The sequence below is a fragment of the Microbacterium aurantiacum genome, assembly GCF_031625015.1.
In the GTDB taxonomy this organism is placed as follows: domain Bacteria; phylum Actinomycetota; class Actinomycetes; order Actinomycetales; family Microbacteriaceae; genus Microbacterium; species Microbacterium aurantiacum.
Map to the genome: position 1 here is coordinate 1 of NZ_JAHWXH010000002.1, position 55,265 is coordinate 55,265.

The 55,265-nt window shown below is 68.4% G+C and carries 61 protein-coding genes and 1 tRNA gene (1 of these 62 running past the window's edge); 41 read left to right on the plus strand and 21 right to left on the minus strand.

What is annotated here, in order from left to right:
* Positions 1-41: 41 nt before the first annotated feature.
* From KZC50_RS09600 to KZC50_RS09680, 17 genes are read left to right on the plus strand one after another with little or no spacing between them, the layout of a single operon-like run.
* Entirely contained in the window at positions 42-908 is an 867-nt protein-coding gene (locus KZC50_RS09600; RefSeq protein ID WP_310891559.1) for a hypothetical protein, read from the plus strand.
* The gene (locus KZC50_RS09605; RefSeq protein ID WP_310891560.1) at positions 908-1,954 is read left to right on the plus strand and encodes an HAD-IIA family hydrolase; all 1,047 of its coding nucleotides are present in this window, start codon (positions 908-910) and stop codon (positions 1,952-1,954) included. The genes KZC50_RS09600 and KZC50_RS09605 overlap by 1 nt, the downstream gene beginning before the upstream one ends.
* Before the next feature lie 21 nt (positions 1,955-1,975).
* The gene (locus KZC50_RS09610; protein ID WP_301135625.1) at positions 1,976-2,131 is read left to right on the plus strand and encodes a hypothetical protein; all 156 of its coding nucleotides are present in this window, start codon (positions 1,976-1,978) and stop codon (positions 2,129-2,131) included.
* Positions 2,128-2,928, plus strand: a complete 801-nt coding sequence (locus tag KZC50_RS09615; protein WP_310891561.1) for a TlyA family RNA methyltransferase — start codon at positions 2,128-2,130, stop codon at positions 2,926-2,928. The genes KZC50_RS09610 and KZC50_RS09615 overlap by 4 nt, the downstream gene beginning before the upstream one ends.
* Positions 2,925-3,881 (plus strand): NAD kinase, encoded by a 957-nt coding sequence (locus KZC50_RS09620; protein WP_301135629.1) that lies wholly within the window; start codon positions 2,925-2,927, stop codon positions 3,879-3,881. The genes KZC50_RS09615 and KZC50_RS09620 overlap by 4 nt, the downstream gene beginning before the upstream one ends.
* Positions 3,878-5,569: a DNA repair protein RecN gene (recN, locus tag KZC50_RS09625; RefSeq protein WP_310891912.1), complete on the plus strand. Its 1,692-nt coding sequence runs from the start codon at positions 3,878-3,880 to the stop codon at positions 5,567-5,569. Before KZC50_RS09620 ends, recN begins: the two co-directional genes overlap by 4 nt.
* Positions 5,570-5,586: 17 nt before the next feature.
* Positions 5,587-7,299, plus strand: coding sequence for a CTP synthase (gene pyrG / locus KZC50_RS09630; protein ID WP_301135654.1), 1,713 nt, complete (start codon positions 5,587-5,589; stop codon positions 7,297-7,299).
* Positions 7,292-7,876 (plus strand): NUDIX domain-containing protein, encoded by a 585-nt coding sequence (locus tag KZC50_RS09635; protein ID WP_301135631.1) that lies wholly within the window; start codon positions 7,292-7,294, stop codon positions 7,874-7,876. The genes pyrG and KZC50_RS09635 overlap by 8 nt, the downstream gene beginning before the upstream one ends.
* A gap of 1 nt (position 7,877) precedes the next feature.
* A complete protein-coding gene (gene xerD / locus KZC50_RS09640) occupies positions 7,878-8,852 on the plus strand; it encodes a site-specific tyrosine recombinase XerD (protein WP_310891562.1) in 975 nt (324 codons plus the stop codon).
* A gap of 16 nt (positions 8,853-8,868) precedes the next feature.
* The gene (locus KZC50_RS09645) at positions 8,869-9,723 is read left to right on the plus strand and encodes a ParA family protein (RefSeq protein ID WP_310891563.1); all 855 of its coding nucleotides are present in this window, start codon (positions 8,869-8,871) and stop codon (positions 9,721-9,723) included.
* Positions 9,707-10,522 carry a segregation and condensation protein A gene (locus KZC50_RS09650; RefSeq protein ID WP_301135636.1) on the plus strand — a complete coding sequence of 272 codons (816 nt, stop codon included), beginning with the start codon at positions 9,707-9,709 and terminating at the stop codon, positions 10,520-10,522. Before KZC50_RS09645 ends, KZC50_RS09650 begins: the two co-directional genes overlap by 17 nt.
* The gene (gene scpB / locus KZC50_RS09655; RefSeq protein ID WP_310891564.1) at positions 10,512-11,117 is read left to right on the plus strand and encodes an SMC-Scp complex subunit ScpB; all 606 of its coding nucleotides are present in this window, start codon (positions 10,512-10,514) and stop codon (positions 11,115-11,117) included. The genes KZC50_RS09650 and scpB overlap by 11 nt, the downstream gene beginning before the upstream one ends.
* Positions 11,114-11,881, plus strand: a complete 768-nt coding sequence (locus KZC50_RS09660; protein WP_236968596.1) for a pseudouridine synthase — start codon at positions 11,114-11,116, stop codon at positions 11,879-11,881. Before scpB ends, KZC50_RS09660 begins: the two co-directional genes overlap by 4 nt.
* Positions 11,882-12,988 carry a prephenate dehydrogenase gene (locus tag KZC50_RS09665; protein WP_310891565.1) on the plus strand — a complete coding sequence of 369 codons (1,107 nt, stop codon included), beginning with the start codon at positions 11,882-11,884 and terminating at the stop codon, positions 12,986-12,988.
* Positions 12,985-13,683 carry a (d)CMP kinase gene (cmk, locus tag KZC50_RS09670; RefSeq protein WP_236968594.1) on the plus strand — a complete coding sequence of 233 codons (699 nt, stop codon included), beginning with the start codon at positions 12,985-12,987 and terminating at the stop codon, positions 13,681-13,683. Before KZC50_RS09665 ends, cmk begins: the two co-directional genes overlap by 4 nt.
* A 58-nt stretch (positions 13,684-13,741) precedes the next feature.
* Positions 13,742-15,214 carry a ribosome biogenesis GTPase Der gene (der, locus tag KZC50_RS09675; RefSeq protein ID WP_372461341.1) on the plus strand — a complete coding sequence of 491 codons (1,473 nt, stop codon included), beginning with the start codon at positions 13,742-13,744 and terminating at the stop codon, positions 15,212-15,214.
* A gap of 34 nt (positions 15,215-15,248) precedes the next feature.
* Positions 15,249-16,121 (plus strand): NUDIX domain-containing protein, encoded by an 873-nt coding sequence (locus tag KZC50_RS09680; RefSeq protein WP_310891566.1) that lies wholly within the window; start codon positions 15,249-15,251, stop codon positions 16,119-16,121.
* A 25-nt stretch (positions 16,122-16,146) separates the two neighbouring features.
* Here the strand turns inward: KZC50_RS09680 and KZC50_RS09685 are convergent, their stop codons facing one another.
* Positions 16,147-17,628: an MDR family MFS transporter gene (locus KZC50_RS09685; RefSeq protein ID WP_375294594.1), complete on the minus strand. Its 1,482-nt coding sequence runs from the start codon at positions 17,626-17,628 to the stop codon at positions 16,147-16,149.
* 109 nt (positions 17,629-17,737) lie between these two features.
* On the opposite strand from KZC50_RS09685, the gene KZC50_RS09690 reads away from it, so the two are divergent.
* Together KZC50_RS09690 and KZC50_RS09695 are read left to right on the plus strand one after the other, a co-directional pair.
* Positions 17,738-18,382, plus strand: a complete 645-nt coding sequence (locus KZC50_RS09690; RefSeq protein ID WP_310891567.1) for a TetR family transcriptional regulator — start codon at positions 17,738-17,740, stop codon at positions 18,380-18,382.
* A 31-nt stretch (positions 18,383-18,413) separates the two neighbouring features.
* Positions 18,414-19,208: an alpha/beta fold hydrolase gene (locus KZC50_RS09695; RefSeq protein ID WP_310891568.1), complete on the plus strand. Its 795-nt coding sequence runs from the start codon at positions 18,414-18,416 to the stop codon at positions 19,206-19,208.
* An 18-nt stretch (positions 19,209-19,226) separates the two neighbouring features.
* On the opposite strand, the gene KZC50_RS09700 is transcribed toward KZC50_RS09695, so the two are convergent.
* Together KZC50_RS09700 and KZC50_RS09705 are read right to left on the minus strand one after the other, a co-directional pair.
* The gene (locus KZC50_RS09700; protein WP_310891569.1) at positions 19,227-19,592 is read right to left on the minus strand and encodes an RNA-binding S4 domain-containing protein; all 366 of its coding nucleotides are present in this window, start codon (positions 19,590-19,592) and stop codon (positions 19,227-19,229) included.
* A gap of 43 nt (positions 19,593-19,635) precedes the next feature.
* Positions 19,636-20,118: a GNAT family N-acetyltransferase gene (locus KZC50_RS09705; protein WP_310891570.1), complete on the minus strand. Its 483-nt coding sequence runs from the start codon at positions 20,116-20,118 to the stop codon at positions 19,636-19,638.
* Between the two features lie 218 nt (positions 20,119-20,336).
* On the opposite strand from KZC50_RS09705, the gene KZC50_RS09710 reads away from it, so the two are divergent.
* The 5 genes from KZC50_RS09710 to KZC50_RS09730 all read left to right on the plus strand — a co-directional run bounded on the left by KZC50_RS09710 (position 20,337) and on the right by KZC50_RS09730 (position 23,650).
* Positions 20,337-20,410: transfer RNA gene (locus tag KZC50_RS09710), tRNA-Pro, on the plus strand.
* Positions 20,411-20,592: 182 nt separating this feature from the next.
* Positions 20,593-20,832 carry a helix-turn-helix transcriptional regulator gene (locus tag KZC50_RS09715; RefSeq protein WP_248240765.1) on the plus strand — a complete coding sequence of 80 codons (240 nt, stop codon included), beginning with the start codon at positions 20,593-20,595 and terminating at the stop codon, positions 20,830-20,832.
* Positions 20,833-20,836: 4 nt separating this feature from the next.
* Positions 20,837-22,024: a tyrosine-type recombinase/integrase gene (locus KZC50_RS09720; protein ID WP_248240763.1), complete on the plus strand. Its 1,188-nt coding sequence runs from the start codon at positions 20,837-20,839 to the stop codon at positions 22,022-22,024.
* A gap of 387 nt (positions 22,025-22,411) precedes the next feature.
* A complete protein-coding gene (locus tag KZC50_RS09725; protein WP_248240762.1) occupies positions 22,412-22,657 on the plus strand; it encodes a hypothetical protein in 246 nt (81 codons plus the stop codon).
* Between the two features lie 24 nt (positions 22,658-22,681).
* Positions 22,682-23,650 carry a hypothetical protein gene (locus tag KZC50_RS09730; protein ID WP_310891571.1) on the plus strand — a complete coding sequence of 323 codons (969 nt, stop codon included), beginning with the start codon at positions 22,682-22,684 and terminating at the stop codon, positions 23,648-23,650.
* Positions 23,651-23,976: 326 nt separating this feature from the next.
* Here the strand turns inward: KZC50_RS09730 and KZC50_RS09735 are convergent, their stop codons facing one another.
* Complete coding sequence (locus KZC50_RS09735) at positions 23,977-24,573, minus strand: DUF305 domain-containing protein (RefSeq protein ID WP_248240759.1); 597 nt, start codon at positions 24,571-24,573, stop codon at positions 23,977-23,979.
* Positions 24,574-24,665: 92 nt separating this feature from the next.
* On the opposite strand from KZC50_RS09735, the gene KZC50_RS09740 reads away from it, so the two are divergent.
* A complete protein-coding gene (locus tag KZC50_RS09740) occupies positions 24,666-24,800 on the plus strand; it encodes a hypothetical protein (protein ID WP_310891572.1) in 135 nt (44 codons plus the stop codon).
* A 74-nt stretch (positions 24,801-24,874) separates the two neighbouring features.
* Here KZC50_RS09740 and KZC50_RS09745 read toward each other — a convergent pair whose 3' ends face one another.
* On the minus strand, positions 24,875-26,398 hold the full coding sequence (locus KZC50_RS09745) for a SulP family inorganic anion transporter (RefSeq protein WP_310891573.1): 1,524 nt from the start codon (positions 26,396-26,398) through the stop codon (positions 24,875-24,877).
* A gap of 180 nt (positions 26,399-26,578) precedes the next feature.
* Between KZC50_RS09745 and KZC50_RS09750 the strand changes: the two genes are divergently transcribed.
* Positions 26,579-26,950, plus strand: a complete 372-nt coding sequence (locus KZC50_RS09750; protein ID WP_248240753.1) for a MerR family transcriptional regulator — start codon at positions 26,579-26,581, stop codon at positions 26,948-26,950.
* Between the two features lie 86 nt (positions 26,951-27,036).
* Positions 27,037-27,525 carry a hypothetical protein gene (locus tag KZC50_RS09755; RefSeq protein WP_248240751.1) on the plus strand — a complete coding sequence of 163 codons (489 nt, stop codon included), beginning with the start codon at positions 27,037-27,039 and terminating at the stop codon, positions 27,523-27,525.
* A gap of 218 nt (positions 27,526-27,743) precedes the next feature.
* Here KZC50_RS09755 and KZC50_RS09760 read toward each other — a convergent pair whose 3' ends face one another.
* The 13 genes from KZC50_RS09760 to KZC50_RS09820 form a co-directional block, all read right to left on the minus strand.
* Complete coding sequence (locus KZC50_RS09760; protein ID WP_248240750.1) at positions 27,744-28,313, minus strand: hypothetical protein; 570 nt, start codon at positions 28,311-28,313, stop codon at positions 27,744-27,746.
* 7 nt (positions 28,314-28,320) lie between these two features.
* Entirely contained in the window at positions 28,321-28,749 is a 429-nt protein-coding gene (locus tag KZC50_RS09765) for a single-stranded DNA-binding protein (protein WP_248240747.1), read from the minus strand.
* Positions 28,750-28,802: 53 nt separating this feature from the next.
* Entirely contained in the window at positions 28,803-30,575 is a 1,773-nt protein-coding gene (locus KZC50_RS09770; RefSeq protein ID WP_248240746.1) for a type IV secretory system conjugative DNA transfer family protein, read from the minus strand.
* Positions 30,572-31,162 (minus strand): hypothetical protein, encoded by a 591-nt coding sequence (locus tag KZC50_RS09775; protein ID WP_248240742.1) that lies wholly within the window; start codon positions 31,160-31,162, stop codon positions 30,572-30,574. Before KZC50_RS09775 ends, KZC50_RS09770 begins: the two co-directional genes overlap by 4 nt.
* Positions 31,159-32,652, minus strand: a complete 1,494-nt coding sequence (locus KZC50_RS09780) for an ATP-binding protein (protein ID WP_248240741.1) — start codon at positions 32,650-32,652, stop codon at positions 31,159-31,161. The genes KZC50_RS09775 and KZC50_RS09780 overlap by 4 nt, the downstream gene beginning before the upstream one ends.
* On the minus strand, positions 32,649-33,131 hold the full coding sequence (locus KZC50_RS09785) for a hypothetical protein (RefSeq protein ID WP_248240739.1): 483 nt from the start codon (positions 33,129-33,131) through the stop codon (positions 32,649-32,651). The genes KZC50_RS09780 and KZC50_RS09785 overlap by 4 nt, the downstream gene beginning before the upstream one ends.
* A 56-nt stretch (positions 33,132-33,187) precedes the next feature.
* Positions 33,188-34,651, minus strand: a complete 1,464-nt coding sequence (locus tag KZC50_RS09790; protein WP_248240737.1) for an SCO6880 family protein — start codon at positions 34,649-34,651, stop codon at positions 33,188-33,190.
* On the minus strand, positions 34,648-35,997 hold the full coding sequence (locus KZC50_RS09795) for a TrbL/VirB6 family protein (protein ID WP_310891914.1): 1,350 nt from the start codon (positions 35,995-35,997) through the stop codon (positions 34,648-34,650). The genes KZC50_RS09790 and KZC50_RS09795 overlap by 4 nt, the downstream gene beginning before the upstream one ends.
* Before the next feature lie 32 nt (positions 35,998-36,029).
* On the minus strand, positions 36,030-36,299 hold the full coding sequence (locus KZC50_RS09800; protein ID WP_028495551.1) for a DUF6112 family protein: 270 nt from the start codon (positions 36,297-36,299) through the stop codon (positions 36,030-36,032).
* Positions 36,300-36,397: 98 nt separating this feature from the next.
* Positions 36,398-36,664 (minus strand): DUF6112 family protein, encoded by a 267-nt coding sequence (locus KZC50_RS09805; protein ID WP_248240734.1) that lies wholly within the window; start codon positions 36,662-36,664, stop codon positions 36,398-36,400.
* 10 nt (positions 36,665-36,674) lie between these two features.
* Entirely contained in the window at positions 36,675-37,508 is an 834-nt protein-coding gene (locus tag KZC50_RS09810) for a M23 family metallopeptidase (protein ID WP_310891574.1), read from the minus strand.
* A gap of 164 nt (positions 37,509-37,672) precedes the next feature.
* Positions 37,673-39,022 (minus strand): dihydrolipoyl dehydrogenase family protein, encoded by a 1,350-nt coding sequence (locus tag KZC50_RS09815; RefSeq protein ID WP_082750005.1) that lies wholly within the window; start codon positions 39,020-39,022, stop codon positions 37,673-37,675.
* The gene (locus tag KZC50_RS09820; protein WP_060921760.1) at positions 39,019-39,333 is read right to left on the minus strand and encodes a hypothetical protein; all 315 of its coding nucleotides are present in this window, start codon (positions 39,331-39,333) and stop codon (positions 39,019-39,021) included. Before KZC50_RS09820 ends, KZC50_RS09815 begins: the two co-directional genes overlap by 4 nt.
* Before the next feature lie 54 nt (positions 39,334-39,387).
* Between KZC50_RS09820 and KZC50_RS09825 the strand changes: the two genes are divergently transcribed.
* From KZC50_RS09825 to KZC50_RS09855, 7 genes are all read left to right on the plus strand, one after another.
* Positions 39,388-39,792, plus strand: a complete 405-nt coding sequence (locus tag KZC50_RS09825; RefSeq protein ID WP_310891575.1) for a heavy metal-responsive transcriptional regulator — start codon at positions 39,388-39,390, stop codon at positions 39,790-39,792.
* Positions 39,793-39,977: 185 nt separating this feature from the next.
* Positions 39,978-40,574 carry a recombinase family protein gene (locus KZC50_RS09830; protein WP_310891576.1) on the plus strand — a complete coding sequence of 199 codons (597 nt, stop codon included), beginning with the start codon at positions 39,978-39,980 and terminating at the stop codon, positions 40,572-40,574.
* Between the two features lie 10 nt (positions 40,575-40,584).
* On the plus strand, positions 40,585-41,970 hold the full coding sequence (locus tag KZC50_RS09835) for a TnsB C-terminal domain-containing protein (protein WP_310891577.1): 1,386 nt from the start codon (positions 40,585-40,587) through the stop codon (positions 41,968-41,970).
* The gene (locus KZC50_RS09840; RefSeq protein WP_310891578.1) at positions 41,970-42,779 is read left to right on the plus strand and encodes an AAA family ATPase; all 810 of its coding nucleotides are present in this window, start codon (positions 41,970-41,972) and stop codon (positions 42,777-42,779) included. The genes KZC50_RS09835 and KZC50_RS09840 overlap by 1 nt, the downstream gene beginning before the upstream one ends.
* A 150-nt stretch (positions 42,780-42,929) precedes the next feature.
* On the plus strand, positions 42,930-43,529 hold the full coding sequence (locus KZC50_RS09845; RefSeq protein ID WP_310891579.1) for a recombinase family protein: 600 nt from the start codon (positions 42,930-42,932) through the stop codon (positions 43,527-43,529).
* Positions 43,530-43,536: 7 nt separating this feature from the next.
* Entirely contained in the window at positions 43,537-44,940 is a 1,404-nt protein-coding gene (locus KZC50_RS09850; protein WP_310891580.1) for a TnsB C-terminal domain-containing protein, read from the plus strand.
* On the plus strand, positions 44,937-45,755 hold the full coding sequence (locus tag KZC50_RS09855) for an AAA family ATPase (protein ID WP_147794725.1): 819 nt from the start codon (positions 44,937-44,939) through the stop codon (positions 45,753-45,755). Before KZC50_RS09850 ends, KZC50_RS09855 begins: the two co-directional genes overlap by 4 nt.
* 109 nt (positions 45,756-45,864) lie before the next feature.
* Here the strand turns inward: KZC50_RS09855 and KZC50_RS09860 are convergent, their stop codons facing one another.
* Positions 45,865-46,365, minus strand: coding sequence for a glutathione peroxidase (locus KZC50_RS09860; RefSeq protein WP_301132491.1), 501 nt, complete (start codon positions 46,363-46,365; stop codon positions 45,865-45,867).
* Between the two features lie 117 nt (positions 46,366-46,482).
* Here KZC50_RS09860 and KZC50_RS09865 point away from each other — a divergent pair, with 117 nt between their 5' ends.
* Together KZC50_RS09865 and KZC50_RS09870 are read left to right on the plus strand one after the other, a co-directional pair.
* Positions 46,483-47,004, plus strand: a complete 522-nt coding sequence (locus KZC50_RS09865; RefSeq protein WP_310891581.1) for a cupin domain-containing protein — start codon at positions 46,483-46,485, stop codon at positions 47,002-47,004.
* A 49-nt stretch (positions 47,005-47,053) separates the two neighbouring features.
* On the plus strand, positions 47,054-48,007 hold the full coding sequence (locus KZC50_RS09870) for a L,D-transpeptidase (RefSeq protein WP_310891582.1): 954 nt from the start codon (positions 47,054-47,056) through the stop codon (positions 48,005-48,007).
* Positions 48,008-48,022: 15 nt separating this feature from the next.
* On the opposite strand, the gene KZC50_RS09875 is transcribed toward KZC50_RS09870, so the two are convergent.
* Positions 48,023-48,805, minus strand: a complete 783-nt coding sequence (locus KZC50_RS09875; RefSeq protein ID WP_310891583.1) for an SDR family oxidoreductase — start codon at positions 48,803-48,805, stop codon at positions 48,023-48,025.
* Positions 48,806-48,979: 174 nt separating this feature from the next.
* Here KZC50_RS09875 and KZC50_RS09880 point away from each other — a divergent pair, with 174 nt between their 5' ends.
* The 5 genes from KZC50_RS09880 (at position 48,980) to KZC50_RS09900 (ending at position 54,986) form a co-directional block, all read left to right on the plus strand.
* Positions 48,980-49,972: an aldo/keto reductase gene (locus KZC50_RS09880; RefSeq protein ID WP_301132487.1), complete on the plus strand. Its 993-nt coding sequence runs from the start codon at positions 48,980-48,982 to the stop codon at positions 49,970-49,972.
* A 67-nt stretch (positions 49,973-50,039) separates the two neighbouring features.
* Entirely contained in the window at positions 50,040-50,531 is a 492-nt protein-coding gene (locus tag KZC50_RS09885; RefSeq protein ID WP_310891584.1) for a prepilin peptidase, read from the plus strand.
* Positions 50,532-50,603: 72 nt separating this feature from the next.
* The gene (locus tag KZC50_RS09890) at positions 50,604-51,659 is read left to right on the plus strand and encodes a YihY/virulence factor BrkB family protein (protein WP_310891585.1); all 1,056 of its coding nucleotides are present in this window, start codon (positions 50,604-50,606) and stop codon (positions 51,657-51,659) included.
* Complete coding sequence (locus tag KZC50_RS09895) at positions 51,652-52,371, plus strand: NAD(P)H-hydrate epimerase (RefSeq protein WP_310891586.1); 720 nt, start codon at positions 51,652-51,654, stop codon at positions 52,369-52,371. The genes KZC50_RS09890 and KZC50_RS09895 overlap by 8 nt, the downstream gene beginning before the upstream one ends.
* A gap of 113 nt (positions 52,372-52,484) precedes the next feature.
* Entirely contained in the window at positions 52,485-54,986 is a 2,502-nt protein-coding gene (locus tag KZC50_RS09900) for a glycogen/starch/alpha-glucan phosphorylase (protein WP_310891587.1), read from the plus strand.
* Between the two features lie 45 nt (positions 54,987-55,031).
* Here the strand turns inward: KZC50_RS09900 and KZC50_RS09905 are convergent, their stop codons facing one another.
* Positions 55,032-55,265, minus strand: the 3' end of a protein-coding gene (locus tag KZC50_RS09905) for a glutamine amidotransferase (RefSeq protein WP_301132482.1). 498 nt of this gene lie beyond the right edge of the window; the window shows 234 of its 732 coding nt (coding positions 499-732); the start codon falls outside the window, past its right edge; the stop codon is at positions 55,032-55,034.

Sequence of the window (55,265 nt, forward strand, 5' to 3'; positions counted from 1 at the left end):
CCGTGGGGACACAGGAACAGAGTGACCTTCGAGGAGTCGACATGGCCGAGCGCCGATCCGATGACAGCGCGCGAGACCGCGGTCGCGGGGGTGGCCGGCCGCCGCGTCGAGACGGTTCTCGTCCCGTGCGAGGAGGCGCGGACCGGCCGGACCGGCGCCCCCGCGACGGCGCAGCACGCGAGGATCGCCCGCGGCACGACGATCCGCCGATTCCCGAGGAGGTCACCGCGCGGGACCTCAACGGTCCGGCGCGGAACGAACTGAAGACGCTGAGCAAGGAGAACGCCGACGAGGTCGCGCGACACCTCGCGATGGCGGCCCGCCTCATCGACGATGATCCGGCCCTCGCCCACCGTCATGCTCTTGCCGCATCCCGACGTGCGGGTCGCATCGCCATCGTGAGGGAGACCGTCGCGATCACCGCGTACGCGACCGAGGACTACGCGCTGGCGCTCCGGGAGCTGCGCACCTATCGGCGGATCTCCGGCAAGGACGACCAGATCGCGCTCCTCGTGGACAGCGAGCGCGGGGTCGGGCGTCCCGATCGGGCGCTCGAGGTCGGGCGGGCCGTCGACCGTTCCGCGCTTCCGGTGCCGGTGCGCGTGGAGCTGGCGATCGCGATGTCCGGCGCGCGACTGGACCTCGGTGAGACCGAGCGCGCGCTGACCGAGCTGGACATTCCGGAACTGGACCCCGACCGGGCATTCGAGTGGAGCCCGGCGCTCTTCGCGGCACGCGCCGCTGTCCTGGAGGAGCTCGGTCGCACGGATGAGGCGGCGCTGTGGCAGCGTCGCGCCGACATCGCCGCCGAGGCGTTGCACGACGCCAGCGGAGCGGCTGACCTCGAGACGATCGTGATCGAGGACACGGTGATCGAGGACGATCCCGTCGAGGGCGATCGATCCTGATGGGTCTCTCGGCGAAGCGCCTCTTCGGGCGCGGCGGCGCGACCCCGCTGGACGGCGTGGACACCGTCCTCGCGGATCTGGATGGAGTGGTCTACGCGGGGGCCGGCGCGCTTCCGCACGCGGTCGACAGTCTCCAGCGTGCGCGTGAAGGGCGGGCCCTCGGCTTCATCACCAACAACGCCTCCCGAACGGACGCGTCGGTCGCGGCACACCTGAGCGAGCTGGGCATCCCCGCACGTCCGGAAGACGTCGTGACGAGTCCGCAGGCCGCGATGCGCCTCTTGACGACGCTCGTGCCGACGGGCTCGACCGTGCTCGTGGTGGGTGGCGAGGGGCTGCTGACCGAGGTGGCGAAGGCGGGCTTCCAGGTCACCCGGAGCGCTGATGACGCACCCGCCGCGGTGGTGCAGGGATTCGCGCCGGAGGTCGGCTGGTCGCAGTTGGCCGAAGCGGCCTACGCTCTGGCCGTGCCGGAGGAGGACGGCGGCATCCCCTGGATCGCCACGAACACCGACTGGACGATCCCGCAGGCCCGGGGGATCGCGCCGGGAAACGGAACGCTCGTCTCCGCGGTGCACACGGCGGTCGGCCGCCTCGCCACCGTCGCCGGCAAGCCCGAGGTCCCGATCTTCCACGAGGCCGTATCCCGTTTCGGGGCTCGGCGCGCGCTGTTCCTCGGCGATCGGTTGGACACCGACATCCTCGGTGCGAATCGCGCGGGCATCCCGTCCGCGCTCGTCCTGACCGGCATCGACCGGCCGAAACACGTGCTGGCCGCGCCGCAGGGATCGCACCCGACGTACATCCTCGGTGATCTGCGCCAGCTCCACGAGCCCTATCCGGAGGTCACCGTACGTGGGGACGTCGCGACGGTCGGGCGCGCGCGTGTGCGCATCGACGGCGTGGACGTCCGCATCGACAGCGCCGGAGACGCGCAGATCGATCTCCTGCGCGCCGCGGCGGCGGCGATCTGGTCGACGGGGCGCGCGATCTTCGGGTTCCGTGTTCCCGAGCAGCTCTATGCCGATCCGTTCCACCGTCCCTGAGGTGCGTCGTAGCATGGGCCGATGGACCGCTTCGAGGTGACCGAGACCGCCGACCTCCTCTCCGCGCTCGAGGTGATCGAGGCGCAACCTCTCGCGACCCGAGCCGATGCCTTCGCATCGTTGCACGACGCCCTCGCTCGGGAACTCGATGCGGGACCGACCTCATCTTCTTCATGACGGAGCGACTGGATGCCGCGCTCGCGGCACGCGGCCTGGCGCGGTCACGCAGCCATGCGGCGACGCTGATCTCCGCAGGCCTGGTCAGCGTCGACGGGCGTCCCGTCGTCAAGGCGGCGGCGAGAGTGGAGTCCGTCCAGGAGATCACCGTCGCGGGCGCGGATCACTACGTCAGCCGCGCTGCGCACAAGCTGATCGCCGCGCTCGACGGTTTCGGGCTGGACGTGTCCGGGCGACTCGCCCTCGACCTCGGCGCGTCAACAGGCGGCTTCACCCAGGTCCTGCGCGAGCGCGGGGCCCGCGAGGTGCTCGCGGTCGACGTGGGCCACGGGCAGATGGATCCCACCGTGGCGGCCGACCCCGGCGTCGTCGTCGTCGAGGGCTTCAACGCCCGGTACATGACCGCCGGCCTCCTCGCCCAGGCGGCCGGGCGCACCGAGGTTCCGACCGTCGTCACCGGCGATCTGTCCTTCATCTCCCTCACCCATGTGCTTCCCGCAGTCGCGCAGGTCGTCGGGAGCGACGCGGATGTCGTGCTTCTGGTCAAACCGCAGTTCGAAGTGGGGCGCACAGCCGTCAAGGGCGGGCTCGTGACGAATTCGATCGCGCGCGTGGACGCCGTGGAACGGGTGCTCTGGGCAGCGTGGGACCAAGGGCTCGGCATCCGCGGATTCCTCGCGTCGCCGCTGGTCGGCACGCACGGGAACGCCGAGTACATCGTCCATCTGGCGCCGGGGCACGAGGCCGATCCGTCAGAATGGTCAGACACCGTGAACCGACTGGCAGGGAGCCGATGAACGACGATGCTCGCGTGAAGCGCCACATCCTGGTGGTCGCTCACGCGTTGCGCGACGACACCGTCGACGCGGCGGACAGGGTGGTGCGGGCGCTCCGCGCGGCGGGGGCGACGCCGGTGCTCGCGGCCGACGACCGGGCGGAACTGGTTGCGGCGCGCGCGGGTTTCGACGATGTCGCGGCCCTCGGGACCGACGTCGCCGTGGAGGACATAGAGCTGGCCATCGTCCTCGGGGGAGACGGAACGATCCTGCGGGCGGCGGAGCTCGTCCGGGAGGGGACCGCCCCGGTGCTCGGCATCAACATGGGGCACGTCGGCTTCCTCGCCGAGATCGACAAGGACGACATGGACGAGGCGGTCCGCCGCGTCATCGATCGGGCCTACGAGGTCGAGGAGCGCCTCGCGTTGCAGGTCCGCGTCAAGAACGCGCAGGACGAGGTCATCTACGAAACCTGGGCGTTGAACGAGGCCACGGTGGAGAAGGCCAGCCGTGAGCGGATGCTGGAGGTCGTCATCGAGGTCGACGGACGCCCCCTCTCGAGCTTCGGCTGCGACGGGGTCGTCGTCTCGACCCCCACGGGATCCACCGCGTACAACTTCTCCGCCGGGGGACCGGTCATCTGGCCGAGCGTCCAGGCCATCGCGGTCATTCCGCTCTCGGCGCACGCTCTCTTCGCCCGGCCGTTGGTGGTCGGGCCCGAGCACGCCGTGGCCATCGAGGTGCTCGAACGCACCAACGGCATCGGGGTGCTCTGGTGCGATGGGCGGCGCTCCCACGATCTCCCGCCGGGTGCGCGCGTGGTCGTGCGTCGTTCGCGTCGGCCGGTCCGCCTTGCACGCCTGCACCCCGCCGCGTTCACCGACCGGCTCGTCCGCAAGTTCCGCCTTCCGGTCGAGGGATGGCGCGGCCCGACGGCGCCCGCCGGGCGCGGCACGAAGGACCCCGCGTCGTGATCGAGGAGATGCGGCTGCGGGACCTCGGTGTGATCTCGGAGGCGACGCTTCCGATCGGACCGGGTTTCACGGCGATCACCGGTGAGACGGGCGCCGGCAAGACCATGGTCGTCACAGGCCTCGGCCTGCTCCTCGGGCAACGCGCCGACTCATCCGCGGTCCGCTCCGGCGCTGCCAGCGCCGCCGTCGACGGCGTCTGGATCGTCGACGACGACGGCCCTGTCGCGGACCGCGTGCGGGACGCCGGCGGCGAGATCGACCCGCTCGGCGACGGACGGGGCGAGCTGATCGTCGGGCGCACCGTCTCCCGCGAAGGCCGGGGGCGCGCCACCGTCGGAGGCCGAGCGGCACCGGCTGCGGTACTCGGCGATCTGGCCGATCACCTGGTGGTCGTGCACGGACAGTCCGAGCAGTTGCGGCTGCGGTCGGCTGCCGCCCAGAGGGAGGCGCTCGACAGGTTCGGCGGCGCTCCCCTTCACGCGGCGCGCGACGCCTACGCTGCGGCATTCTCGCGGTGGCGCGATCTGGACGAGACGCTGACGACGCTGGTCGCGCAGCGCGACCAGCGCGCGCGCGAAGCCGATCTTCTTCGGTCGCAGCTGGACACCCTCGAGCAGGTCGCGCCGCAGCCGGGCGAGGACGCCGAACTCGCCGTGCGCGCCGAGCGTCTGGCGAACGGCGAGGAGCTTCGGCTTGCGGCGGCCACGGCGCATGCAGTCCTCTCCGGCGACGGCGACGCGCCGGACGCCGGCATCCTGCTGGCGGAGGCTCGTCGCGTGCTCGAACGCGTCCAGGATCCGGCGCTCGCGGACATCGGCGAGCAGATCAGCGAGCTCGGCTACCGCGTCGCGGACATCGCGGCCTCGCTCGCCGGCTTCCTCGCGGACCTCGACGAATCCGGGCCCCATGAACTCGCTGCCGTCGAGGAACGACGCGCGCTTCTCGGTGCGCTGGTGCGCGAGCACGGTTCGCTCGACGGCGCGCTCGCGCTGTGGGACGCGGGATCGTTGCGCCTCGCCGAACTCGATGACGACTCCGGTCGCGCCGAGCGCCTTGCTGAGGAGCGGGACGACGCAGCACGCGCCCTGGACACCGCGGCCGCCGCCCTCACCGCTGCACGGGTGGAGGCGGCGGGGCGCCTCGCCGAGGCCGTCACCGCGGAGTTGCAGGCGCTGGCCATGGCCGACGCGCGCCTCGAGGTGCGCGTCGCGCCCGCGTCTGCGACAGCCGCGGGCCGCGACGAGGTGTCGCTTCTCCTCGCGCCACATCCCGGTGCCGAGCCCCGTCCGGTCTCCCGTGGCGCATCCGGAGGAGAGCTCAGCCGCGTGATGCTCGCCATCGAGGTCGTGATCGCGGCGACCGATCCGGTTCCGACCTTCGTCTTCGACGAGGTCGACGCCGGGATCGGCGGCGCGGCGGCGATCGAGGTGGGGCGGCGGCTCGCTCGCCTCGCCGAGGGCTCTCAGGTCATCGCCGTGACGCATCTCGCCCAGGTGGCCGCGTTCGCCGGCAATCACCTCTCCGTGGTGAAGGCGGGCGACGGCGGTGTCACCTCGTCCGATGTCCGACGCCTCGAGGGGGCGGAACGGGAGGCGGAGATGGCGCGGCTCCTCTCCGGAATGCCCGATTCCGCGGCGGCCCTGACCCACGCGCGCGAGTTGCTCGAACTCGGCGCATCCCGGCACTGATAGGATCGAAGCCCGTGATGCAGACTTCTGGAGATGTCCCTGAAACGGCCTCCCACGGTGACAAGAACAGCGACACCACCAAGCACATTTTCGTGACCGGCGGTGTCGTTTCTTCGTTGGGCAAGGGATTGACCGCCGCCAGCCTCGGCAACCTCCTCACCGCGCGCGGACTGCGCGTGGTGATGCAGAAGCTCGACCCGTACCTGAATGTCGACCCTGGGACGATGAATCCGTTCCAGCACGGCGAAGTCTTCGTGACCGACGACGGTGCCGAAACCGACCTCGACATCGGTCACTACGAGCGGTTCCTCGACATCGAGCTCAGCCAGGCCGCGAACGTCACGACCGGGCAGGTCTACTCCCAGGTGATCGCGCGCGAGCGGCGCGGCGAGTATCTCGGCGACACCGTCCAGGTGATCCCGCACATCACGGACGAGATCAAGCGTCGTATGCGGCTGCAGGCCACCGAGGTGCCGCGCCCCGACGTCATCATCACCGAGATCGGCGGCACGGTCGGCGACATCGAGTCGCAGCCGTTCATCGAGTCCGCCCGTCAGATCCGTCACGAGCTCGGTCGCGGCAACGTGTTCTTCGTCCACGTCTCCCTCGTCCCGTTCATGGGTGCGTCGGGGGAGCAGAAGACCAAGCCCACCCAGCATTCCGTGCAGGCTCTGCGCCAGATCGGCATCCAGCCCGACGCGCTGGTGCTCCGCAGCGACCGTCCCGTCACCGAGTCGAACAAGCGCAAGATCGCGCTCATGTGCGATGTGGACGAGGATGCCGTCGTCAACGCGGTCGACGTGCCGAGCATCTACGACATCCCGACGATGCTGAACACGCAGGGACTGGACTCGTACATCGTGCGGGCCCTCGGCCTCGGCGGCTCGGCGGAGGTGGACTGGTCCCGCTGGGACCGCGTGCTCCAGGCGGTCCACAATCCGAAGCACGAAGTGACGATCGGACTGGTCGGGAAGTACATCGACCTCCCCGACGCCTACCTCTCGGTGACCGAGGCCATCAAGGCCGGGGGCTTCGCCCACGAGACCCACGTCACTCTCCGCTGGATCCCGTCGGACGAGTGCGAGACGCCCGAGGGCGCTGCGCGCGCGCTCGGTGACCTGGACGGCATCGTCGTTCCGGGTGGATTCGGCATCCGCGGCATCGAGGGCAAGCTCGGCGCCCTGCGCTTCGCCCGCGAGCAGGGGATCCCGACGCTCGGCATCTGCCTGGGCCTCCAGTGCATGGTCATCGAATACGCCCGCAACAAGGCCGGTCTCGAGGGCGCGTCCTCGAGCGAGTTCGAGCCGGAGACGGACTTCCCCGTGATCGCGACGATGGCCGAGCAGGTCGACATCCTCGAAAGTGGCGACCTCGGAGGCACGATGCGTCTGGGGCTCTATCAGGCCGACCTCGCGCCCGGGTCCCTCGCCGAGGAGGTCTACGGCGCCGCGACCGCGTCCGAGCGGCATCGTCATCGGTACGAGGTCAACAATCGCTTCCGCGAACAGATCGCCGAGGCGGGGCTGATGTTCTCGGGCCTCTCGCCTGACCGGAACCTCGTGGAGTACGTCGAGCTTCCCCGCGACGTCCACCCGTACTACATCGCCACCCAGGCGCACCCGGAGCTGCGCTCTCGCCCGACCGCGCCGCACCCGCTGTTCCGCGGACTCATCGGCGCGGCTCTGGAACGTCACCGCTCCAGTGAGCTGTTCGACGTGGACAATGGCTGAGCAGCTGCGCGACGAGCCGGTCGAAGCCGCGGTCACCGACAGCGACCTCGTCTACGAGGGGCGGGTGTGGGACGTCCGCAGCGACACCCTCCGCTACGGCGACGAGGAGATCGTCAGGCAGTACGTCGCCCATCCCGGTGCGGCTGCGGTGGTCGCGCTCGATGACGAGGACCGGGTGCTGCTGATCCAGCAGTACCGGCATCCCATCCGCCACCGGGACTGGGAGATCCCCGCGGGGCTCCTGGATGTGCCCGGTGAGCCGCCGGCCGAGACGGCTCGCCGCGAGCTCGCGGAGGAGGTCGATCTCGTCGCCGAGCGTTGGGAGAATCTCGTCTCGGTCTTCACCACCCCCGGAGGCAACGACGAGGTGGTCCACGTGTTCCTCGCCCGCGGGCTTTCCGCCGTCGGCCACGCCCACGCGCGCGAGGCCGAGGAAGCCGACATCCGTATCGAGTGGATCCCGCTCGCCGACGCCGTCGAGGGCGTGCTCGCGGGACGGTTGCGCAACGGCATCCTCGCCGTGGGTGTGCTGGCAGCCGCGGAACGGCTGCGGCGGACGGATCCGAACGAGCGCTGACGTGCGCCCCGATCGAGCGGTCGACGACTACCTGCGCCATGTGGCGCTCGAACGGGGACTGTCCGCCCATACGGTCGCGGCCTACCGCCGGGATCTCGCGACCTACCTCGCGTGGCTCGATGAGCAGGGGATCAGCGACACCTCCGACATCGGCGCGGATACCGTCACCGACTTCGTCGCCGCGCACGCGTCGTCACAGCCGCAACCCGCACCGTCCTCGCTCGCGCGGCTGCAGTCGTCCGTGCGGGGGCTCCACCGCCACCTCACGCGAGAGGGCGTCGAGGCGGAGGACCCGACGCGTCGGATGCGTCCGCCTCGCCAGCCCCGACGACTGCCGAAAGCCCTCACCATCACGCAGGTGGAGGATCTCCTGGATGCCGCCGGCCCCGCACCTGCGGAGGTGTCGCCGACGGGCCCGGTGGCCCTCCGCGACCGCGCCCTCCTGGAGCTGCTCTACGCCACCGGTGCTCGCGTGTCCGAGATCGTGCAGCTGGACGTCGACGACCTCGCGGACCGCGAGGTCGTGCGCGTGCGCGGAAAGGGGGACAAAGAACGAATGGTGCCGGTCGGGTCCTACGCCCGAGCGGCCCTGGAGGCCTACCTCACCCGCGCGCGCCCGGAACTCGCCCGGCGGGGGCGGGGGAGTGCCCGGCTGTTCCTCGGCGCCCGAGGAGCCCCGCTGTCCCGTCAGAGCGCGTGGCTGGTGATCCGCGCGGCGGCCGAGCGCGCACAGCTGACCGCGCACGTGTCGCCGCACACCCTGCGGCACTCCTTCGCCACCCACCTGCTGCAGGGCGGCGCCGACGTGCGTGTCGTGCAAGAGCTGCTCGGACACGCCTCGGTGGCGACGACCCAGATCTACACCCACGTCTCGATCGACGCGCTTCGCGACGTGTACGTCACGGCCCATCCGCGTGCTCGGGGCTACAATCGACCGGACGGTCAGGAAGTGGAGAGTGTCGGTGGCGGGCAGTAAGCGGAGCGCGGCGAAGGTGTCCGAGGACGACACCCCGATCGGCCCCACCGGGCGACCCTATCGGGGCTTCCCCACCCCGCCGAAGCTCGACGGACACGGACCGGCGCGCATCATCTCGCTCTGCAACCAGAAGGGCGGGGTCGGCAAGACCACCACCACGATCAACCTCGCCGCCTCGCTGGCCAGCTACGGCCGACGCGTCCTCGCGGTGGACTTCGATCCGCAGGGAGCGCTGTCGGCGGGCCTCGGGATCCAGACCCACGACATCCCGACGATCTACGATCTGCTGCTGGACGGCAAGCGCGATCCGCACGAGGTCATCGTCCGGACCCGCGTGGAGGGCCTGGACGTCATCCCCGCCAACATCGACCTGTCCGCCGCCGAGGTGCACCTGGTCAACGAAGTCGCGCGCGAGCAGACCCTCGCCCGCGCCCTGCGCCGCGTCGCGGGCGAGTACGACGTCATCCTCGTCGACTGCCAGCCGTCCCTCGGGCTTCTGACGGTCAACGCGCTGACCGCCAGCCACGGCGTCCTCATCCCGTTGGAGTGCGAGTTCTTCGCGCTCCGCGGGGTCGCGATGCTCATCGAGACGATCGACAAGGTCCGCGACCGGCTCAACCCCTCGATCGAGCTCGACGGTGTGCTCGCGACGATGTACGACGCGCGCACCCTGCACTCCCGCGAAGTCCTCGAGCGCGTCGTGGACGCGTTCGGCGACGACGTGCTGGAGACGGTCATCGGTCGGACGGTGAAGTTCCCCGACGCCTCCGTGTCCGGGATGCCGATCACCGAGTTCGCACCCGAGCACGCCGCCGCGCAGGCGTACCTCCGACTCGCGCGGGAGCTGGTCGCCCGTGGCGCCGTCGCCTGAGGCGCCGGCCGACGACACCGCCGGATTCCGGGTCTCGCTCGGCGTCTTCGACGGGCCCTTCGATCTGCTCCTGCGACTCATCTCGCAGCACGAGCTCGACATCACCGAGGTGTCGCTGTCGAAGGTGACCGACGAGTTCATCGCCTACCTGCGCGCCCTCGGCCCCGACCAGGAGTTGGAGGAGGCCTCGGAGTTCCTCGTGGTGGCCGCAACGCTGCTCGATATGAAGGTGGCGGGGCTCCTCCCGCAGGGCGAGCTGGTGGATGCCGAATCCGTGGCGCTCCTGGAGGCGCGCGATCTGCTCTTCGCCCGCCTGCTCCAGTACCGGGCGTTCAAGGAGGTCTCGGCGTGGTTCGAGCGCTGCCTGAGGCGCGAGGATCAGCGGCACGCGCGGACTGTGCGGCTGGATGCCAAGTACCGACACGCGGCCCCCGAACTGCGGTGGACCCTGACGCCGGACGATTTCGCCGCCCTCGCCCTTCTCGCGATGACGCCGAAAGACATCCCTCACGTGGGTCTGGACCACCTGCACGCTCCGCTGGTGAGCATCCGCGAGCAGGCGGCGATCGTGGTCACCCTTCTTCGCGATGCCGGCACGCTGTCGTTCCGCGAGCTGGTGGCCGGGGTGAGCGCCCCCGGGGTCGTCGTCGCCCGCTTCCTGTCGGTGCTGGAGCTGTACCGGCACGCGGCCCTGTCATTCGAGCAGCTCGAGCCGCTCGGGGAACTGACCCTCCGCTGGAGCGCGCAGCGGTGGTCCGATGAGAATCTCGCCTCGTTGGGAGCAGATTATGACCGATGACGCCGTGACCGACGCGTCTCCCGCCGTCGACACCGTTCGCCGCGTGGAGGCGATCCTGTTCATCGCCGAGGAACCCCTGTCCCTCGTCTCGCTGGCGGCGACGGTGGGAGCCCCTGTCCCCGCGGTGCGCCAGGCCGTGGACACCCTCGTCGCCGACTACGACGGCCGCGCGGGAGGTCCGCGTCGCGGGTTCGAGCTCCGCGAGGTCGGTGGCGGGTGGCGGATGTACGTCCGCGAGGACCACGACGACCTCATCGCCGATTACGTCGGCGGACAGGCGCCCGCGCGCCTGTCCCAGGCGGCCCTGGAGACACTCGCCGTCATCGCCTACAAGCAGCCGGTGACGCGCTCGCAGGTCGCGTCGATCCGCGCGGTCAACGTGGACTCGGTCGTGCGCACGCTCCTGGCCCGCGGCCTCATCACCGAGCTGTTCGCCGACGCCGAGACCGGCGCCATCAACTACGGGACCACCGACGCCCTGCTGGTCCACTTGGGAATCAACTCCCTCGACGAGCTCCCTCCGATTTCGCCCTTCCTGGAGGGAGCGGAGGAGGTCGGGCGCGCCGAGGGCCTGGACGAAGGAGTTCGCCGATGAGCGATGTCGAAGGTGTCCGTCTGCAGAAGGTCCTCGCGGCGGCCGGTGTGGCGTCGCGCCGCGTGGTCGAGGACATGATCGTCGCGGGACGGATCCGCATCAACGGGGTCGTGGTGACCGAGCTCGGCCGCCGCATCGACCCCGAATCGGACCTCGTCGACGTCGACGGCACCGCGGTGCAGCTCGACCAGACCAAGCGCTACGTGATCCTCAACAAGCCGACCGGGGTCGTCAGCTCGATGCGCGATGACCGCGGCCGCCCCGATCTGCGTCCCTTCGTCGAGCCGTATCCGGAGCGCCTGTTCAATGTCGGGCGTCTGGATGCCGAGACCAGCGGTCTGCTGGTCCTCACCAACGACGGCGACCTCGCGCACGTGCTCGCGCATCCCTCGTTCGGGGTGACCAAGGTCTATATCGCCAAAGTCGAGGGTCGTGTCGCGCCGGCCACCATCCAGCGCCTTCTCACCGGGGTCGAGTTGGAGGACGGGCCGATCTCCGCGGACAAGGCGCGGCTCCTCTCCCGCAGCACGGAGGGGACCGGTTCGCTCGTGGAGCTCACGCTGCACTCCGGACGCAACCGCATCGTCCGACGGATGATGGCCGAAGTGGGGCATCCGGTCGTCGAGCTCGTACGGCGCCAGTTCGGACCCCTCCACCTGGGAACCCTGCCAGCGGGCAAGAGCCGCGAGTTGACTAAAGTGGAGCGCGGCGCCTTGCTCACCCTCGCCCGCGGCGCCACTGCTTCCGAGCATCTGGAGACTTGAGTGACCGACGCCACCGTGCTGGCCACGCGCACGCGCGGACCCGTCCGCATCGTCGGCGCCGGCCTCCTGGGATCGAGCATCGGTCATGCGCTGACCGCCTCGGGGGTCGACGTCGCGCTCGCCGACACCTCGCCCGCGCAGCTGCGCCTCGCCGTCGACTACGGCGCAGGTCGGCCGGCGCGGGAGGGGGACACCCCCGTTCTCGTCGTCGTGGCCGTCCCTCCGGATGTCGTCGCCGACGTGGTGGAGCGTGAGCTCGCGGCCTTCCCGGACGCCGTCGTCACCGACGTCGCGAGCGTCAAGCTCGAGCCTCTGAAAGCGCTGCGCGCGCGCGGCGCCGACCTCACCCGGTACATCGGCTCGCATCCGATGGCCGGTCGCGAGCGCGGCGGAGCCATCGCCGCGCGCGCGGACATCTTCGTGGGCCGGCCGTGGGTCGTGTGCCGTGACGAGGAGACCTCCGCCGCTGATCTGACGATGGTCGAGGCATTGGCCCTCGACCTGGGTGCGACCCCGATCGAGATGACACCGGAAGAACACGACCGTGCGGTGGCCCTCGTCTCCCACGTGCCGCAGATCGTGTCGAGCCTCCTCGCCGGACGCCTGGCCGACGCGCCGGACCGTTTCCTCCAGCTGACCGGACAGGGGCTGCGGGACACCACGAGGATCGCGGCCTCCGCACCGGAACTGTGGGTGCAGATCCTGGGGGCGAACGCCGAGCCCGTGCGCGACGTCCTGAGCGCCCTTGCCGACGATCTGGCGACCGTGGCCGAGGCGCTGCGCGCGCCGGACGCGCCCGGCGCGCGCCGCGCCGTCGCCGACACGATCCGGCGGGGGAACGACGGGGTCGAGAGGCTGCCCGGCAAGCACGGTCAGAACCGCCGATTCGAGCAGGTCGTCGTCATGGTCGACGACACCCCCGGTCAGCTCGGCCGCCTGTTCGGCGAGCTCGGCGAGCTGGATGTGAACGTCGAAGACCTGCGCCTGGAGCATTCGCCCGGCGCCCAGTTCGGTCTCGCCGAGATCAGCGTCGTCCCGAGCGCGGTGCGCCGTGCGGTGGACGGCCTCGAGTCGCGCGGCTGGAAGATTGCGAGCACCACCCCATGACCGATTCCATCCTCGAAACGCCGGTGGTCGTCGCCGTCGACGGTCCTGCCGGGAGCGGCAAATCCAGCGTGTCCCGACAGGTCGCGCGTCGCCGGGGCTACGGCTTCCTCGACACCGGTGCCGCCTACCGCGCCCTCGCGTGGCACGCGCTCGAGCACGGGGCGGACACGTCCGATTCGACCGCCGTGCTGGATGTGCTCGGCGACTTCGACTACGCCATCTCGCTCGATCCCGATGACCGCTGGGTGCGGGTGGGGGATGTGGACGTCACCGCGGCGATCCGCGAGCCGAGGGTGGCGGATGCCGTCAGCGGTGTGGCGCGGGTGCCCGCGGTTCGCCAAGCGCTCACCGCGCTGTTCCGCGCCCTCGTGGCCGCGTCCGGTCTGCCCGCGGTGGTCGTCGAGGGCCGGGACATCACGACCGTCGTCGCCCCCGACGCGCCGGCGCGGATCCTGCTGACCGCGGCGCCCGAGGTGCGCGCCGCCCGTCGGAGCGCAGAACTGACATCGCAGGATGCCGCGGCGGTCGCCGAGGCCCTGCACCGGCGCGACGCCGCCGATTCGAAGGTGGTCGACTTCCTCGCCGCGGCGCCCGGCGTCGAGGTCGTCGATTCCACCGACCTGGACTTCGATCAGACGGTGGACGCCGTCCTCGCCGTGATCGACCGAGCCTTGGAGGCTTCCCATGCACACTGACGATCGCGAATTCGACGTCCCCGACGATGCTGCGGCATCCGACGCCCTGGCCCAGCACATGGCCGGTCTCGATGACGACCTCGCCGAGCAACGGGCCGCGGCCCTCCGCGCCGGCCTCGACGACTACGCCCTCGAGGCGGAGGACGCCGAACTGCTGGAGGGCGTCCTCTCCGGTGACGGTGAGATCGAGTACCTGCCGGCGCTCCCCGTCGTCGCCATCGTCGGTCGCCCGAACGTCGGCAAGTCGGCGCTGGTGAACCGCATCCTGGGACGCCGCGAGGCGGTCGTGGAGGACACCCCCGGCGTCACGCGCGACCGGGTGACGTACAAGGCCGAGTGGATGGACCGTCGGTTCACCCTCGTCGACACCGGTGGCTGGGAGCCGGATGCCCGCGGCATCGACCGGTCGGTGGCCGCGCAGGCCGAGGTCGCGATCGATCTGTCCGACGTCGTGCTGTTCGTCGTGGACGCCATGGTGGGGGCGACCTCCACCGACGAGCACGTCGTCAAGCTCCTGCGCAAGAGCGGGAAGCCCGTCTTCCTCGTCGCCAACAAGGTGGACGACGCCCGACAGGAGCCCGAAGCCGCGGCGCTGTGGAACCTGGGCCTCGGTGAGCCGTACCCGGTCTCCGCGATCCACGGTCGGGGTGTCGCGGATCTCCTCGACGAGATCATGAAGGTGCTTCCGGAGATCTCCGCCGTCGCCGGTCACGAGATCGGCGGTCCGCGCCGCGTCGCGATCCTCGGTCGCCCGAACGTGGGGAAGTCCTCCCTGCTGAACAAGGCCGCCGGCGAGGAGCGCGTCGTCGTCAACGAGCTCGCCGGTACGACCCGCGACCCGGTGGACGAGGTCGTGGAGGTCGGCGGCAAGCTCTGGCGCTTCGTCGACACCGCGGGAATCCGCCGTCGCGTGCACCTGCAGCAGGGAGCCGACTTCTACGCGTCGCTGCGGACCTCCGCCGCGCTGGAGAAGGCGGAGGTCGCCGTCGTCGTCCTCGATGTGTCGGAGCCGCTCAGCGAGCAGGACGTCCGCATCATCGACCTCGTGCTGGAGTCCGGCCGCGCGCTCGTGCTGGCCTTCAACAAGTGGGATCGCCTGAACGACGACGACATGGAGGACATAGACCGGCGTCGTTACCTCGAGCGGGAGATCGAGCAGGACCTCGCGCACGTCGCGTGGGCTCCGCGCGTGAACATCTCCGCGCGTACGGGTCGTCACCTCGACAAGCTCGTCCCGGCCCTGGAGACGGCTCTGGCGTCGTGGGACCAGCGCATCTCGACCGGCAAGTTCAACGCCTTCCTCGCCGAGCTCGTCGCCGAGCACCCGCACCCGCTCCGCGGAGGCAAGCAGCCGCGCATCCTGTTCGGGACGCAGGCGGCCACGCGTCCGCCGACATTCGTGCTTTTCACGACGGGCTTCCTCGACCCCGGCTACCGCCGGTTCATCCAGCGTCGCCTCCGCGAGGTCTTCGGCTTCGAGGGGACGCCCATCGTGACGAACATGCGGGTGCGGGAGCGTCGCCAGCGCTGACCCCGGCGCGTCGCCGGTGTGCCAGGCTTGCGGGGTGACGAACGAGCGACCGACGCCGAGGAACCCCGGTGACGCGTGGGTGCTCGCTCCGGACGGTGCGCGGTACTGGGGGCGTTTCGGCGCCGCCGGACTGATCGCCGTGGACGCCGCGCGTGGCATCCTGCTGCAGCACCGGGTGTCGTGGAGCCATTTCGGCGATACCTGGGGGCTTCCGGGTGGCGCACGTCACGAGGACGAGTCCGCGACGGATGCCGCACTCCGCGAATCCGCCGAGGAGGCGGGCGTGCCGTCGGGGTCGATCCGTCCGCGGCTGCTGAGCGTGCTGGATCTCGGCTACTGGTCGTACACGACGCTCGTCGGTGACGTCGAGACGCCGTTCGAACCCACGATCAGCGATCCCGAGAGCACGGCGCTGGAATGGGTGCCCGCCGACGTCGTCCAGGAACGGCCGCTGCATCCGGGGTTCGCCACCGCCTGGGTGCGGTTGCGTGAGCTGCTCTCGGTGCGCCCGGCCGTGGTGATCGATGTCGCGAACGTGATCGGCTCCGTCCCGGACGGCTGGTGGCGCGACCGGGACGGCGCCGCGGATCGCCTGCTGGCCTCGGTGGCGGAGCGTTCGGGCCGCGGCATCCCCGCAGCGGAGCTGTCGCTTCCCGAGCACACGTGGTTCCCCGAGTGGGTGGCGGTCGTCGAAGGGGCGGGGCGTGGGGTATCGGATCTCGACGGCCTCTCCGTCGTCCGAGCGGATCGTTCCGGAGACGACGCGATCGTCGCCGAAGCCCGACGTCTCGGGGACGCCGGGCGTTCGGTGACGGTGGTGACGGCGGATCGGGAGCTGGCGGACCGATGCCGGGAGACCGGCGCCGTGGTGCACGGTCCCCGCTGGCTGCGAGATCTTCTGACCTGAGTCCGGCCGCATCGCCGACGTGTGGTCAGTGTGCGACGACCTCGACCGGCGCCGTGGCGTCCACCGTGGGGTTCCGCACGAAGGCGGCGAGGATGACCGCCGCGCTCGCGACGATGGCCCCGACGAAGAAGGCCGCGTGTACTCCGTCCGCGGTCGCGGCGACCGGGTTCGCCCCCTCCGAGGTCGCCGCCGCGGCCGTCACCGACATCAGGGTGACGAAAAGCGCCGTGCCCGCGGCTCCGGCGAGCTGCTGCAGCGTGCTCACCGTGGCCGAGCCGTAGGAGTACAGCGTCGGCGGCAGTGACCCGAGCGCGGAGGTCAGCAACGGCGTGAAGACGAAGCCGAGACCGAGGTTCAGGGCGACGTGCACCGTGATGATCCAGGCGATCGGTGTGCCGACATCGAACGTCGTCATGCCCCAGAGCGCTGCGGCGGCGACGATCATGCCCGGGAGGACGAGGGGTCGCGGTCCGAATCGGTCGAAGAGCGCACCGACCACCGGTGCGATGACACCCATGACGATGCCGCCCGGGAGCAGCATGAGGCCTACGGTGAGGGTGTCGAGTCCCAGGACCTGCTGCAGGTAGAGCGGTAGCAGGATGAGCGATCCGAAGAGCGCGGAGAAGACCACGGCGACGAGCACGGTCGCGAGGGCGAACGGTCGCGACCGGAAGGTGCGCAGATCGAGCAGGGCCGAGTCGGTCCGCTGCAGGCGGATCTGGCGGAGGACGAAGGCGACGACGGAGACGGCGCCGATGGTGATCGGAATCCAGACCGGGACCGGGGCATGACCGGAGGCCGCTTCACCGATCGAGCTCAGGCCGAAGATGAGTCCGCCGAAGCCGAGGGCGGACAGGATCACCGAGAGGATGTCGAAGCTCGCCGCGCGGGTCTCGGTGACGTTCCGTACCCACAGGGCGCCGAGGGTCAGCGCAACGACGGCGATCGGGAGCACGAGCCAGAACATCCAGCGCCAGTCGAGGACGGAAAGGATGATGCCCGAGACGGTCGGGCCGATCGCCGGAGCGACGGCGATGACGATGGAGATGACGCCCATCATGCGTCCGCGGCGCTCGGGAGCGACGATCGTGAGCACCGTCGTGAACAGCAACGGCATCATGATGGCCGTGCCCGAGGCCTGGACGATACGACCGAGGAGCAGGACTTCGAAGCCCGGGGAGAGGGCGGCGATGAGGGTGCCGACCGTGAAGAGGCTCATCGCCGTGAGGTAAAGGCTGCGAAGCGGGAAACGGGCCAGGAGGTATCCAGTGAGCGGGATGACGATGGCCATGGTGAGGAGGAAGCCGGTGGTCAGCCACTGGGCGGTCGCGGCCGTGATGCCGAGGTCTTCCATCAGTCGGGGGAGCGCGACGCTCATGATCGTCTCGTTGAGGATCACGACGAACGCCGACACCACCAGGAGGGCGATGACGGTGCCGGGACGGACGGCGCGTGGGGGACGCGGGTCTTCGGACGACAGGGGAGGGAGGTTCTTCTCGAGGGTCACGGAGACGCTCTTTCTCGTTCGGGGCGCGCCGCGCGGTCGAGCGCGGGCGAGGACTCATCGAGTATATGGCAGTGACTGCCAACTTGGCGGCGGGTGTAGAATCTTCCGCATGACGTCTGACGATTCCGCGCCCGTCGGCCTGCGTGAGCGACGACGGCGTGAGACGCTGCGCGAAGTGGCGGACGCCGCGCTCACGCTCTTCGAGGAGCGAGGAGTCGCCGCGACGACGGTGGATGAGATCGCCGCGGCCGCCGGCATCTCTCCGCGGACGTTCTTCCGCTACTACCCGACGAAGGAGCACGCGCTCTTCCACGAGGACGAGGAGTACCGCACGATCCGCGTGGCACTTCTCGACGACGTGCGCGGGGGAGCGGATCTCGCGGCGGCGATCGAACACGCGTGGGTGCGCCTGTTCGACGACTTCGATCGACGGCCCGACATCCGTGCGCGGGTGCTGAGGGTGCGGCGTGTGATCGAATCGGAGCCCACTCTTCTCGCGCGCGCGGTGACCAATGACATCGACAATGCGGACGAGCTCATCGATGCGGCGGTGGAGGCCGCCGGGGCCGACGTGGACGTGCTGACCATCCGTGCGACGGTCGCGGCGATGGACGCGATCATCCGTGTCGTGTTCGGCGAATGGGTGCGGCGGTCCGAGCTCGGCGACGCCGCGAGTGCCGGCGAGATCTACCGCGAGGTGATCGCGGGTCTCGCACCGCTCGGCGCGCACCTCTCCCGAGACGCGGGGAAGTAGCCCACGGCCCCCTCCGATGTACGGTGGCTCGATGGCGGCAGAGCATCGTGAGGTCACGGCCTTCGACGGCGCGACGATCGCGTACACGGTGTTCGCCGGCGCGGAGCCGGCGATCGTCATCCTGCACGGGCTTGCCGGGAGCAGCAACGAATTCGTCCCGACCGCTACTGCCCTGGCGCCGAGGCGGATGATCCTCGTGGATCAGCGCGGTCACGGCGCCAGCACGCGGACGCCCGCCGATGTGTCGCGGCTCGCGTTCGTCGACGACGTCGTACGGGTGATCGAAGCGGAGTGGCGTGAGCCGGTCGACCTCGTCGGCCAGTCGATGGGGGCGCACACCGCGATGCTGGTGGCTGCGCACCGCCCCGAACTGATCAGGCGACTGGTGATGCTCGAGGGGGACGCCGGCGGAGGGTCCGCCGACGACCGTGCCGCGATCGGATCCTTCTTCCGGTCGTGGCCGGTTCCCTTCGCGGATCGTGCCGAAGCGCACGCGTTCCTGGGGGACGGTGCGCTCGCGCGGGCGTGGGCCGGTGATCTCGAGCGACGTGCGGATGGCCTTCGTCCGCGGTTCGATCCGGACGTGATGGTGCGCGTGCTCGAGGGGATGAGCGCACCGAACTGGCGCGAGTGGGAAAGCGTCAGGACTCCCACCCTCGCGGTCTACGCCGACGGAGGCATGTTCAGCGAGGCGCGGAAGGCGGAGTTCCTCCGTCGGGGTCAGGACGTGACGCGGACGGATCTCGTCGGAGCGTCCCACGACGCGCACCTCGACGCGTTCGAGGAGTGGACGGCCGCTCTTCGATCGTTCCTCTTCTCGGAGTGAGTCGATCGTCCGATCGACTCAGCGCCCGCGGAGCTTCTCGATGTCGCGCCGTTCGCGCTTGGTGGGGCGCCCTGCACCGCGATCGCGGACCGGCACGAAAGCGGTGAGCTCCCGGGGCGGCGGTGGTGGCGTCTGATCCTCCATGGCTTCCGCCGCGACGCTCGCGCCGACGCGCTTCACGATCGGCTGACGGACGACGAGCATCCGGTCGAAACCCGAGATCCGGACGCGTACCTCGTCGCCGGGCTTCACCGGCTGGGCTGCCTTCGCCTTCTCGCCGTTGACGCGCACGTGGCCGGCGCGGCATGCGGTGGTCGCCGCCGAGCGCGTCTTGTAGACCCGGACCGCCCATAGCCAGGCGTCGACACGGGCGGTGGAGGTCATCCGTCCATGATGTCAAACAGTTCCGTGCGGCGGTCCGGACGTGTCACTCGCGGAGATCGAACGCGACGACGACGCGGTCCGGGCGGGACCGTCCGACCTCCCGGAAGCCGGCGGTCAGGAACGAGGACAGGACGCCGTGGAACAGCGAGTTCGCGGTGGGACGTCGGCCGGCCTCGGGGTCGATCGGATACGCCTCGAGTACTCGCGCGCCGCCTTCCCGCGCGAAGGGGATCGCCGCGTCGAGCAGCGCCGTCGCGACTCCTTCGCCGCGGTGCTCCCTGCGGGTCGCGAAACACGTGACGGCCCAGACGGATGCGTCATCCCAGGGCTGCTCGGACACGGACGCGAACGCGCGCGTGCGCTCGAGCCGGGGTTGGCGGACCCGCGGTCCGACACGCACCCACCCCGCGGCCACGCCTTCGACGTACGCGACCAACCCGGGCGCCGGGCCGGCATCGATCTCGTCGCGCAGAATGCGGCGGCGTTCGTCGACCCCGGTCGCGGAGAACTGCGCGTTGGTGAGCATCCACCACTGGCACTGGCAGCTCGCCCATCGCCGCCGCCCGTGAGGGCGTGCTGGACGTCGACGAAGCGATCGGCGGTGGCCGCTTCCACGGAGACCCGGCTCATACGCGCGACCCTACCCGCAGCTTCCACCAGCCGCCATGCCCGGCGGTCGCACGCGTTCGCGGATGCCGTTCCGACCGGCTAGGATAGGGGAGTTGTCCGCGCACGCGCGGCTTCCGGGATGTGGCGCAGCTTGGTAGCGCACTTGACTGGGGGTCAAGGGGTCGCAGGTTCAAATCCTGTCATCCCGACCGGAAAGTCCCGGGAACCTAAGGGTTCCCGGGACTTCTTAGTTGGTGAAACTTGATCACGTCATCGCAATGCCATCAAATTGACCGCTCTGGCGCACTCTCGCGGCGCGAAGCCTCGACTGACTCGGCTTCGCTCCGGTTGCCTCCGAATGGTGGGGCAACGACCTGCGCACCTTATCGGCATGGACACGGTAGACAACCTGACGCTAGAGCTCTGGGGGCTGGAGAGACTCCTCAATATCAACGAGCTCGCGGCCTATCTTCGCGTCCCGGTGTCGACCATCTACGAGTGGCGTACGAAGGGGCAGGCGCCTCTCGCGCATCGCTACGGCAAGCATCTGACATTCGCGGCCACGGACGTGCGGGCCTGGGTCGACGCGCACCGGGAGACGGGTGGTCCGCCGCCCGCCGCCTCGCGGTGACACGATGAGCCGCGCACGCCTCGCGATCGGCACGTTCGGCGAGATCGGGTTCCTTGCCACCGGACCCGGTCGCGTGATTGCCCGAGCTCGATATCGCGATTGGGATGGCCGGACCAGGCTCGTGCAGGTCTCCGCAGGGACGCGCACGCTTGCCGAGCGCGCACTGAAAGAAAAGCTCTCAACGCGGAGCGTCTTTCAGCCCACGACATCGGTGCTCACGCCCGACAGCCTGTTCTCACATCTCGTGGACTACTGGCTTGAGGACCTGGATCAGGAGGGTCGTCTCTCCACGGCGACACGGCAGCTGTACGAGCGCAATATGCGAACGCTCGTCATGCCGGCGATCGGCAATCTGACGCTGCGTGAGATCGGTGTCGCGCGCTGCGACCAACTCCTCAAGCAGCTGAACAAGTGGAGCTACAGCCGAGCAAAGCATGCGCGCGTGGTACTTCGCCTGGCGTTCGGCCTCGCTGTCCGTCACGAGGTCCTGTCGCGTAATCCGATGGACCATGTCGCTCGACTGAATCGGCAGACAACCACACCTGACGCACTCACGCCGGTCGAAGTGACGGCGATCCGCACGGCGATCGCCGTGTGGGAGAGCGGTCGTGCGATCTCAGGGCCGAAGCCGGATGGACAGCTCGGTGGAATCGTCGAGGTCATGCTCGGAACATCCGCCCGAATCGGCGAAGTGCTCGCGATTCGACGTCGTGATGTTGACATCACGAGCGCGGTGCCGTCGATTCGCATCGCGGGCACGATTGTCAGCAACAAGGGTGAGCCGACCCAGCGGCAGGATCACCCGAAGACCGCGAAGTCGCGACGCACTATCGCGATTCCGACTTTCACGGCCGAGGCCGTCCGTCGGCGTCTGGCTAGTCTCAGTGATCCGGCGTTGGACGCTCTGCTCTTCTGCAGCAGGGAGGGCACCCCGTTGACCACGAACAATGTGCGGCGCCAACTTCGACGAGTCATGGAGATCGCCGGCATCACCGGAGTCACGCCGCACGCGTTCCGCCGCACGGTCGCGACAGCGATCAACGAACAGGCGGGCGTGGAGCTTGCGGCAGAGCTGTTGGGCCACACGGATCCCAAGATCACCATCCAGCATTACATTCGTCGAAACGAGATGGTGAACCCCTCCACTGCCGAGATGCTCGACCGCGCCTTCTCCAAGGATCAGCCGACCTGAGAAGGCGGCCTGTGGTCACTGCGCTTGCTCCGTCGCGCCCCAACTCGCGATTGGCCCGCCGTTTGGCCCGTGGTTCCGGAGGGACTCGCCGTGGACCCGCTCGCACGCAACGCGGAGAGTCGAGGACCAGCCGATTACTTCGCCCCGAAAGCTGACGCGGTAGCGAACTGTAGTGGCGTTGAGTCGAGAGCTCGATCGTGCCGTACACGCGGTCGCACGTGTCTATTGAGGTCCAGGTGCCCGTCGGACCTTCCTGCGCTGCGAGCAGCGGGTGCCATAGGTGCGATTCGGTCATTGGGCATCCTCCGGCCGAACACGCATGAGAGTAAACCGACCAACAGACATCGCCGTGCGAGCGGTTGGGCGCGGGGTGCGCACCTTGATGCCATGAGCGATCGTGAGCGCGCTGACGCTGTCTTGGAGCACGTGGCTGTGCTCGCGTTCCTGTACTACCCCGGCATCGAGGTGGATGATCCGAGCTATAGCCTCGCCGATGACATCGAATGGTGTCTCGTGCGGCTCGGTAACGTGTCCGACGTTCAGCGCGAACGGATGGGCGCGCTCTTCGTGCGAGCGATCACCGACCCGACCGCCACGCGCGAGGAGTTGTTCACGGCGCTCGCCGAGCTTTGACGGCGTGCTCATGGTGGATCCGATATGAGTGACGGACACCCGAGCGACGAGGAGCGTGCAGCGCGCCTGGCCCGACAGCGGAAGGCATGGAACGAGGCCCACCCGACGTATTACGCCGAGTACCGCGAGCGGAACCGAGAGGACATCCGCCGCAAGAACCGCGAACGCGAACGCGATCGTGCTCAACGCGCGCGGGAGGAGAAGGCGCGACGCCAGAAGCAGATCGATCGCGCGAAGGCCTGGGCTAAGGAACACCCGGAGGAACGCCAGCAGGCGCGCGAGCGGTACAAGCAGAAGCATCTCGAGGCGTACAAGCAGGCTCAGCGCGATTACTACTACCGGAACCGTGAGGCTATCGCTGAGCGCCGGCGCGCTCGCGAGGCTGCCGATCCGGAGAAGGCGAACGAGGCGCGCCGCCGGGCGGTCGAGCGTGCCCGGGAGGCCGGCCGCGATTCGACCTGGTCGCCCACTCCAGATCAGCGGGCGACATATCGCGAGCGTGAGAACGCGGCGCGGCGCCAGGCGCGTCGTCGCGCCCGTGCTGGGCTGCCCGAACGCCAGCTACACCGCGTGCACGCGCCGGAGCGACGTCACAACGATGCCGCGGCGGACGCCTTCTTCGCGCAGAAGCGCACCGGTGAAGACATCGCCCGTATCAGAAATCAGGACGAGCCGACCTCTCCGGATCTTGTGCACGCGTGGCAGGAGCGTTCGGAGAACCGACGTGTTGCGCGTGAGATCCTCGCGATCGCCGATCAGTACTTCGCCGATCACGAGGTGGAGTTGAGGGCACGGGTCGCCGAGGTATCCCGCGCGCGCTTCCGGGGCGGGATGCTGCCGCTCGACGTTTACACGGAGCCACGCCGTCACGCTCTCGAGTTCGCAAGCCGGGGCTATCTGCGCGCCAACGCCGCCTCCCCGACATCATCGCTGACGATCTTTCGCTGGCTCACGACCGATTATGCGCAACGGCGACCCGACATGGCGCTTTGATCGATCCCCATTCGGGCATTGCGCGGTTGCGGTGGCTTCCGGGCAGCGCGGAACTATGTCGGCTCAGTAGTGCGGATGAGGCCGCAGTTCAGACATGACCAGGCGACGATGAACTTCTCGTCGTCGAGGACCTCGAAGGACATCCGGTCTCCGCACGTTGGGCAGGCCATGGTGTCTGGCGGCGCCTCTTGCATGCGCCCAGCCTAGAGACGGTTGCTCCCTTCGATCCGCTCGCGCGCGAACACGAAGGGGGCGTTCGCGAGGAATCGCCTGCCTCGGCGCGGTGACCGCGTATACCTTCAGTCGCCATTGGGGCGGGCGCGTTGTTACTCGGTGGGGCAGGTGCGATCAGCCGAGCGGGTGAAGTGCGGCACCCGCCGATCGGCGGCGTCCTCGGGAGTTGTCGCCACGCCGTTTTCGGCGATGTCCTTGATCAGCCAGTCCATCTCGAGGATCTCTCGCCGCTGCGCTTCGCTGATGCCGACCGCTAGCTGGCAGACGCGAAGGTCCTGGATCTGCGCCCGTTCGGACCGCGTGATCGCGAGGGAGTGGTGGGGAATCATCCCCTGCATGAAGTCGGTGTCGTCGACAATGACCTGCGAGCGATCCAGGGCAATGCCGCCGCCGATGAGGAGCAGGCTGACGGCGACGACGGCGATGTTCGCTTTCCAGTTCTTGTACATGTGCAGCATCCAGGCCAGCATGACCACGCCCATCGTGCCCCCCATTGTCAGCGCCATGAACACGCGGCTCTCGCTGAACCTGACGTGGGACCACTCCCAGGAGCCTGCGAACATGACCCAATACATGACCACCATGCCGGTCAGGGCCATCGCTGCAAAACGCAGGTACATCTTGACCGTGTCTTCGCGTTTCTGCTTCTGGTCTGCGGCACGGTCGTTGCTGTCTCGGCTTGAAGACATGGATCACTCCTCTTCCCGTTGCGGATAGGTGCGCCACAACGACCATGCGCGTCCACACATCGGAGCGGCAGACCGTTGCGGGTCGACGTGACATGAGGTATCCCGGCTGCGAGATCGGTGACCTGAACACCTGGGTGCTCGACGGAGATCCGGATCGCGGCGTTGTGGTCGCCGTGGTGGACGACCCGGCATCGCCCGAGCACCGACTCTCTCGACGCGCGTGCTGATCGCGACGCCGCCTCCTCTTTCGCGCGCACCGTCCCAGCAGGACGCCTAGCTCCGATCCCCTGAGGGCGGGTGGTCAGTGGCCAGCGCCGAGCCCGCCGGTGAGGCGTCCGTGGAGTTTGGTGGTGGCGTCGTTCATGCCTTCGAGGATGACGTCCTTTTGGAGGTGCTCGTATTTGGTGACGATCGCGTCGAGAGCGGCGACGGTGGACGCGTCCCAGATGTGCGATTGGGACATGTCGATGATGACGCGGTCGGGGTCGTGGGTGTATTCGAACTGAGTGGTGAGGTCGTTGCTGGAGGCGAAGAACAGTTCACCGTCGACGGAGTAGCGGACGGTGGGGACGTCTGCTTCTTTGTCGATCCGTCGGGTGACGGTGACGAAGTGAGCGACACGACGGGCAAAGAGCACCATGGCCGCGAGGACTCCGGCACCGACGCCGATGGCGAGGTTGTGCGTCCACACCGTGATCAGCACCGTGATCAGCATCACCGCGGTCTCGCTCTTGGGCATCCGCTTCAGCGTCGACAGGCGGACACTGTGCCAATCGAAGGTGGCGACCGAGACCACGATCATCACCGCGACAAGCGCAGCCATCGGGATCACGGCAACGACATCGCCCAGGACCAGGACCAGGATCAGCAGGAAGACGCCGGCGAGGAAGGTTGAGATCCGTGTCCGGGCGCCAGAGGCCTTGACGTTGATCATGGTCTGGCCGATCATCGCGCAGCCGCCCATGCCGCCGAAGACTCCGGAGAGGATGTTCGCCGCGCCCTGGCCGAAGGCTTCGCGGGTCTTCCGGGAGTGGGTGTCGGTGATCTCATCGACCAGCTTCGCCGTCATAAGTGACTCGAGCAGACCGACGATCGCCATCGCCGCAGCGTACGGGGCGATGATCCCGAGCGTCTCGAGCGTGAGAGGCACATTCGGGATGAACAGCTCCGGCAGGCTCTGCGGCAGGTCGCCCTGGTCGCCGACGGTGGGGACGTTGAGAGTGAACACAACCGCGGCGGCGGTGAGCAGCACGATCGCCACCAGCGGAGCGGGGATCACTTTGGTGAACCGAGGCATGAGGTACATGATCAGCAGCCCGACGACCACGAGTGGGTAGACCAGCCAGGGCACGCCGATCAGCTGCGGGAACTGGGAGATGAAGATCAGGATAGCCAGGGCGTTGACGAACCCGACCATCACGCTGCGGGGGATGAAGCGCATCAGCTTCGCCACGCCGAGCACGGCCAGGACGACCTGGATCAGACCGCCCAGGAGCACGGTGGCGATGAAGTAGTCCATCCCGTACTCGCGCGCCACGGGTGCGATCACGAGCGCGATCGCGCCGGTCGCGGCGGTGATCATCGCGGGCCGTCCGCCGAGGAACGAGATCGCAACGGCCATCACGAAGGAGGAGAACAACCCGACCCGCGGGTCCACGCCCGCGATGATCGAGAACGCGATGGCTTCGGGGATGAGCGCGATCGCGACAACGAGCCCGGCGAGGACTTCGCGGGTCAGGATGCGGGGGCTGCGGAAGGCCTGCATCACGGTGGGTTCGATGCGGTAGCGGGTCTTGGGATCTTGAACGGGGATGACGTCAGTCATGGCACTCCAAGCGGGAGGATGGGGCTGTCAGGGTGAAAGCCGGAGGGGAGCGCACCGGTGCGCCAGAATGCCGAGCATGGTCGGCGGGAGAGAATTGGGGAGTACGACCAAGAAATGATCGAACGCCACGAAGACTACCGTAACGTGAGAGTTGGTCGCCAATCGGATGGAGCCGCTGACATGACCGCCACCATGACGATGCACATCGGAGAGCTCGCCGAACGCACCGGACTGTCACTGCGTACCATCCGCCACTACGACGAGATCGGCATTCTCAAGCCCACCGGCCGCACGGAAGGCGGATTCCGTCTCTACACCGCCGAAGACGAATCACGCCTCCTCCTGATCCGACGTATGAAGCCGCTCGGATACTCCCTCGAAGAGACGGGGCAACTACTCGAGCTGATCGACGCGCTGACCGAGAACCCCGGTGATGAGGGCTTGCGTGACCGACTGGAGCTCGTGCGTGCCGAGGCGAACGAGCGTCGCGATCGGCTGCGCGCTCAGCTCGAGGCCGCCGACGACTTCCTCGAGCAACTCGGCCGCCGCTGACCATTCCCCCCTCCAGGTTGACCGGTCCAGCCAACGACCATCCTGCTGCCGTAATCTCTTCCGTAACGTGAGATTGGGAGGTCGGTGTGGCGACAGAGGACAAGCATCCCCTTCAGCAGGAGGACTACCACCTGGTCCAGGACTACATGATCACCAAGGCGGTGATGTGCCTGGCCACCAACGCCAGCCTGACCGAGTGGGAACACGAGATCACCGGCATGCAGGTAGCGTCCGGTGAGCAGTGGCTCCGACGAAACGCCATGCTCTTCGACTACACCCTGGCGCGCATCCTCGCCGCCTACGGCAGGGACGCGCACCTTGCCGAAGCCGACCTAGCCGGCCCGACCGAAGCATTCGTCCGCCGCTTCGTCGCCGCCGTCGCTGCGCAAAATCAGAGCAGCGCCGAAGAGCTCTGGGTGACGGCTAATGAGAATGCGGCCCGACTCACCGGGACCCGCATGCGCTCAACTACCCCACTCCTGATCAGGGTTCGCCAGACAGCCCAACACCTCGAGACGCACCTGGACCTTCACCAGGTTCCCGACGAGTACTTTCCCCCGCAGTTCGTCTCATAGTCTCCACCTACGCTTCGCCAGACGGTCCTGAGCGGGCGCTGAGTCCGTCGGGCGCGAAGGACCAATCCGCATGTGCGTCCGAGTTCAGCGCGAACGCATTGTCAGCGCGTTGGACGGCACGTTCTTCGTGGGGGTGGCGCGCGCCGGCTCTAGCCAGGTCCCACCGGACTCATGATGGAGGACAACGCGTCTCGACGCTCCCAACGAGTCCTGAACACCTACTCAGCGCCGCTGGCCGCTGCCGCCATGTACGCATCCTCGACGGCTCGGCGCCGCGCGACGTCCTCGACGACGAATCTGCGGAAGTCGGCGGCGCGATCCGCAATGGGTATTTCTTCGACTGCCGGGGCGGGATCTTCCCCTGGCCACGCGGTCTGACGTGTCGCCCTGTCACGGTCGAGGCGTGAGCCGCACGCGGCGACCCAGTCGTGCAGGCGCTCGCGCGCCTCGGCAAAGTCCTGGTGCCAGCCGAGGGGAGCGGAGCCATGCTGCTCCTCGTCGTATGCGCAGAGCCAGTGCAGGTGTAGGGCGGAGAGTTCCCAAACGAGTTCGGAGTGGCGATGCCACAGCGGCGGGATGATCGACGGTCCGAGACCGTAGGTGCGTCGTAGCCAGTTCACCCACCTGTCCAGCTCCACCCACTCGAATGCAGCTCGATCCGAAGTGAGCACGTTCCAGTTCACCGGGCGGGGTACACTCGGCAGGCCATCGACCTCACCTTCAGGGCCGTCCGGCGACGGTGGCTCGAACTCGTATCCCGGAAAATGCAAGGGCTCGTCGGCGGTCATCAGGTGCTCAGATGGCCACGGGTCTAGCGGCGGGCTTTGCCGTCGACGGGGCGGATGCCGTGACCGACGGGAGCTGGTTGCGGCGGCGTTGCAGGATGTAGTTCGTGCGCGCGGAGTCGTGGCCGAGGCGCTTCGCGACGAACTCCTCGGTCTCGACCGTTTCGCCGTCGCGCTCCCGCGTCGAGGTGTGCGTGTATCCCTCTGCGATGAACACATCGCCCTTGTTGAACATCGCGTAGGCGCGCTCAGCGTTACGTCGGAACATGACGAGGTCGTGGTACGTGGTCTCGGTCTGAGTGAAGGTTCCGTCTTCATTGCGTTCGAAGTGCTCCTGACCGATGCGCACCCAGAAGCGGGCTTCGCCTTTCGTGTTGAACGCCAATTGAGGCTGCGACGCGATGAACCCGGAGAGAGATTGCTGGGTGTGGATAGTCATCGGATGCTCCTGCCAGGGGCCGCATGTCGGCCGTCACCCGTTAGGTGGGTTCCCTATCCCCGCCGCAGTTGTTCCTCGACTCGAGCCCGTTCAGCGCGAAGTTCTGCAGCGTCGGACCGGGCAGTCCATTCGCGCAGGCGCGTGACGATCGGCGGTGCCGACCTCAGCAGCAGGAGCGCCGTGCCGTACGGCAGCGTGCGAATCACGTCGGGCGGCATGATCGGAACACGGCGCGTTGATCGCTGGTTGGAGCGCATACCGCGTTCACCGATCGTGATCGAGTCGGTGGCCTCGTCGCGGTCGCCGATCAGGGTGGCGATGTCTTGGAGGTCTCGAGACCCTGAGGCGCCGCCGAGCACGATCTTGGCGATGCTCGCGTCCCAGATCGCCGTGGCTGCGTTGTCGCCCCACCGCTGACGGGCCTGCGCGAGTGACTGAAGCACCGGCATCGTGGTGACACCGGTGCCTCCGCCTTCGGCCATTAGGACAGGCAGCGACGGCAGAGGGGCGAGGTTGCCGATCTCATCCAGCGCGAGAAGCAGCGGCGGGTCGAGGCGGGCGCCTGGGGATCTCGCGGCAACGCGCCTCGCGGTCTCGACCAGGTCTTCGACTAACGCGGCGACGAGGGAGGAGGATGCGCCGGCGCCGGCGCCCGTCGCGAGAAGGTACAGGGTGCCGTTACGTCGGAGAAAGGTCTCCGGATCGAACCGCTCGTCCTCGCTCGGGCTGACGGCGTCGAGAACACGGGGGTCAGCCAGAGCCGCCAACGCCAGGGAGACGCCCTGCCAGATCGAGTCGCGCGTACGGGGGTCGGCGTCGATCATCGCCTCAAGCGACTCGGCCCATCCGGTCGCGGCGGCAGGGTTGGAGGTGAGGATCGCGACGGCATCCTTCGCCGCGGCCGGGTCGAGCGTCCAGCGAAAGAGCTCACCAGGTGAGCGGCCATCGAGCGCTGCGGCGTGCAGCAGCGACTGAAGAGCCGTGCGGGTCTTGCCCTCCCAGAAGCCGCCGTTCTCCACCCCAACACTCGACAGGCCTGTACCGGCTGCGAGTCCCGTGGCGCGAATCATCGCGGTGAGTGGTATCTCGCAGCCGCGCACCGGCGACCACCGCAAGCCCGCCGGCACACCCGGAGCGAGATGTTGCGGATCGAACACGGCGACCGGTCCTCGTCTCATACGCGAGCGAATGGTGGTCGTGAGGTTGTCCGGCCTGGTGGAGGTCGTGACGACGGCGCCAGGTGCATCGAGGATCGCGTTGATGACGATGTGGGCGCCCTTGCCCGACCGGGGAGGGCCGATCACGAGGATCGAATCCTCAACCGACGTCCACACCTTCGTTCCTCGCGCCACTCCCACGAGGTAGCCGACGTCCTCGCATCGCGGCTTGTCGACGGACGCGCGAAGGTGCGTAGCGCGCGTCAGCAACGCGTGATCGGAGGCAGCGCGGCGCACGTCGGCCGCGGTCGCGATTCCGGCGATCCTGTTCGGGTCGGATCTGGCATGACGAGTGTGGTTTCGGATGACGCGCCAGACCCACCACCCCGAAAAGCTGAGCAGCGCCACGAACGCCACGACGACAGCCCAGTACGCCACGGCGTTGAGCCCAGGAGATCCGAGTGCCGCCCCCGGGTCGGCGGGGGACCCGAAGACACCGAGCCCCGCGGCCAGACCACCTGTCGGCTGCTCCGCTCCTGTTAGGAAGGCGGCGAGATTGCCGCCCACACGCAGGATGCCGGCGATCGCAACGGCCCCGCCGAGAGCGAGCAACGCGACGTTGGTTAGCCCGTCGGGACCGGAGACACCGACACCGTGGGGACCCGTCATGTGACGATCCCGAAAGCACACGTGCCGGAGATTCTGCCCACGAGGACAATCTCGCCCTCGGCGGTCACGCGGCAGAGCCCCGGTTCCAGCAACGCTCGAGCGGACCCGTCCGCAGAAGCCTGGATGTGACGCACGATGATCGCTAGGGCTACGTCTTCGCCAGGGAGGAAACCCTCTTCGCCGCAAACAACGCGAGGCGGCCCGATCGAGGGAATGGCATCGATAAGTGCTTCGCGAGCGACCTGCGACTCCGTTGGAGCACTCGACTCTCGGCCTTCAATCTTCGGCGGCGCGCTCGGGCTGAGTGATCCCTGCAGCGGCCGGGTGATGATGTCGGTGAAGACAGTGCCGTCAGCCTCGTAAACTACGACCCGCACCGGCGAGCCGAGAGCGAGCAGGACCGTGTCTATGACTTCCGCGAAGGACGCGCGGGTCCAGGGTGCCCCGAACCGAGGCGGTTCGAATGGCGTCCCGTCGACGGCGACGGTCATTGTGCCGTTCGCCGAGATCGTCATGGTGATAGCGGGAAGGACCGCCGGCACACGGATCGCGTCGGTGGATCGTCGTACTGCGTGCGCTGTCGTCATTTCACGCCCTCCGTCATCCGGCTCGTCGTGTCGAATGCTGCGAGCTCCGCGGGGTGCAATTGGTGCTGAACCACGAAGCTGCGGTCCTTGATCCTCCAGAGACCTTGTCCCGTTGCCAAGCCGGGCAGCAGGCTCTGCTCAGTGCCAGTGAGGCCCAGCGCGGTCGCAGTCGCTCCGAGTTGGTCCGCTTCCTGCCGGTAGATGATTCGCGTCTCCGCGTTGGCGAGGAGGGATGAGGCGATCGCGCGCATCGCGGAGCCCCGGTCGCCGACGTTGTCGAGGTCGGAGAGCTTGTGGAAGACGAGCAGGTTCGCGATTCCATAGTGGCGGGCGAGTCGCCACTGTGCATCCATTCGTCGCAGAAGGGCGGGATGCGACATGAGACGCCAGGCTTCGTCATAGATGACCCAACGCTGCCCGCCGTGCGGGTCGAGGAGCGCGGATTCCATCCAGGCGGAGGAGCACGTCATGAGGACGGACACGAGCGTCGTATTCTCGGCAACGCGCGACAGGTCGAGCGAGATCATCGGCAGGGTCGGGTCGAAGGTGACGGTGCTGGGGCCGTCGAACAGGCCGGCGAGATCTCCGGCGACCAGCCGACGGAGTGCGTGCCCGACGACCCTTCCGTCCTCGACGAGGCGGCGGTCGGATTGCTGGGATACGTCCGGGGAGAGGATGCGTTCCACGACCATCGGCAGAATCGGGGTCTTACATGAGCGGACAGTGTCCGCGAGAGCGAGGTCGATCGCAGTGTGCTCCAGCGGGCTCAGTGGTCGTTCGAGCACGGTTTCGGTCAGCGCGCCGATGAGGTCGCGGCGACGCGAAGCCACCTGGCCGGCCCAGCTCTCGTCGGAAACGCCGGATGGGCGATGCCCTTCGTCGAGCGGATTGAGTCGGTTCGCCATGCCGTGCCCGAGCACGATTGCCTGTCCACCGACCGCTTCGGCGACGGCAGTGTGTTCGCCCTTCGGGTCGCCGGGGACGTAGACGCGGCGACCGAAGGGAATCGAACGCGTGTAGAGGCTCTTCACGAGCGATGACTTACCGGAGCCCACGATCCCCGCCAGGACGATGTTCGGCGCGGTGATCATCCCACGTGAGTAAAGCACCCACGGGTCATAGACGAACGACGCGCCCGAGTAGAGGTCCTGGCCGACGAAGACGCCCTGCGAACCGAGTCCGCCTTCGGCGAGGAACGGGTACGCTCCGGCGAGCGTGGCACTGGTGTCCTGGTGGCGCGGTATGCGCAGGCGGCCGGGGGTTCGGAGCGCGGCGGGCCGCGACTCACCTGAGGCAGGTAGGTAGGTCGTCGCGCGTAGATCCGCGCGCTCCGCTTCGGCCTCGGCACGGTCGGATTCGGTGGTGGCAGCGCGAGTGGCGTCACTGAGACGCCGGGATGCCTTTCGTCGGGCACGACGCTCCTTCCTGCGTTCGCCTGCCGGGTCCACAAGCGTTGTGGTGTGTATGCGCTCACCTCCGTGCGCGTTCACAGCGACATCCCGTTGCGGCGGCTAACTTTGGCACCAGACCCCTGCAAGGCGAATGGGTCAGGGCGCTGAAACGAGTCGTTCGGATTGACGCGGGGCGCGACTGATTCCGTGACCTTCGGCGCGGCGCCGACGGATGGGCTCCAGGCGATTCGGCCGGAGTGCTGAGATGCGCGATCGAGGGCCAAGCCGGCCCGAGCGACAAGGGTCGACGCACGCCGCAGCGCGAGGGCGGCTGCATGGGCTTCCTCCACCCCAGCCCAGTGATCACCGTCGTCAGTTCGGGCGATCGAGTCTGAGCTGGTGTGCGCGAACGCGAGCTGATCGAGCACCTGTTCGAGCGATCTCAGGCCGCCCAGCAGATCCCCGACCACCTCGTACGTCTGTGCCGGGTCATCGAACGTGCGCGTGGCGTGCGCGAGAGCGCGCAGAGCGTGACACGCTTCCTCGCCATCGACGACAGGATCCTGGAATGTAGGCATTGCGTGTCCCCTTGCAACGGAAGTCGTCAGTCAGGTGCGCGAGGTGTCCCCGCGCGTCATACGGTTCGACACAGGGGCAGAGCGGCGACGGTGAACGCTTGCGCCTGCTGGCCCACGAGCCTCCGTGTTTCGCAGGCAGCTTGCACGGCGGCCTGCTCGATCGCCGCGACTGCGGCATCCAGCTCGTCGACGCTCGGCGCCGACACTGCCACGAGCCCGGTGAATCGCAGCACGCCGTGACCAGCCGTGAGGTCTGATTCTTGCTGGACGACGTCGTTGTACTCGGCGGTGCGCGCGGCATCCTCGATCTGCCCGACTTTCGCACGCTGCGCGGCATCCGAGAGAAGTCCTACCTTCTTTCTCCTGATGTCCCGTGCGGCCAGGTCGGCACGGACCGGCGTGCACGTCAGAGTGAATGTTCGTTGGATGCCCGAAGTCAGCAACAAGGGGGAGAGGAAGCCTGGGTACACCTGTGACCTCGGCCACTCCGAAATCCAGATAACCGCGTGGTGGGCCGAGTCGGTACGCAGCCGGTCCCAGGTTTCGGAGACTGCGACGGGGCCGGCCGTTGCGAGAGATCGACCGATCTCCCCGTGTCTCTCGAGCGCGGGAGCGGCTGCGGGATCGTATGCGGAGCGCAGCACCACCGCGACCTCGCCTGGGCTCAGCCAGCCTGTGGGCGTTAGGTCAGCTGCCCGCAGTGCTGCCACCAACGTCGTCATCTCCTGACGCAGTACACCCGCGGCCCCCTTCATGCCACCCCCGGCGGCGCGGATCTGGCGGGCCGCCGCGCGCATATCGAGCGCGAGGGCGATTGTCGTCTCATGCCGTTCGCCGGCGGGGCCAGCGCGCTCAATGAGCTCCTTGTACGTGACCGCGGGCCAAGAGTCATCGTCGACGCCATGCCGGGCCCACCATTCGGCAAGCCCGCTTCCGGAGCTGGGCACTGTGCGCTCGGAGATCTGAACGCGCGCGATGCGGCCCGACCGGCAGACCGTCGCGAGCACTCGCCCCCAGCCGGCCACCCGACGCTCCTGTTCGCCGCTGTCGAGAAGAACGAACGCTGGATGCGTGATGCCGGCGATTGCCGTCAGGGTCTGAGTGTGAGGGTCTTGGATCATGGCGGCACCCGTCTCGGGGTCGACCCACTCTCGGAGCGCGGCGGCGTCGCCGGGGAGTGCGAGCGTGCCCGCGGGGCGCGGCTTGACCAAGTCCGCGCGGAATCGCAGCTGCCCGCCGACGCTTCGCCACACCCAGCGGATTGAGATCGGCACCCATTCGATGAGCTTCCGGCCACCCACGGGAACGAAGGCAAGAGCGACGCTCGTCACCCAGATCGGTGATGTGAGGCCGAACAGGATGCCGCCGCCCAGGTACACCGCACTGGTGAACGCGACTAGCCCGATGGCGAGTGTCACGAGCTGTGCCAGGGAGAGGCCGAGCATCACGCCTCGCTTAGACAGGCGGGAGAACTGGACCGGGTGCAGTTGGTTCGCGCGCGGGGTGTTGCCCGCTGTCATGCTGTCGTCCTCTCGCGCGGAGTGGGGATCGGCCGCGGGTGCGGGGTCGGTGTGCGCGGCTGTGGGGTCGGTTGCCCGGCAGCCGGGGAGGTCGTCGGTGACGGTGGTATGTCTGTCGGATTAGCGCCCTCGGAATGTCCCATGGCTGCTGATCCGGTGGCGTTGCCGAGCTTGGGTCCAGCGGAGGCTGCCTTGCCGACCACCTGACGGCCGACGATGACTGCGGCGGCCGGGCCGGCGGCCGCCGCAGCGCCTGAAGTTCCTGCGCCGGACGCTGCTGCACCAGACGCACCCGCGCTGGCACCAGATCCAGCGGTGTTGGCAGCGGCGCTCGTCGCCACCGGGGGCGCCGATCCACTCGAGGTGCCACCCCCGTCGAGGATCGACTTCGCCGACTTCGCACTCGCGGGGCTCACTGGCACGGGGACTGGCCGATTCAGCGCGCCCTTAGCCTCCTGTTCGGTCGACATCGCGTGGTACATATCGACGCCGACGAACGAGATGAACTTGTAGGTCATGTATGGCGCGAAGGCTGCGACGAGCATGAGTACGACTCCGGCCACGGGATCGCTGATGGACGCGAGATCAACGTCGATCGGCGCCGCGGTCTGGTTGATCGCGACGAGGAAGAGGACGACAAGCACGAGCTTGGAGAACACGAGGGCCACAACGAACGCAACCCACTTGCCGAACCAGCCGCGGGTAGCATCCCAGGAGAATCCGGCCAGTGCGATCGGCGCGAACACGATAGCCACCAGGAGCAGGGCTTTGCGGATGAGGAGCGAGAACCACACAATCGCGGTGGCTGCGATCGCGAGTCCTGCGAGGAAGATCGTCATGATCGCGCCGACGCCGGGGCTCGCGATGTTGATCGCGACCAGCCCGGCGGCCATCAGGGCGATTCTGTCGCCCATTCCCTCCATCGTGTTTCCTGTTGCCTGGACGATACCGATGGCCAGCTGATCCGTGATCTCCAGCAGCGTCGCTGTCAGGGCGATTGCGACGAACGAGCCGAGCACGGACTTGCCGAGCCCCGCAGCAGCTCGTGAGAGCGCGGTCGGATCGCGATGCGCCAATCCGGTGATCAGTTGCAGGCAGAAGAACACGAGCATGACGAACAGCGCGACGCCGAAGAGCAGGTTGTACACGTGCGTGTACTGGTCACCGGTGACGTCGACGAGTGTTGTCGTGTCGAACACCGCCCAGACCGCTTCGAAGAACCACGCGGCGGCTGCGGCGAGCGTGTGGGCGAGCCAATCGAAGGGCGCGGCAACGAGCGATGTGACACCCGACCCGACGGTCTGGCATACCTCAGCGATCGCCGGGATATCGCAAACTCCACCCACTCGCGTCGTTCCTCTCAATCGGCCGCGTTCGCTCAGACGGACTGGCCTACACCCCAGAAGAAGTTCACGAGCGTGACCGACGCCCCGCAGATGAGTGCCGCGCCGCACGCCACCAGAACGCCGAGCTTGCCCCGTGAGGCGAGATGGGGGTTCGATGAGTTGGCCCCATACCCCCACGCGACTGCGGCGATGATGAGGGCGAGCACGGCGAGAATGAGCCCGACTGTCATCACTGCGCCGACGATGACGCGGAGTTGCTCGATGCCGGGAAGTCCTGACCCGTTGGGAACGATGTCGATCACGGTCGTGCTCCTTGTCTGCGCAGAAACGAACCTGCGTACAAGGTGCGTGCGGCGTCCCCGAGATCCGTCGACCCGCGCAGTCCGTGCACGCACTCTGGCTAGAGCTGTTGGCCGACCCCAATGAGGAAGTTCATCCAGGCGACCGCCGCGCCGGCAAGCGCCGCTGCGCCGACAGCAACAAGAAGGCCGTTACGGGCTCGCATGGCCGACTGGTAGTTCCCGCTCGTCGACGCGATCACCCATGTGGTGGCGCAGATGAGGATCGCGAGTACCGCGAAGACCAGGACATACATGAGGAGCGCGCCGACGATCACGCGGAGCTCACCCGCTCCTCCAACCGCTCCGAAGTCCGGGAAGATGTCCATTTCGGTCACCTCACGCGCCTGCCGCGCACGCTGTCCGGCCAGCGGTCGCGGCATCCAATCCTTCGGCCCCATGCTCGGCGAGCCACGAGTCTGCGTCGATGGCCGGCTCGAACGCTCCGCCGGGACGAATCTCGAAGTGCAAATGGGATCCCGTGGACTTGCCGGATGACCCTACGTCTCCGATGTGCTGGCCAGCGGTGACGCGCTCGCCGACCGTCACGTGTACGCCGGTCGCCCACATGTGCGCGTACGCCGACGCCACCCGCTCTCCGTTGACCGTGTGCTCGATGACGATCAGCTGTCCGTAACCCCCATACGGTCCCGCCCAGCTGACGATCCCGTCAGCGATCGAGAAGATGGGTGTGCCGTCTGCCGCGGAGAAGTCGGTTCCTGCATGGAACGCAGGTCGCCCAGTCATGGGGTCGGTTCGCCCGCCATAGCCGCTGGCCAGCACCCACGTGTTGCTCGGGAGGGGAAAGACTATGCGGGTCGTCTCGGGGACGGAATCCAGAGGTGCGCCCCCTCCCGTCACCGACGCGATCGGCCGGGTCAGCACGACGAGTATGGCTTCCGCGACGGGCTGATAATCCTGGTAGCGGTCGGGGAAAGCCGAGCGCTCGACAGCTTGCGCAGCCGAGCCGGGATCGGCTGACTGCCAGCCCGCGATGTCGAGGAGCCCAGCGGGGGAGGGAAAGTTGGGTCCCTCTGGTCCGCCGAAGAATGCGCGCACCTGGTAGTCCGGATCCATGAGCTCTTCAACAGTGCCCCAGCCGGAGGTCGGGCGCATCTGAAAGAGGCCGAGTGAGTCGTGGTCGCTGCCGATGCCGTCGTTGGGTGTGGACATTGTCGCTTTTTGGCGGTGTTTTGTGATCGCTTAGTGACGGGTGTGGCTGGCCGGCGATGTGGACATTGTCGCTTTTTGGCGGTGTTTTGTGATCGCTTAGTGACGGGTGTGGCTGGCCGGCGACTGACGGAAAGCAGAGGTAGTCGGCTCTGTGTGTTAGTTGGTCAGAGTAGGGAGCCGAGGTCGGAGCCGAGGGAGGGGTAGGTGGCGGTGGTGGATTTGAGTTGCCGGGTGGTGAGACCCAGTTTGATGGCGATGCCGAAGGTGTTGATCAGTTCGGAGTAGCCGGGGCCGAGCAGGTGCGCGCCAAGGATCTGATCGGTGTCGGTATCGATGATGATCTTCGCGGCGGCGGTGGTTTCGGCGACCCGGTAGGTGGAGTACCAGTTGCTGGTGTCAGTGAAGCGAACGGCGGTGTTGTGGCTTGTGGCGGCTTCTTCTTCGAGGAGGCCGACCCGGTTCAGCTCCGGGATGGTGAACACGGTCGTGGGGACCCCGGTGTAGTCGGGTGCTGTGGTGGTTCCTTTGAGCATGTTCGACGCGGCGACTTTCCCCTCAAACACGGCCACCGGAGTCAGGGGACGTCCCGCGGTGTCGGCGGCGTCTCCTGCGGCATAGACGGCGGGGTTGGTGGTGCTTTGCAGGTGCCCGGCGACGGTGACTCCACGTAGGCTGCCGGCAATACCGGCAGCGTCCAAATGGAGGCCATCGAGGGCGGGGACGCGACCTGCTCCATGAACGACGAGGTCCGCGTCAAGACGGGTGGTCGTGCCGTGGGTGTTGATGCTGATCTGGAACCCGGCGGGGGCGGCCTCGATGGCGGTGACGTTGGTGTTTCGGTAGACGTGGATGCCGGCTTGCTCGGTGCGGGAGGTCAGCAACTCCACCAGGTCGGGGTCGAACTCGCGCAGGGGTCGCGGGCCGTGGTCGATGATCGTGCACTGCGCGCCGGCGCGGGCGGCGATGTGCGCGAACTCGAACGAGATGAAGCCGCCGCCGATGAACACGATCCGCTGCGGTAGAGCATCGAGGTCGAGGAATTGGGTGCTGTCGATGAGGTGTGCCGCACCGGGGAACGTCAACGGCCTCGGGGTGGCCCCGGTGGCGATGAGGAAGCGGTCGGCGTGGTGGGTAGTGCCATCGATGGTGAGGGTGTTCGGGCCAGTGAACTCGGCGTGGCCGTGAAAAGTGGTGGCACCGTTGCCGGTGAGTTCGTCTTCCATGCCTTTCGGGACACCGTCGGTGAAGCCGCGCTTGCGCCGCATCAGGGCCGGCCAGTCGACACGGAGGCCGCCTTCTGTAATGCCGGTGTCGTTCATCAGCCGGGCGGCATCGACGATTTCGGCGCCGCGGCGGAGGATCTTTTTCGGGTCGCATCCCCGGAGCGCGCAGGTACCGCCGTAGGGCAACGCGTCGACAATCCCGACCCGCCAGCCCTGCGCCGCACACTTGTTCGCAGCGGACGTGCCCGCCATGCCTGCACCGATGACCAGCAGATCGAACGCGTCACTCACCGGATACCCGCTTCGACGGTCCTGATGGCGTCCCGGATCTGCTCTGTCGTGGGCGACCCGGCAAGACCTGCCGGTGTCAAATACACCCGGCACGACAGGCCGGGCGGAGCTTCTGGTGCGGGAAACAGCGGCACACCGTCGGCCAGGAGAGTCGGGGACCCGCGGAAGTCGAGAGCTTCCGCTTCCTCCTGCGTCTCGATGAGCTGCCGGCTCACCGTGACGTCGGATCGTTCCGCGGCGATCACCGTGAGGCGATCCGCGGCCGTCTCCCAGTTCGGGCACCCATCGAAGTACTGCAACGTGATCTGCATGCATCGACCGTAAACGTTGCAGCCCGGTACAAGGTCAAGTGGTGAAATGGGGGTATGCGCATTGGAGACCTCGCCGCCACCACGGGAGTCAGCACCCAGACCCTTCGTTTCTACGAACGCGAAGGGCTACTTTCTGCACCGAGTCGACAAAGCAATGGATACCGGGTCTATGACGATGAGGTCGCTTCCCGCGTCGGATTCATTCGCGCCGCTCAATCTGCCGGATTGACGCTGGCCGACATCGCCGGAGTCCTCACTCTCCGGGAAGACGGGCAGGCGCCCTGCTCGCACGTGCACTCGCTGCTCGATGACAAACTCAATGAAGTCAGGGTCCGTCAACAAGAACTCGCCCGTCTCGAAACAGAACTCGTCGACATGCTCACCACCAGTTCGGCCGTCGACCCAGCGACGTGCTCGGAGCGCAGCATCTGCAACGTCATCCCGCGGCCGCTACCGTAAACCCGTCGTTGTACGCACCAGCAGGGCATCTCGAAAAGCTACAGCTTTTCGAGACATGGTCGGAGGTCCCGCGGACGCGGTTGCCGTCCGCGGGATTATCCGGAGCGGAATGTCTCGAAAACTTGTCTCGACGAAAACTGTCTTAGACGCGTGCGCGGCAGGGTTTTCTGAGTCACACTGATCGTATGAGGCTTCTTGGGTACACGCGGGTCAGCACGACGAGTCAGGATGCGCAGCTTCAGCTGGACGCTCTCGTTGCAGCGGGCGTGCAGAAACGCGACGTGTTCGCCGACGTCACTTCGGGCAGTCGAACGGCGGTGGAGCGCCCCGGGATGAAGAAGCTCATCGAGCATGCTGCCGAGGGAGACACCGTCGTGGTGTGGCGGGTCGACCGTCTCGGGCGGTCTCTGATCGATGTGCTGAACACGGTGAACTTGTTGCGCGAGCGTGGCGTGCACGTGCGGTCGATCTCAGACGGGATCGACCCAGCGACCTCGACGGGGCGGCTGATGCTGAACATGCTGGCCACTCTCGCGGAGTACGAGCGGGAACTGATCGTCGAGCGAGTCACTGCCGGCATCGCGGCCGCGCGTCAGAACGGGACGAGATTCGGTCGACCGTTGTCGGACCCGGCGGTGATCGCCGACAAGCTCGAGCTGGCGCGGGAGGCGCGCGCTAAGGGACGTACCGCCGAAGACGCAGCTCGCCTTGTCGGATGGAGCCGCGCAACTCTCTATCGTCACCAGCAAGCCCACGCCGCTCGCGAGAGCGCCGCAATGTAGCTGCCGTGTGATGGACGCGGAGGAGCGGTGGCGAGTTCTTCGACTGCACGTCGAGGATCAGATCCCGATTGCCACCCTCGCCTGCGACACGGGGATCAGCATCCGTACCCTGCAGCGCTGGAACAGACGGTACCGGGACGACGGCATCTCAGGACTGGAGCCCCGCCCGCGCGTCGACAAGGGAACGCGCCGAACCGACGCCCGAACAGTGACGTTCATCGAACGCCTCGCTCTGACACGACCACGGCCGGCTCTGGCGACGATGCACCGGCTCACCGTCGCTGACGCGAACCAGAGGGGCTCACCGCCGCCGAGCTACTCGACCGTGCGAGATGTCGTGCGGGCTCTCGATCCGGCGCTGGTGACGTTGGCGTTGGAGGGGCCGGCGTCGTATCGCGACCGGCACGAACTCGTCCTCCGCCGTCGGGCAGACCGGCCCAATCAGACCTGGCAGGCTGACCACACCGAGCTGGACATCCTCATCATCGGGGCTGACGGAAAGCCCGACCGGCCGTGGCTGACCACGGTGATGGACGACTACTCCCGAGCGATCTGCGGATACACCGTCTTCACCGGCGCACCTTCGGCAGCCCACACGGCGCTCGCGCTCCGACAAGCGATCTGGCGCAAGACCGACCCCGCCTGGGCAATGTGCGGTCTCCCCGACATCCTGCACGTCGACCACGGGTCAGACTTCACCAGCAACCACCTCGAGCGCACCGCCATCGCCCTGCACATCCGCATCATCCACTCGATCGTCGGCCGCCCCCAAGGACGAGGCAAGATCGAGCGATTCTTCGGCACCATCAACACCGAACTCCTCGCCACTCTCCCCGGCCACCTCAGACCGGGCAACCGCACTCCGACGCCCGTGCTGGACCTTCCCGCGCTCGACCGTTCCATCGGCGCGTTCATCACCACCTACAACGACCGGACCCACTCCGAGCTCGGAGTATCCCCACGCGACGCATGGGTAGCTGACGGTTGGCTTCCGCGCATGCCACGCAGCCTCGAGGATCTCGACACACTCCTCTTAACTGTTCCGAAGAATCGAGTGGTGCAGCGTGACGGGATCCACTTCCAGGGCCAGCGTTACCTCGCACCCACCCTCGCCCCCTTCGTCGGGCACGCGGTCACCATCCGTTACGACCCTCGGGACATCTCCGAGATCCGTGTCTATGACCGCGACACGTTCATCTGCGTGGCCGTCGACGAAGACCACCCGAACGTGCGACTCAGTCTTCGCGACATCGAATCCGCCCGACGCGCCCGCCGCCGCGAGCTCCGCAAAGCCATCAACGAGCGCATCCCGACCGTGGCGGTGCGGACCGAGACGCGACCGCTCCCGCCGCCGCCGCGTCGAAGCCGGCTGCGCACCTACGAAGAGGACGAGTGATGAGCCAGACGTTCATCGTGACGAAGGAGCACCGCCGGTTCGCCGAGTTCGCCAACGCGGTCCGCAAGGAGAAGACGATCGGCATCTGTCATGGAGAGGCCGGCGTCGGCAAAACCCAATCCGCCCGCCGATACGCGAACTGGGATGCCCTCGAGCCGTACATCACCCGATGGGGCCCACGCGGCGAGGAGGATGCCCACCACTACGCCCTCGCCAACCGATCCCGCACCGTCTTCTACACCCCCGAGGTCCTACCCCGTCCCAAGGAAATGATGCGCGAGATCGATCACTGGCACAGCAAAGTCGACGTCTGCGTCTGGGAACACCAGTTGGCGACCGGCAAGATTCACGGACCCCACATCGGCGGCGGGCCCGTCTACGTAGAACTCCTCATCATCGACGAAGCCGAACGGCTCACCCCAGTAGCGCTCGAAATGCTCCGCGACCGCCACGACCGCACACACCTCGCCCTCATCCTGATCGGCATGCCCGGCATCGACCAACGGTTCCGCCACTATCCCCAGCTCTACAGCCGCCTCGGCTTCTCCCACCACTACCGTGCGCTCGGACGCGACGAACTACTCTTCGTCCTCCAAAGACACTGGAAACACCTCGGCCGAACCCTTGACCCAGACGACTTCACCGACGCCCAAGCCATCGCGGCGATTGAACGCATCACCCGGGGCAACTTCCGGCTGTTGGAACGCCTCTTCCCCCAGATCAACCGCGTCCTCAAGATCAACGACCTCGAAACCATCACCGACGACGTCATAGAAGCCGCCGCAAGCATCCTCGTCATCGGCAACTAGCGACACAGAACGACCACAAACACCCGCCACTCAGTGATCAACTCCACAGCGGCGCGCGTCGTCGACGAGGCGCCTGATGTAGCGGAACTGCGTGCCGAAAACTACGGCGCGATACTTCCCGTGTCGGACGGGTTTCGCTACGGTCGACGCGTGGGGCATCTCCTGGGGTACGCGCGCGTGTCGACAACCGATCAGGACGCGTCGCTGCAGGTCGATGCGCTGACCAAGGCCGGGTGCTACCGGGTGTTCGTCGACACCGGCTCCGGGTCGCTGCAGCACCGGCCGGAGCTGGACAAGCTGCTGGACCAGCTGCGCCCGGGGGACACCCTGGTGGTGTGGCGGCTGGACCGGCTCGGCCGGTCGATCCGCCACCTGATCGACCAGCTGCAGGTCCTGGCCGACCGCGGCGTGGGGTTCCGGTCGTTGCAGGAGACCATCGACACCACCTCCCCAGGCGGACGGTTGGTGTTTCACGTCTTCGCGGCACTGGCCGAGTTCGAGCGCGACCTGATCCGAGAGCGCACCAACGCCGGCCTGGCGGCCGCTCGTGCTCGGGGCCGCCGCGGTGGGCGGCCGTCGGCGTTGTCCGCGGACCAGGTCCGGGCGGCCCGACGGATGTATGAGCAGAAGGACATGACCGTCGCCCAGATCGGGCAGGTGCTCGGCGTCTCCCGCACCACCATCTACCGGGCCCTGAACCGCGCGCCCGCCGCAGCGGCCCCGTCACGACGAGCCACGAGCGCCGTGTAGGCCGGCCGTGGACGCGGACGGGCGGTGGCGGATCCTGCGGCTGCATGTCGAGGACCAGGTCCCGCTCGCCGCGCTGGCCCGTCACCACGGCCTGGGAGTGCGCACGCTGGAACGCTGGCATGCCCGCTACCGCGCCGGCGGCCTGTCGGCCCTGGGCCGAGTGCCGCGGGCGGACGCGGGCGGGCATCACCTGCCGTCGGACCTCATCGCGCTAATCGAAGGGCTCGGGCTGACCCGGCCCCGCCCACCGATCGCCGCGATCCACCGGACGGTGGTGAAGGTCTGCGCCGGCACCGCGTGGCCGGTCCCGTCCTACGGCGTCGTCCGGTCGATCATCACCGCCCTGGACCCCGGCATGGTCACCCTCGCCCTCGAGGGACCAGGCTCCTACCGGGACAAGTACGAGCTCGCGTTGCGGCGGACGGCCGACCGCCCCAACGCGATGTGGCAGGCCGACCACACCTTGCTGGACATCGTGCTCGTCGGCACGGACGGCAAGCCGGCCCGGCCGTGGCTGACCGTCGTGATGGACGACTGCTCCCGCGCGATCTGCGGCTACACGGTCTTCTTCGGTGCGCCGTCAACGATGCACACCGCCCTGGCGCTACGGCAGGCGATCTGGCCCAAGGCCGACCCCCGGTGGCCGATGTGCGGCATCCCCGACCTGTTGTACGTCGACCACGGGTCGGACTTCACCAGCGACCACCTGGCCCGCACCGCCGTCGACCTGCACATCCGCCTGATCCACTCCGCCGTCGCGCGACCCCAAGGGCGAGGCAAGGTCGAGCGCTTCTTCGGCACGGTCAACACCGAGCTGCTCACCACCCTGCCCGGACACCTCCACAGCGGCGCGGAGCGCTGGCCCGCGCCAGCCCTGTCCTTGGCTGACCTCGACGCCGCCGTCGGGGCGTTCGTCCTGGACTACAACGACCGCGCCCACGGCGAGCTCGGCGTCTCGCCGCGGTCGGCGTGGATCGCCGACGGCTGGCTGCCACGCCTTCCCGACAGCCTCCAGGCGCTGGACGGGCTGCTGCTGACCGTGGCCCGATCCAGGACGGTGCGCCGCGACGGCATCCACTTCCAAGGCATGCGCTACGTCTCACCGACCCTCGCCGGCTTCGTCGGCCGCCCCGTGGTCATCCGCTACGACCCCAGAGACATCACCGAGATCCGCGTCTTCGACCACGACCAGTTCCTGTGCACCGCCGTCGATCAGGAACACCACGCCAAGCAGATCAGCCTCAAGGACGTCCAGGCCGCCCGCAACGCCCGTCGCCGCGCCCTGCGCCGAGGCATCAACGAGCGGATCGCCGTCGTCGCCGCCCACACCCCCGACGCCCCTGCCAGGCCCGTGCCGCCGCGCGTGCCGACCGTGGCGCGGCTCAAGGTCTACAAGGAGGACCTCAGGTGAGCGAACGCTTCATCGTCACCAAGGAGCACCGCCGCTTCACCGAGTTCGCCGACTCCGTCCGGCGCGGGCGCACCATCGGGCTGTGCTTCGGGCCGGCCGGGGTCGGCAAGACCGTCTCCGCACGCCGCTACGCCCACTGGGACCAAGCCCACGAGCTGCTCACCGACTGGGGCCCGCGCTGCGATGACGACGCCAAGATCTACGCCGCGCTGGCCAAGAACCGCACCGCCCTGTACACCCCCGGGGTCCTGACCACCCCGCGGCTGCTGCGCGAGGACCTGGACCGGATCATCACGCGCACCAGCATCTGCATCCAGCAGCACGTCGAAGCCCCCGACCGCATCCCCTTGGACCGGTGGGGCACCCGGCGCACCACCAACTACGTCCAGCTCGTCATCGTCGACGAGTCCGAACGCCTGAGCCCCACCGCGCTCGAGCTCCTACGGGACCGCTACGACCGCGACCAGATCGCCCTGATCCTCATCGGCATGCCCGGGCTGGAGAAGCAGTTCAGCCACTACCCCCAGTTCTACAGCCGCGTCGGCTTCGCCCACCAGTACCGGCCCCTGAGCACCGACGAGATGCTCTTCGTCCTCCAACGCCACTGGCGCTCCCTGGGCAAGACCCTCAACCCCGACGACTTCACCGACGCCCAGACCATCGCCGCGATCAGCCGCATCACCCGCGGCAACTTCCGCCTCCTGGAGCGACTCTTCCCCCAGATCGAACGCGTCCTGAAGATCAACGAGCTGCAGACCATCACCAACGACGTCGTCGAAGCCGCCGCCAGCACCCTCGTCATCGGAGTCAACTAACCGTGCCCCTGAGCGGCTGAAGACCGCCGCCACTCACCGGAGAAAGTCACACATCGGGTGCGATCGCCGCCGGGCGCGCCGAGGCGCGCCCTGGAACGGTGGGTCGTGGTCAGGCGGTCCCGTCCTCGCCGGGCAGTGCCTTCTCGATCGCGGCGATCACCTCGGGGGCGTCGGGCTTCGTGCGAGGGGAGAAGCGCGAAACCTCGCCGTCGGGGCTGATGACGAACTTCTCGAAGTTCCAGCTGATCCCGCCGGCCTTGCCGTCGTCGGTCGGCACGGTGGTCAGCTGCTGGTAGAGAGGATGCGCCTTCTTGCCGTTTAGCTTGACCTTCTCCGACATCGGGAAGGTCACTCCCCACGTCGTGGAGCAGTACTCCTCGATCTTCTCCTCCGAGCCCAATTCCTGGAGGAACTGGTTGCTGGGGAACCCGATGACGGTGAAGCCGCGCGGACCGTATTCCTTCTGCAGCGCTTCGAGGGTCTCGTACTGCGGCGCGAGACCGCACCGTGAAGCGACGTTGACGACGAGCGCCGCACGTCCGCCCGTCAGCTCACCGAAGGTTGTCTCTTCGCCGCGGATGGTGGTGATGGGGATGTCACGAAGGTCCATCCCCGCATCATCCCGCGCCGGGAGGTCGCGCGGCCCGATGTCGGCCCGGTTCTCAGCCGATTCTTACGGGCGCGCCGCGCAGACCCTAGGCTGGCGGCATCCGGGAGGGGATGTCCCATGAGGAATCGGTCTGTGCGCATGCTGGTCATCGCCCCGCTCGTGGCGCTGCTTATGACCGTCGGGGGATGTGCCGCCCCGGCGGCGACCTCGCCGACGCCGGGGAGCACCGCGGGTACCGCCCCCGCTGTGACGGTGTCGGCGTCCACGGCACCCGTGTCCGCCGTGGACCTGGCCGCCGGCGAGATCGACGAAGGGGTGGTCGTCGATGTCCCCGACGCGGGAGAAGGCGTCGGCGTCACGTTCCGTGAGATCACGCTCGCGCCCGGCGCGAGCACAGGCGTGCACTGCCACCACGGTCAGCTGATCGCGGTGGTCCAGGCGGGTGCGCTGACCCACTACGCCGACACGCATCCGGGCGGCGTGCGCGTCTACGCCGCCGGTGAGGCGATCATCGAGGGCGCGTACTACCCCCACGAAGGCGTCAACGAGGGCGAAGAGCCCGTCGTCCTGTGGGTCACCTACGTCATCCCGGAGGGGGAGCCGCTCGCGGAGACCGACCTCGCCCGCTGCGACCCCTGAGCCGTGGCGTCGGGTTGCGGGGGACTGGCAGCCGGGTGAGCATGGACGCATGACGGACGCGCCCGACCCCGCCGCCGACCCCGACCGGGCGGCATCTGCGTCCTCGCGTCGCCGGTGGCCGTGGATCGTCGGTGGAATCGCGACCCTGACGGTTGCGGTGGGTGCGGCGCTCGCCGTGTCGGGATTGACTGCCGGGCCCGACGCGGGACCGACATCGGCGCCGATGCCGACAGCCGCGGCGACCCCGTCGCCCGTACCCACCCCGACTCCCACCCCGACGATCACGGAATTCCCCGCGAACACCGTTGCGTACGATCCCGCGGGGCTGGCGCAGGTGGATGTCTTCGCCGTCAACGCGGGGCTTCCCGTCGACGACGACCCGTACGCGGTGCCGAGCGAAGCGATCGCGACTCCCCGCGCGGCGGGCGCTCCCGTCTTCGCCGATCCGACGGCTGAGCCGATCGGCTTCCTCCCGGCGACCCTCCCCTTCGACGGGACGTCGGTTCCGGTCGTCGAGCGGCAGGAGCACTGGCTGAAGGTGCTCCTCGTCGGACGACAGTCCGTTCCCTCGCAGGGGAACGCCGCGCAGGTCGCCGGGTGGGTCCGAGCCGCCGACGTCGACGTCGTCCCCTCCGACGCGCACGTCGAGGTCGCGATCGGCGCGCGCACGATCGACATCGTGCGCGGCGAGGAGCGGCAGACGATCGCGACGGACTTCGCCTGGGGCACCGAGGCCACGCCGACCCCGCTCGGGCGGTCGTACATCATGACCACGCGCGTCGTGCCCGAGTTCGGCTATACCCGCGGGCACCCCATCGTGTACCTGTCGGTGCAGTCCCCGACGCTCGACGGCTTCGGCGGAGCGGATGCCGCGGTCACGGCGTTCCACTACCACGATGAGCGATCGGGGGCGATCTCCAACGGCTGCGTGCGGGTGGATCCCGCCGCGATCGCTGCGCTCGCCGAGCTGCCGAAGGGCACCCCGGTCCTGATCACGCCGTGACGGCCGGCCCCTTGCTCACCAGGTGGAATCGCCGCGCATGACCGCGTCCGAGCCGCCGTCGATGAAGATCACCTGCCCGCACAGGTGCGCATTCTCCTCGCTGACCAGCCACGCGAGGAGGTAGGCGGCGTCCCGCGGCGGGAAGATCCCGTTGAGCGGCATCGGCACCATCTGCAGGATCGCCTCCCGGGCCTGCTCCGTGCTCGTGAACTGCTCGGTCATCGCCGTCGACACGACCCCCGGGGCGATCGCGTTCAGCGGGATCCCTGCACCTGCCCACTCCGGGGTCGGTGCGTGGCGCCGGATCCAGCGGGCGAGGGCACGCTTCGTGGTCCCGTAGATCGCGTTCGCCTCCTCCGGTGAGCCTGCCGCCAGTTCACGCGCCCGGCTGAGCGCCGCGTCCTCGTCGCCGTCGAGCAGTCGATCGAGGAGCGCGTCGTCCGGTGGATACAGCGACGCCATGGACGCCGTGGCCACGGCGCGCGGCGCGGGCGACTCGGCCAGCAGCGGTCGGAGCCCCTCGAGCGTGGCGACGGCGCCGAAGTAGTTGACGGCCACGGTGGCGACGGTCGGCGACGCGAGCCCCGCGTTCGCGATGACGCCGTCGACGGCGCCGCCGGAGAGGTCTCGGACGCCGTCGACGAGAGCTCTCCGCCCTTCCGGCGTGGTGAGATCCGCATCGATGTCGCTTCCGCGCAGGTCGACGCCGATGATCCGGTTCCCCCGCTCGGCGAGCAGTTCCGCCGTGGCCCGCCCGATTCCGCTCGCAGCACCGGTGATGACGATCGTGCGTGTCATGCTTCCGTCCTCCATTCCCTTCCGGCGCCGATGCCGAAGGCAGCTGGGATGCGCCGACACGTCGAGTGTGCTCCCGCCGCCACGGATGCCGCCAGGGCCGGGGCCGTGAATATGACCTCACCCGTCGGGCACGTCGCGCGTGACATGCTGGGCGAGGACTATCGAGGAGGATCCATGCAGCAGCGACCCTTGGGACACACCGGCCGGAACGTCTCGGTGATCGGACTCGGCACCTGGCAGCTCGGCGCGGACTGGGGAGCGGTCACCGAGGAGGACGCCACCGCGGTGCTCGCGGCATCCGTCGAGCAGGGCGTGACCCTGTTCGACACGGCCGATGTCTACGGCGACGGGCGCAGCGAATCGATCATCGGGCGATTCCTTGCACAGCGTCCTGGCCACGACATCACGGTCGCGACGAAGATGGGGCGGCGGATGCCCCAGGAAAGGGAGAACTACAGCCCGGACAACTTCCGCGCGTGGACCGAGCGCTCGCGACGCAATCTCGGGGTGGACACGCTCGACCTCGTCCAGCTGCACTGCCCTCCGTCGTCGGTCATCGAGGCGGACGGCACCTTCGATGCCCTCGACGCCCTGGTCGCGGACGGCGCGATCGCGGCCTACGGGGTCTCGGTGGAGACGGTCGCGCAGGCGCTCGCCGCGATCTCCCGACCCGGCGTGACGAACGTCCAGATCATCGTCAATCCGTTCCGACTCAAGCCGCTCGACGCGGTCCTCCCGGCCGCGGCGACCGCCGGTGTCGCGGTGTTCGCCCGTGTGCCCCTGGCATCGGGTCTGCTGTCGGGGCGGTACACCTCCGACACGGCCTTCTCCTCCGACGACCACCGCAGCTACAACCGCCACGGTGAGGCTTTCGATCGAGGAGAGACCTTCTCCGGCGTCGACTACGACACGGGAGTCGACGCCGCGTCCGAGCTCGCGGCCGTGCTGCCGGAGAGCGTGACCCTGCCCGCCGCAACGCTCGCGTGGATCGCGGCGCAGAACGGGATCACGAGCGTCATCCCGGGCGCGCGGAACGTCCGGCAAGCGCGCTCCAACGCCGCCGCCGCGGACCTGCTCGAGGGCGGGTTCGACCTCGCCGCCTTCGATGCGGCCGTCCGGCGCGTCTACGACGAGAGGCTGCGCGCGGACATCCACCCCCTGTGGTGACCTGTCTGCGCACGCGGTTGTCCACAGGTCGCCCGCGCAGACGTCGAGCGGACGTTAGCCTCTGCTCGTGCTCATCGAGATCCTCCGCGGCGGCATCCTGCTCGCCTTCCTCGGGTGGGGTGCCGTCCTCGCGGTGATCGATGTGCGCACGCACCGGCTTCCCAACCGCATCGTGCTCCCCGCCTACCCGGTCGCGATCGTCGCGCTCGGTGTGGTGGCGGTCGCCGACGGCGATGCGCACGCGTTCCTCCGCGCCGTCCTCGGCGGACTCGTCCTCTTCGGCGCCTACGCCGTGCTCCGAGGCATCCGGGGCAGCGGGCTCGGCGGCGGCGATGTCAAGCTCGCGGGCGTCCTCGGTCTCCTCCTCGGATTCGCCGGGTGGGGGAGCCTCTTGGTGGGCGCGGCATCGGCGTTCGTCGCGGGTGGCCTCTACGCGATCGCGCTCCTCCTTCTCCGCCGCGCCGATCGTCACACCGCGATCCCCTTCGGCCCGTGGATGCTCCTCGGCGCGTGGCTCGGACTCCTCCCGCCCCTGCTGCAGGGGACTGCGCCGCTCTGACACCCTCTGGCACACATCCACGGGCATGTCGAGCCCCGGAACGGGCGATCAACCGTCGGTATCGTGGCGCACATGGCAGACCTGATCGTGAAAGTGACCGCCTGGGCGCTGTCGCTCCGACTCGTGCGGACGTTCCTGCACTATTCCGAACGCCGCGGTTCGATGCTCGCGGACTCGATCACGTACCGCGCGCTGTTCTCCGTGTTCGCCGGCGTTCTGCTCGGGTTCTCCTTCGCGGCGCTGTGGTTGAGCGACAACCCGGTCGCCTGGCAGTCCCTCATCAGCGCCGTCGACTCCGCCATCCCCGGTCTGCTGGGGGAGGGCGGGCTGATCGACGTGAACGACATCGCCGCCCCCGCGGGGCTGACGGTCGCCGGCATCCTGTCGCTCCTCGGTCTCGTCGGCGCGGCGATCGGCGCGATCGGATCGCTCCGCGCGGCACTGCGCGCGCTCGCCGACCGCGTCGCCGAGGACACGCTCTTCATCTGGGTGATCCTGCGGAATCTCGCCCTGGCCGTCGCGATCGGCGGGGGCTTCGTGCTCTCCGCCGCGGCGACCTTCGCCGGCACCGCCTTCATCGGCACCGTGCGGGAATGGATCGGCATCGGCGACGGCGCGATCGCCGAGTTCGCGACCCGCGGATTCTCGATCGTGGTCGTGTTCCTCCTGGACGCCGGGCTGATCGCCCTCGCCTTCGTGACGCTCGCCGGGGTGAAGGCGCGCCCGAGGACGATCATCGGCGGAGCGGCCATCGGCGGCGTGGGGTTGGTGGCCCTGCAACAGCTGTCCGGACTCTTCGTCGGAGGCGCCGGATCCAACCCGCTCCTCGCCTCCTTCGCCGCCCTCATCGCGCTCCTGCTGTGGTTCAACCTGTCGGCGCAGGTCATCCTCCTGGCCTCCTCCTGGATCATCCTCGGCGTCGCTGAAGATGCCGACCGGGTGCGCGAGCGCCACGGCGCACCCACGTTCATCCTGCGACGTGTGCGCAAGGCAGAGGACGGCGTCCGGGTGGCGACCGAAGAGCTCGACGCGGCACGGGCGGCGGCCGACGCCGAGCGCGAAGCGACCCTCGCCCGGGCGAAGGATGCCGCAGTGGTCGGCGCAGCGAAGGACGACACCCGTGGCTGAGACGCGACCGATCGTGCCGGTGTTCCCCGCCGACGCGATCCGAAATGCCGAGAAGCCGCTCCTCGAGGCGGGCGAGCCGCTCATGCGGCGGGCGGCGGCGGCGCTGGCGGCGGTCGCTCACGCAGAGCTCGCGTCCGACGCCGAGCAGATCCCGAGCGGCACGCATGTCCGACGTCCCCGTGTCCTCGTCCTCGCCGGACCCGGGGACAACGGAGGCGACGCGCTGTACGCCGCCGTCGAACTGACCGAGGGAGCCGACGTCGACGTCCTCCTCGTCAGCGACCGCTTCCACGAGGCGGCCTTCGCTGCGGCGCTCGCCGCAGGGGCCCGTCGGGTGGAGATGTCCGCGGCGCGGGATTCCGCATCGGAGTACACGCTGATCCTCGACGGGATCGTCGGCATCGGAGCATCGGCGGCGCTGCGCGGAACCTCGCGCGAAGTCGTCCGGGTACTCCGCCCGCTCGTGGCGAGCGCCGGGACGAGCGTGATCGCGGTCGACCTGCCGAGCGGTGTGGATCCCGACACCGGAGCCCACGACGACGTCGTGCTCCCGGCATCCGTCACCGTCACGTTCGGCGGGATGAAGGCAGGGCTCGTCGGCGAGGACGGTGCTCCGGTCGCGGGGCGCGTCATCCTGGTCGACTTGGGGCTGGACCTCCTGCCCGACGCCGGCGTGGGAACCGCGCAGATCAGCGCCGTCGTCAGCGGCTGAGGGGTCTTTCCGGCGCGCGAGGAGCCTTCGCGCGACGTGTCGAGTTCATTAAGGTCTGCTGGATCTTTCCCTACCGGTATGCGTCCGGGCCCTCGCACCGCTATTTTCTTGTCGTGCCCGATCAAATCTCGCCTGTCTCGAGCAAGCCGTCTCACGCGCTCGCGCTCGCCCCCGTTCCCACGCCCCCCAGCACGGTCGACGGTTTCGTCAAACAGTTCCTGGAGAACCTCAACCTCGAGCGGGGCGTAACCCTCTCCACGGCGAGCCCGAACGACCGATACATCGCGCTCGCCACCACCGTGCGCGACTTCCTGGTCGCGCGATGGCTCGAAGACATCCGGCGGCAGAAGGATGCGCAGGCGAAGGGCGTCTGCTACCTCTCGGCGGAGTACCTGCTCGGTCGTCAGCTCGACAACAACCTCCTCGCCACACGCCTGACCGACATCGCGACCGAGGCGCTCGCGTCGTGCGGCATCGACATCGATGACATGCGCGCGCTGGAGGTCGAACCGGGCCTCGGCAACGGCGGACTCGGTCGCCTCGCCGCCTGCTTCATCGATTCGCTCGCGACGATGAGTGTCCCGAGCATCGGATACGGCATCCGATACGAGTACGGCATCTTCCGCCAGACCTTCGTGGACGGCCAGCAGGTCGAACAGCCCGACGCGTGGCTCACGCTCGGGTCGCCGTGGGAATTCGCCCACCCGGAGTCCGCGCAGACCATCTCGTTCGGCGGACACACCGAGACCTACGATGACGGCGGCGTCACCCGCAGCCGCTGGGTGCCGGGCTGGAACGTCCAGGCCGTGCCGTACAACTACATGGTGCCCGGCTACCACAACGGACGCGTGAACACGCTCCGTCTGTGGCGGGCCGTCGCCACCGACGCCTTCGACCTGCGGATCTTCAACTCCGGCGACTACGAGGAGGCCGTTCGCGCGCAGACCTACGCCGAGAACATCTCCAAAGTGCTCTACCCGGAGGATTCCACTCCCCAGGGCAAGGAGCTGCGCCTGCAGCAGCAGTACTTCTTCGTCGCCGCGTCCATCCGCGACTTCCTGGACCACATGCTCACGCCGGGCTTCGATCTGTCCAAGCTCCCCGACCGGGTCATCTTCCAGCTCAACGACACCCACCCCGTCATCGCGGTCCCGGAGTTCATGCGCGTCCTCGTCGACGAGGAGCACATGGAGTGGGATGCGGCGTGGGAGATCACGCAGCAGTGCTTCGCCTACACGTGCCACACGCTGCTGCCGGAAGCACTCGAGGTGTGGTCGGTGGAGCTTCTCGGTCGGCTGCTGCCACGGCATCTGGAGATCATCTACCGCATCAACGACGCCTTCCTCGAGGAGGTGCGCGAGCGCTTCGGCGACGACGAGATGCGCATCCGGAACATGTCCATCATCGCGGAGTTCCCCGAGCGCTCGGTGCGGATGGCGTACCTCGCCACCGTGGCCGGGGCGAAGGTCAACGGCGTCGCGGAGCTGCACTCGCAGCTCCTGCGTGAGAAGGTCCTTCCGGACTTCGACGAGTTCTACCCGGGCAAGTTCACCAACGTCACCAACGGCGTCACGCCCCGTCGGTTCCTGCGCCTGGCGAATCCGGGCCTGGCCGGCCTCATCACCGACGCGCTCGGTGCGGGCTGGACCGTCGACCTGGAACGTCTGCGGGGGCTGGAGTCCTTCGCGGAGGACCCGGAGTTCCGTGCCCGCTTCGCCGAGGTCAAGGCTGCGAACAAGCGCGTGCTGAGCGATGTGCTGCGCGCGCGGGACGGGTTCGAGGTCAGCGACGGGCACATGCTCGACGTCATGGTCAAGCGCCTGCACGAGTACAAGCGGCAGATGCTGAAGGTGCTGCACATCGTCACGTCCTACGAGCGGATCGTCTCGGGCCGGGTGAGGGCGGAGGACGTCCCGGGGCGCGCCTTCATCTTCGGCGCCAAGGCCGCGCCCGGCTATGCCATGGCCAAGCGCATCATCCACCTCATCAACGCCGTGGGGGAGGTCGTCAACAACGACCCCCGCGTCCAGGGGCGCCTGCAGGTCCTCTTCCCGCCGAACTACAACGTCACCCTCGCCGAGCGCGTCATCCCCGCCGCCGACCTCTCCGAGCAGATCTCGCTCGCGGGCAAGGAGGCCTCGGGAACCGGCAACATGAAGTTCGCCCTCAACGGCGCGCTGACCATCGGCACGGATGACGGAGCGAACGTCGAGATCCGCGAACTCGTGGGAGACGACAACTTCTTCCTCTTCGGCATGACCGAGCCCGAGGTCGAGGAGCTGTGGACGCGCGGGTACAAGCCCGCGGAGTTCTACCAGCAGGACGAGGACCTCCGGCGTGCGATCGACCTGATCGCGTCGGGGGCGTTCTCGAACGGCGATCGCACGGTCTTCGAACCGATCGTGTCGAACCTGCTGTACGACGACCGGTTCATGGTGCTCGCGGACTACGCCTCGTACATCCGGGCGCAGGACCGCGTCGACGCCGCGTACGCCGACCAGGATGCCTGGACCAAGGCCGCGATCCTCAACATCGCGCGGTGCGGCTTCTTCTCGTCGGACCGTTCCATCCGCGACTACATCGACCGGATCTGGCACACTCCGCCCATGCTGTGAGCGTCGGCCCCGCGTGACGCCCGCTGTCGCCGAGTCCCGTCGGCGTCAGCGGGCGTAACGCTCGACGAAGGTACGGAGCATCCGTGAGGGCTCGCTGACGGGTGCGCGCCGGACGGCGGCGAGGGTGAGGTCGAGCTCGTCCGCCGCGAAGTACCCGTAGTCCGCGTAGGCGTGGATGCGGGTCGTGATCCCGTCGAGGTCCAGCTCCGGGTGGAACTGGGTCGCGTAGACGTTGCGGCCGACGCGGAACATCTGCACCGGGCAGGTCGAGGACGAGGC

Excerpts from the sequence above, each read along its gene's own strand:
- KZC50_RS09600 (WP_310891559.1), top strand. The coding sequence starts at position 42 with ATGGCCGAGCGCCGATCCGATGACAGCGCGCGAGACCGCGGTCGCGGG.
- KZC50_RS09605 (WP_310891560.1), top strand. The coding sequence starts at position 908 with ATGGGTCTCTCGGCGAAGCGCCTCTTCGGGCGCGGCGGCGCGACCCCG.
- KZC50_RS09610 (WP_301135625.1), top strand. The coding sequence starts at position 1,976 with ATGGACCGCTTCGAGGTGACCGAGACCGCCGACCTCCTCTCCGCGCTC.
- KZC50_RS09615 (WP_310891561.1), top strand. The coding sequence starts at position 2,128 with ATGACGGAGCGACTGGATGCCGCGCTCGCGGCACGCGGCCTGGCGCGG.
- KZC50_RS09620 (WP_301135629.1), top strand. The coding sequence starts at position 2,925 with ATGAACGACGATGCTCGCGTGAAGCGCCACATCCTGGTGGTCGCTCAC.
- pyrG (WP_301135654.1), top strand. The coding sequence starts at position 5,587 with ATGCAGACTTCTGGAGATGTCCCTGAAACGGCCTCCCACGGTGACAAG.
- KZC50_RS09635 (WP_301135631.1), top strand. The coding sequence starts at position 7,292 with ATGGCTGAGCAGCTGCGCGACGAGCCGGTCGAAGCCGCGGTCACCGAC.
- scpB (WP_310891564.1), top strand. The coding sequence starts at position 10,512 with ATGACCGATGACGCCGTGACCGACGCGTCTCCCGCCGTCGACACCGTT.
- KZC50_RS09660 (WP_236968596.1), top strand. The coding sequence starts at position 11,114 with ATGAGCGATGTCGAAGGTGTCCGTCTGCAGAAGGTCCTCGCGGCGGCC.
- cmk (WP_236968594.1), top strand. The coding sequence starts at position 12,985 with ATGACCGATTCCATCCTCGAAACGCCGGTGGTCGTCGCCGTCGACGGT.
- der (WP_372461341.1), top strand. The coding sequence starts at position 13,742 with ATGGCCGGTCTCGATGACGACCTCGCCGAGCAACGGGCCGCGGCCCTC.
- KZC50_RS09690 (WP_310891567.1), top strand. The coding sequence starts at position 17,738 with ATGACGTCTGACGATTCCGCGCCCGTCGGCCTGCGTGAGCGACGACGG.
- KZC50_RS09695 (WP_310891568.1), top strand. The coding sequence starts at position 18,414 with ATGGCGGCAGAGCATCGTGAGGTCACGGCCTTCGACGGCGCGACGATC.
- KZC50_RS09700 (WP_310891569.1), bottom strand. The coding sequence starts at position 19,592 with ATGACCTCCACCGCCCGTGTCGACGCCTGGCTATGGGCGGTCCGGGTC.
- KZC50_RS09705 (WP_310891570.1), bottom strand. The coding sequence starts at position 20,118 with ATGCTCACCAACGCGCAGTTCTCCGCGACCGGGGTCGACGAACGCCGC.
- KZC50_RS09715 (WP_248240765.1), top strand. The coding sequence starts at position 20,593 with ATGGACACGGTAGACAACCTGACGCTAGAGCTCTGGGGGCTGGAGAGA.
- KZC50_RS09720 (WP_248240763.1), top strand. The coding sequence starts at position 20,837 with ATGAGCCGCGCACGCCTCGCGATCGGCACGTTCGGCGAGATCGGGTTC.
- KZC50_RS09725 (WP_248240762.1), top strand. The coding sequence starts at position 22,412 with ATGAGCGATCGTGAGCGCGCTGACGCTGTCTTGGAGCACGTGGCTGTG.
- KZC50_RS09730 (WP_310891571.1), top strand. The coding sequence starts at position 22,682 with ATGAGTGACGGACACCCGAGCGACGAGGAGCGTGCAGCGCGCCTGGCC.
- KZC50_RS09735 (WP_248240759.1), bottom strand. The coding sequence starts at position 24,573 with ATGTCTTCAAGCCGAGACAGCAACGACCGTGCCGCAGACCAGAAGCAG.
- KZC50_RS09740 (WP_310891572.1), top strand. The coding sequence starts at position 24,666 with ATGAGGTATCCCGGCTGCGAGATCGGTGACCTGAACACCTGGGTGCTC.
- KZC50_RS09745 (WP_310891573.1), bottom strand. The coding sequence starts at position 26,398 with ATGACTGACGTCATCCCCGTTCAAGATCCCAAGACCCGCTACCGCATC.
- KZC50_RS09750 (WP_248240753.1), top strand. The coding sequence starts at position 26,579 with ATGACCGCCACCATGACGATGCACATCGGAGAGCTCGCCGAACGCACC.
- KZC50_RS09760 (WP_248240750.1), bottom strand. The coding sequence starts at position 28,313 with ATGACCGCCGACGAGCCCTTGCATTTTCCGGGATACGAGTTCGAGCCA.
- KZC50_RS09765 (WP_248240747.1), bottom strand. The coding sequence starts at position 28,749 with ATGACTATCCACACCCAGCAATCTCTCTCCGGGTTCATCGCGTCGCAG.
- KZC50_RS09770 (WP_248240746.1), bottom strand. The coding sequence starts at position 30,575 with ATGACGGGTCCCCACGGTGTCGGTGTCTCCGGTCCCGACGGGCTAACC.
- KZC50_RS09775 (WP_248240742.1), bottom strand. The coding sequence starts at position 31,162 with ATGACGACAGCGCACGCAGTACGACGATCCACCGACGCGATCCGTGTG.
- KZC50_RS09785 (WP_248240739.1), bottom strand. The coding sequence starts at position 33,131 with ATGCCTACATTCCAGGATCCTGTCGTCGATGGCGAGGAAGCGTGTCAC.
- KZC50_RS09790 (WP_248240737.1), bottom strand. The coding sequence starts at position 34,651 with ATGACAGCGGGCAACACCCCGCGCGCGAACCAACTGCACCCGGTCCAG.
- KZC50_RS09805 (WP_248240734.1), bottom strand. The coding sequence starts at position 36,664 with ATGGACATCTTCCCGGACTTCGGAGCGGTTGGAGGAGCGGGTGAGCTC.
- KZC50_RS09810 (WP_310891574.1), bottom strand. The coding sequence starts at position 37,508 with ATGTCCACACCCAACGACGGCATCGGCAGCGACCACGACTCACTCGGC.
- KZC50_RS09820 (WP_060921760.1), bottom strand. The coding sequence starts at position 39,333 with ATGCAGATCACGTTGCAGTACTTCGATGGGTGCCCGAACTGGGAGACG.
- KZC50_RS09825 (WP_310891575.1), top strand. The coding sequence starts at position 39,388 with ATGCGCATTGGAGACCTCGCCGCCACCACGGGAGTCAGCACCCAGACC.
- KZC50_RS09830 (WP_310891576.1), top strand. The coding sequence starts at position 39,978 with ATGAGGCTTCTTGGGTACACGCGGGTCAGCACGACGAGTCAGGATGCG.
- KZC50_RS09835 (WP_310891577.1), top strand. The coding sequence starts at position 40,585 with ATGGACGCGGAGGAGCGGTGGCGAGTTCTTCGACTGCACGTCGAGGAT.
- KZC50_RS09840 (WP_310891578.1), top strand. The coding sequence starts at position 41,970 with ATGAGCCAGACGTTCATCGTGACGAAGGAGCACCGCCGGTTCGCCGAG.
- KZC50_RS09860 (WP_301132491.1), bottom strand. The coding sequence starts at position 46,365 with ATGGACCTTCGTGACATCCCCATCACCACCATCCGCGGCGAAGAGACA.
- KZC50_RS09865 (WP_310891581.1), top strand. The coding sequence starts at position 46,483 with ATGAGGAATCGGTCTGTGCGCATGCTGGTCATCGCCCCGCTCGTGGCG.
- KZC50_RS09870 (WP_310891582.1), top strand. The coding sequence starts at position 47,054 with ATGACGGACGCGCCCGACCCCGCCGCCGACCCCGACCGGGCGGCATCT.
- KZC50_RS09875 (WP_310891583.1), bottom strand. The coding sequence starts at position 48,805 with ATGACACGCACGATCGTCATCACCGGTGCTGCGAGCGGAATCGGGCGG.
- KZC50_RS09880 (WP_301132487.1), top strand. The coding sequence starts at position 48,980 with ATGCAGCAGCGACCCTTGGGACACACCGGCCGGAACGTCTCGGTGATC.
- KZC50_RS09890 (WP_310891585.1), top strand. The coding sequence starts at position 50,604 with ATGGCAGACCTGATCGTGAAAGTGACCGCCTGGGCGCTGTCGCTCCGA.